The organism is Thalassospira sp. UBA848 (genome assembly GCF_002295455.1).
GTDB lineage: Bacteria > Pseudomonadota > Alphaproteobacteria > Rhodospirillales > Thalassospiraceae > Thalassospira.
In genome coordinates, this window is the sequence record NZ_DBGS01000080.1 from 1 (window position 1) to 56,055 (window position 56,055).

Here is a 56,055-nt window from a genome sequence, read left to right on the forward strand (position 1 = left end):
TCGTTCACGAATGAACGTTTTCTTGTTTGTCGGTGTTCGCTGTTTATTTGCGATATCTAACGTATGTGCGTGCGTTTGCCGCATGGCTGTGTCGAATAAATGTCACAATTCGAAACTTGAAAATTTTCGAAAATGAACTATTTTTCTCATCAAAGAGTTTTCCTTCTACGATGAGAGGCCCCCATGGCTGGCACTTCAAACTATGATCTGATCATTATCGGCGGCGGCATTAATGGCGCCGGGATCGCACGCGATGCGGCGGGCCGGGGCCTTCGCGTATTGCTGTGTGAAAAGGATGATCTGGCCAGTGCCACCTCGTCGGCCAGCACCAAGTTGATCCATGGCGGGTTGCGTTACCTTGAGCATTACGAATTCCGTCTGGTGCGCGAAGCACTGACCGAACGCGAAGTATTGCTGGACAATGCACCGCATATCATCTGGCCGCTGCGCTTTGTTCTGCCGCACCGCAAGGATCTGCGCCCGGCCTGGATGATCCGTCTTGGATTGTTCCTTTATGACCATCTTGGCGGGCGCAAAAAGCTTCCGGCGTCCGAGGGCATTTCATTCGCCAAGCACGTATCCGGTGCGCCCCTGCGGGACGAGATGACAAAGGGCTTTGTCTATTCCGATTGCTGGGTTGATGATGCGCGCCTTGTGGTCCTGAACGCAATGGACGCGAAGGACATGGGGGCCGAGATTTTGACCCGTACCGAATGTGTCGGGGCGAGCCGGTCAGATGATGGTTGGAATGTGACGCTGCGCGATCAGGAAACAGGCGAAAACCGCTCTGTGTCAGGCCGCATGCTGATCAATGCCGCCGGGCCATGGTGTGCCGATCTGATCAATCCGGAAAACGGTGTCGTCAAATCCGATACCAGGGCCAATATCCGCCTGGTCAAGGGCAGCCATATTGTCGTGCCCAAGATGTTTGATCATGATTTCTGCTATATCTTCCAGAACGGCGATGGCCGCATTGTTTTTGCTATTCCCTATCAGGATGACTTCACCCTGATCGGCACCACGGATGTCGATTTCAAGGGCGATCCGTCCACGGTCAAGATTGATCAGGATGAAATCGATTATCTTTGCAAGCTTGCCAGCGGCTATTTCAAAAAGCCGATCGCATCGGATGATGTCGTCTGGACCTATTCCGGGGTGCGGCCGCTTTATGCCGGTGAAGGCGCGGAAGCGAACGCGTCCAAGGTATCGCGTGATTACACCCTGAAACTCGAAGCCAATGGTCATCAGGCCCCGGCACTTCATGTCTTTGGCGGTAAAATCACCACCTATCGCAAGCTTGCCGAACATGCGCTTCAGATCATCTCAAGGGAACTGGGTGCCAAGGATACCCCCTGGACGGCGGGGGCATCATTGCCGGGCGGGGATTTCCCCAATGCATCTTATGACGCGGCCTTTGCATCCTATGCTGCACGCTATGACTGGATGGACGCGGTGATGCTCAAACGCCTTCTGCGCGCTTATGGTACGCGGATCGAACAGATCATTGGCAATGCCAAGGGTGTTCGTGATCTTGGCAAATGTTATGGCCATGACCTGTATGAGGCAGAGGTCCGCTATCTGATTGATAACGAATGGGTGCGCGACATCAATGATCTGCTCTGGCGTCGTTCCAAGCTTGGTCTGCGTCTGTCTGGCGATCAGGTTGCGGATCTTGGCGAACGTCTTGCACAAGAAAACCGCGACCATAAATCGGTTGCGGCTGAATAAGCCATCTCATGCCCGCGAACTGTCAGGCTTGATGGTTGGACAGTTCGCGGCGCAATCTTTGAAGCAGGGACCTGAGTTCTTGCTTGCGCGCAGGCGTGATATCGCGCCAGTCGCGATCATGGATCGCCCCTTCAAGCGCATAAAGATAATTCAGGCTGATTTTCTGTTCGCTGGCAAAGCGAAACAGCAATCGGCATGTGGTTTCCTCAATGCCGAGTGCGCGCAACTGATCACCGTTTTCAATTCCGATTTCGCTGAGTTCCCGCGAAGAGGTCGGGCCAATATTACGCATGTCATTTCTTCTTTCGCGCGATAAATCTTCTCCCTGTCGATGATGCGTCTGCCACCTGACAGTCTTGATAAACTGCGCTATGGTCGGTTTGTTTTCAACTGATTACCTCGACTGGTTCGCTGATGCCCGCAGTCCTGAAACCCATCCTTGCAAGTGTTGTACTGCTTCTTGTGACCATACCGGTGGCAAGGGCTGCTGGTGATGTTGTCGCGCTCGAAACCTGGTCGATGATGATCGGCCTGGTCGGTGGTCTTGCCTTGTTCCTGTACGGGATGGATCATCTTGCCGGGGCGCTCAAAACCCTTGCCGGGGCAAGGTTGCGCCGGGTGCTGTCGGGCATGACACGCAATCGCCTGTGGGCGGCGGTATCGGGTGCGGTCATTACCGGGTTGGTTCAATCTTCAAGCGTTACAACCGTGCTTGTGGTCGGGTTCGTCTCAGCCGGGTTGATGCCCTTTGCCCAATCGATTGCCGTGATCATGGGTGCGAATATGGGCAGCACACTGACAGCCCAGATCATTGCCTTTCGCGTGGATGCCATCGCGCCGCTTTTCATTGCGATTGGTTTTGCCATGACGATGCTGGCCGATCGAAAACGCTTTTCGCTGATCGGCAAGGCGGTGCTGGGTATGGGGATGCTGTTCTTTGGCATGGGCATGATGAGCAATGCCATGGAACCGCTGCGAACCTATGCCCCGTTCATTGACCTGATGAGCCAGATGAGCAATCCGTTTCTGGCCATGCTGGTGGCGGCGGCTTTTACTGCGCTGGTGCAATCAAGTGCCGCGACCATGGGGATTGTCATTGTTCTTGCCGGGCAGGGGCTGGTGCCCCTTGAAAGCGGGATCGCGCTTATTTTCGGGGCCAATATCGGCACATGCGTTACGGCCCTTCTGGTGACGATTGGCAAGAACCGCGATGCATTTCGAACCGCCCTTGGACATATCCTGTTTAATGTGGTCGGGGTTTTGATCTGGTTGCCCTTCATCGATCAATTGGCGCGTTTGGTTGAGGTCATTACCACTGGCCGCACACCAGAAACGACGGATATCGCGCGCGAAATCGCCAATGCTCACACGATCTTCAATGTCGCCAACGTCATCCTGATGATCGGCTTTGTGCCGTGGATCGCGCGTTTGATTGAAAAGCTCGTCCCCGCAGAAATCGATGCAGAGCCACGGCTCAACCCGGAACCGAAATACGTTATTCACGAACTGACCGTGGCTCCGGCCGCCGCACTCAGTTTGCTGCGGAGTGAAGTCATGCATATGGGGGATGTGGTGATTGATGTGGTGCGCCTTGGCCGGGAAAACTTGCGCAATCCGACACGCCCGAAGCTTAAAAAGCTTGGTGAACTGGATGACGGGATCGATAGCCTGCAGGATGCGATTGCGCTGTTTGCCGCCAAGTTGCGCCGGGCCGAACTGCTGGCGGGCGACGTTAACCGGATGCAGAACGAGCTTGCGGTCAGCAACCATCTTGAGGCGGTTGGTGATCTGATCAGCGAGGAAATGGTCAAGCTGGTCGGCGAATGGCTTGATATCCGCCACATGCCATCAGATGAAAGCCGCCAGAAAATGGCAGAGCTTTACGAAATCGCCGAGGACTGCCTGAAACAGGCCATGACCGCCTTCACGGCCGAGGATATTGAGGCCGCCAACCATGTGCTTGGCCGCAAGAGTGAATTTGCTACCAAACTTGATGCCACACTGCGCAAGGTCAGTGATGAGATCGGCCCGCGTGACCTTGATATTCGCCGTTACCGGATTGAGGTCGCCATGGTGGAGCGCATCAACCGCCTGTATGAGCGCGCGCGCCGGATCGCACATGCGACAATCGCGATCAAAAATCAGGAAGAACCCGCCCCGGATGAACAGAACGCGGCATCGACAATTGCCGACGCCATGTAATTCGCGAACAGATCAGCGATCCGCGGGTGGTGTGTCGATGTCCTTTTGCATGACCGTGACATCGCAGGCGCGATACCCCAGATGGTGATAGAAATCCTGCGTCGCGTGGTTATCTGCACGCACCATCAACTGCATGCGCCAAACACCCTGATTACGCAGCCAGTTTTCCCCGACTTCTATCAGGCGGCGACCAAGACCTGATTTCTGCAAATTTGGCGCAACAGCCATATAGTAGACCCAACCACGATGCCCGTCATGACCGGCCATGATGGAGCCGATAATGTTATCGCTGTTATCTTCCCAGACGAAAAGGGTGGCCTCGTCACTTTCAAGGGCAAAGCGCACATCCCATTGCGGCGGATTATACGGGCGATAAAGCCCGGTTTCCTGCCAAAGGGCTGTTAATGCCGGGATGTCCGAAAGGATGGCAGTTCTGGGCTGGGGCTTTGGGGCGTTGGTCGTCATGGTGCTTCTTTCATGGGGCAATATTTAGAAGCACGTCACAATGATTGCATTGTGCACGACCGTCAAACCCAATCGCACGGCAAGCCGATGAAATTAAACGTCAAAACGCAAAACGCCCCAAGGGGAGCCTTGGGGCGCGGTGCGGGTCCGGGGTATCGGTTGGGATGGGGGAAATCCCCGGACCGGGGTGGGGACAATTTTTGACGTTAAACGAATGACTTAGCTGATCGGGCGGCCGGTCACGCTGCTTAGTTCCATTTCGCGGACAATGTCACCGGCTTGGTTGGTGATGGTGGCGCTAAAGGTGCCGCGCGGCGTTTCGCTGATGTCGCCCAATTTGAGTTCGCCATTGCCAAACCGGATCACGATCGCATTGGCAAGAAGCGTCATCTGATCGGCGGTGAATTTGCGATCATAGCGCGATGCCTGATCCATTTTCGGTGTGCCGATCAGTTTGCGCAGGTCATGGCGGGTGCCGCGATCCATGCGGCCGGTTTGTTCATCAAATTTCAGAACCTTGACCACATCACCAGTGGCATTAAGCAAGACAACATCAATCTTGCCTGCTTGTTCGGAGGCCCTGGCTTCACCGGTCTTGAGGTTGGCTTCACCCATTTTCAGAAGCATCGCATCAACCAGCGTGCGGGCTTCATCAATGGTCAATGGCACGGCGCGTTCGCGGCCTTCGCCATGGAACATGCCGCCTTTGCCATGCTTGCCGTGTTCGCGATATTCACCGCGTTCGCCGCGCATATGGTCGCGATCACCGTGACCGCCGCCAAACATCGACCACTCGCCGCCATGGTCACGTTCGCCCGGTGATGCATAAGTCGCAGCAAGCGGGGTGGCGATCATGGTGGTGGCGATCAGTGTGGCGGCAAGTTTAAGCGTGTTTTTGCGTTTCATCGGGGACCTCATCAGGTTTGTGGGGGATCAATGTGTTGAGGTCCGTTATCGCCTACGATTGTCGCGAAATGATCCCGGAAAACCGGTAAATTGGTCGCAAGATTTGCCAAATGGGCCCTTTGCGACAATCTGATACAAATTGCCGTTTCTGCCGGCGTGACCAACGCGTTAGGTTAGGTTGAGCAAAGAGTTTTGATTTCAGGACCGCATATGAGCGACCAGCCCCACATTCTTGTTGTTGATGATCACCGTGATATCCGTGACCTTCTGGGGCGGTATCTGCGTCAGCATGAATATCGTGTGACGCTGGCATCCGACGGGCGCGAGCTGCGCAAACTGATGAATGATAACATTGCCCCCGCCATGGTTTGTCTTTGATAACCTGTTGCGGGTTCTGGCGTCGGGACTTGTTATCGCGGTCATTGCCTTCTTCCTGGCACGGCGGATTTCCCGGTCATGGGATGTGCTGACCCGTGCGGCCGATCGCGTCGGGCGGGGGGATTACCCCGAACCGGTGCCTGAAACAGGCCCGATTCAAATCCGGCGGGCAACAAAGGCCTTCAACCGTATGACAGCCCGTCTCAAACGCTTTGTCGAGGACCGCACCCGGATGCTGGCAGCAATTTCACACGATCTGCGTACGCCGATCACGTCGCTACGTCTGCGGGCCGAGTTTGTTGAGGACCCGGAAAATCGCGCGCGCATCATCGAGACACTTGATGAAATGGAACAGATGGTCGAAGCGGCCATGACTTTTGCCCGCGAAGAAACCGCAAATGAGGAAACCCGCAAGATCGACCTGACCGCGCTTGTTGAATCCGCGGTCGAGGATCTGGCAGAAACCGGACGCCCGATTGCATTCATCGGGGAGGGGGACCCCCGCGTTTATCCCTGCCGCCCCCTGTCGATCAAACGCGCCTTTGGCAATCTGGCGGCGAATGCGCTGAATTTCGGTGACACGGTCGAGGTCTCGGTGCGTGATGCCGACGATGGCGGTCTGTGGATTGAAATTGCCGATGATGGTCCGGGGATTCCCGTCGAGCAGCGTGAACAGGTGTTTGAACCGTTCTTCAGGATTGAAGAGTCACGCAATCGTGACACCGGGGGCATAGGACTTGGAATGGCGATTGCGCGCACAGCCATCCGTGCCCATGGTGGTGAGATTTACCTTGAAGAATCGCAGAAAAGCGGGCTTCTTGCGCGGATCTACCTGCCACCGGCGCAGCCACAATAGCTGTCATTTCGATCAGTCCGAGGGCCTAAGAATTTTCTCCTGACACAGTGCGACAGTTTTTTGACAAATAGGCCTTGCAAAACAAATGACCAATAGTCATTTGTTGCGTGGATTTTTACTTTGCCAAATCGAGAATTGCGAAATCGCGTTGTTGTTCTATTTAGGGTCTGGATTTGACCCAGCGGCAATGCAACAATCAAGCAGACGAATGGACGGAGCATACCTATGACCAATAACCAGTCTTCAACGGGGGTGGTAACCCCGCTACCCGGGACAAATAACGCGCAGGCCGCGCGCGGTTTTGTGCGTTCTGTGAACGACTGGCTGATGGAATGCGCGCTTGATGATACCGACATAAGCGAGCTTCTGTCAGGTATGGCCAGCCGTTTGGTGGCATCGGGAATTCCGGTTGACCGGGTTATGGTCGCCTTTAAAACCCTGCATCCATTGTACGAGGGGGTGTCTTACATCTGGACCAAGGAAAACGGCCAGGTCGAGCGCACCACCCACATGGGGGGGGATGACAAGGGCCACGACTGGGACGAAAGCCCGATGAAGTGGATGCTTGATAACGATGTCAGCTTCATGCGCCGTCATCTGATTGGTCCAAGCGCAGTTGTTGATTTCCCCATTCTGGAAAGTTTCCGCCGAAAGCGTGGCACGGATTACTATGCGCTGATGACCCCGTTCGTCACGGACAGCGACAGCACACTCGATAGCAACCGCATCTTCATGACCTATCTGACGCGGCGGCCCAGTGGCTTCTCGGACGAGGATCTGGCCATCCTGTCAGGTATCCAGCGCCGGTTTGCGGTGTCGTGCAAAATGCGCATCAACCACGAAGAAACCAGTACCATTCTTGAAACCTATCTTGGTACCGATGCCGGGCAGCGGGTCCGCAATGGCCAGATCAAGCTGGGTGACAGCACCAAGACACGCGCGGTGATCTGGTTTTCGGACATGCGCAACTCGACCTCGGTTGCGACCCATGTCGGCGATGATGCGTTTCTGGGGGAAATGAATGATTTCTTTGGCGCAACAGCGGGTGCGGTTCTCAAGCATGGCGGGCAGGTTCTGCGCTATATCGGCGATGCGACCCTTGCAATCTTCCCGATTGACGAAGACGAAACCAACCTTGAAACCGCCTGTCACGCGGCACTTTATGCTGCGGCCGAAGCACAACTGAATATTGACGCCCTGAATGCGCGGCGCGAGGCAGAAGGAAAGCTGCCGTTCGATTACGGTCTTGGCATGCATGTCGGCGATGTGATTTACGGCAATGTCGGCGTGTCTGAACGTGTCGACTTTACTGTGGTCGGGCAGGCGGCAAACGAGGCCGCCCGTATCGAACAACTTACCAAGCAACTCGGCAAACGCGTTCTTGTCAGCGCGGTCGTGGCGCAATTCATTTCCTGCCCGACGTCAGAAATGGGTGCCTATGAGCTTCCGGGCACCGGGGTCAGTGTTAAACTGTTTGCGCCTGATTTTTCCGAAGCTTGCCACCGTATCGAGCTGATGCGCGCAGGATAGGTTTATTGACTACTTCTGCGCCAATTCAGCAATCCGGGCGAGCAACGCTCCTAAAAGTCTGATCCAAAAACTCAGGCTTATCATGGTGGAAAACACTGGCAAAAATGCCAGCAGGAAGCAAACCGTTGCAGGGAGTGTTTGTTGATAAAGTGCGTAGCCAGAGACGACAGCAATCAACGGCGCGAAAAAAAGACCGGTAACAAATACCCCATACCGATCGAGGGGATTGATTGGGGTCCGTATTTTCCAATGGAATTCGCCGCGCAAAACATCGGGTATGTAGGGTAGAGCAGCGAACACATTCAATGCGAGAATCCCACCATAGATCGACAAGATGACGCCTTGGGGAGCATGGGTTTCGATAAAATGGCTTGCTGGCTCGTTATCAAGCAAGTCGATACACGCGAGGACAAACGCTACGAGCGCAGGCAGTGCAATTATCCTCTGGAAGTGCTTCGAGTATCTGTGATTCATTCACAAATTTTATCGACGAAAAGGTAAGTTGCAACCAATTAGCCCCGTTTGGCGCAACACTATGCCAGATTATCAAAATCCTTCACCACGCTGCTGGCAGCTTCACCAACACTGGTGAAGGTTTTTTGTGCGTCCGTAACCGCCTTGGTCGCGGCAGCGATGATTTCGTCGTAGGGCGACGGTTTGTTTTCTGCGAGCATTTTCTGCATGGCAACACCGGTGGTGGCCGATGCCATCGACATGATATTGCGCATATAGTCGGTTGAATCCTGCACCGCGTAGGCTGCGGCCTGAGCGACCTTTTGATAGGCGACACCATTTGCACCGGGGATCGCCCCGTTCAAGACGGCATGATTGGTGGTGCCGACAGCCTGGACGATCTGCGGGTTCAATGCCGTGCTAAGCGGCGGTGTGCCTGGTGGATTGTCAGGGGCTGCCGGATCGTTGGCAGAATTGCTGCTGCTCGCATCATCCGGGGCGCTGCCATCTTCGCTTTTCTGGCTGGCGGATGCGTCGTTTTGGGACGTGTCAGCGTCGCTGTCAGTTGAACCGCCACTGGCTGACGGGGCACCCGCACTGCCTTGTGCGTTATCCTGGTCACCGCCGTCCGGTTTCGGATCTTCGTTTGGTTTGTTGTCTACGTTAGCCATCGGAAACCTCATTTTCGACTGGTCGCAGGACCGGATTATGGATGGTTGCGAAACAGGGCAGGGCGTTTAAACCATCAGCTGGTCTGGTTGCCGCCACCATTATTTGATCCCATGCCGCCGCCGGAACTATCCAGAATCATTTTGCAGGCACTGGACGTGACGGCATTGCCGATCTGTTGCAGGCCACCCTGGGTCTGCATGGCGTTTTGCATCGACAGACTGATGGAATGAGCCATCGTCTGATACACAAGCCCCATGGCCTGTGCCGGCGCTTCGCCCAGAACCTTTACGTTGTTCTGGGTCACCGCGTCGGTGATTTGTGAATTTACAGGGGTGTTGTCTGCCATTTCACGCCCTCATGTTTATGACCATTGCCGGTCTCAAAGACCGGACTGGTCGGGTGCCTAGCGGCGGGTTGCTGCCAAAATTACGAGAAGTGTCAAAAGCGCATCGCTGTTGTCAGACCGGCCAAGCTTGGCGGTGGCCTGTGCGCCAGCCATGGTGTTGACGGAGTAAAGCTGCATCACGCCCTGATTCGTGGCGGCCTGTGAACACATTGATGCCTGCTGTTGAGCCTGTACTGCGTTCTGGAACAGGATCGATGTCGAGTGCGCCGCACTCTGATAAATCGAACCCATCGCATTCGCAGGTGCAGAGCCAAGAACACTGACCGCACTCTGGGTGACTGAGTCGGTAATCTGACCGTTCACCGGGGTTGGAATTGCCATGTTATCCTCCGAAAAGGCGGTCGGTCTGACCGCATATCCTTAGACGTCGCACGGACGCGGTTGTGATCAATTAGCCAGCCTGCGCGGTGATCATCGCGACAAGCTTCGATGTTGATGTATTGGCAACCTGTTGCATGTTGCCTTGTGTCAGGGTGGCGTTTTCCATCGCAAGACCGGTCGCATGTGAATGTGACTGCATCGCGATGGAAACGGCCTGTGCCGGGCTTTCGCCCAGTACCTTCACGTTGGTCTGGGTAACGGCATCGGTTACTTGCGGGTTGACGATATCGCTCATTACTGGACCTCGTTGCTTTCGCCCTCTTGCCCACCGGCGTTGTCGGGCCCGCCGCGAAACCGTGCATCAATCTCGCCCCAGGCGGTTTCATACCAATGCCGGGCGGCTTCGCCATCGTCTGCGGGATCGTCTTCCGGCGCAGTATCGGGATTGGTGCCGAGCGGTGCGGCCCCGAACTTCAAGTCGGGTTGTTGTTGACGTCCGTCTGCTTCGCCCGGCGCATGACCGGACCGGTTGCGGTAAAAAAATTTGGTTTTTGGTCCTGAACCGACAAGGTGGCTTTTGCGCACTCCATGGTGGTCGCCAGACTGGCAACGGCCTGTTGCTGCTGTTCATTGACCATGTTTGCAAACAGGATGCCCTGCGCCTGTGCTTGCGACAGATAGGACTGCATCGCGCCCATCGCCGGGCCGTTGGCAATGACAGACGTGTTGGTCTGGGTGACGCTGTCGGTGATCTGTTCGTCGACTTCGTTTGGATTGCTCATCGGAATGTTCCTTACTGGTTGCGGCGATTCATCATTTGCAGAACGCTTTGGGTCATGGTCGTCATGCCGATCATGGCATTCTGCTTTTGGGCGGAGACCATGTTCGCCATCAAAATGTTCTGCGATTGCGCCTGTCCCAACATCGACTGCAGGGCGGCATAACCCGGACCCGCCCCCATGGTGGCGACATTGGTCTGGGCAACGCTGTCAGTGATCTGGTCGGAAACCTCGCACTGGTGCATGTCGGTGTTGTGATCGACATGGCCGTGCTGGGATTTCTTGCCGTCTTGCGCAGGTGGTGCCGATGGCATGTCCGTCTCCTTGGCTGGCGGAAGTGGTACGTATCGTGATGACGTTGCACTTTGATGTTTGTGATAGAAAAAGCCCGGCAAGCGTAAGCATGCCGGGCGGGTTTGGCGGCGAAACCAGTTTCGATGTTACGACACGGATGTTCCGGTCGTTGCCTTGAGAGCCGACAAAAGCGAAAGCATATTGTCGGGAACGTCGCTTGCTGCGAGCTTCGACGTTGCAACAGCACCCGCCATGGTGTCGACAGAATAAACCTGAATGACGCCCTGATTGGTGGCTGCCTGGGAAGAAATGCCGACCTGCTGCTGGGTGCTGACAGCGTTCTCATAGAGAATACCGTGCGAATGCGCCAGCGACTGGTACAGCGAGCCCATGGCCATTGCCGGCGCGTCGCCCATTACCTTTACATTGGCCTGGGTGACAGCGTCGGTAATCATGCCATTGACCGGAGTGTTATCAGCCATTGTGTATCTCCTGGTTGCCTAAAGAAGTGCCGGAAGGAAAGCGTGCTTTCATCCGGCCCTTTCCGCATGTCTTGCGGTCAGACAGTTGACGAGGGGCTTATGGTGTTGTGACGTCAGGCCGGGCAAAAAAATGGCGCTGTCCGAGGGCATTTCACAAACAGAAATCGGGCGGTCGCATTGATCTGCGACCGCCCGATTTGAAGCCGGCTGCCCGGGCCAAAGGGTGCGGGGAAATCAGCCTTTGGTTGCCTGAAGGGCAGTAAGAAGCGACAGCATGTTGTCGGGTACGTCGCTTTTGGCAATTTTGGAGGTCGCAACAGAGTCTGCCATCGTGTCGACCGAATAGATCTGGATGACGCCCTGATTGGTTGCGGCCTGCGAGGTGATGCCGATCTGCTGCTGGGCGCTGACGGCGTTTTCATAAAGAATACCGGTGGAATGTGCGAGGGACTGGAAGATCGAGCCCATCGCCATTGCCGGAGCGTCGCCCAGTACTTTCACGTTAGCCTGGGTGACAGCATCAGTGATCTGACCATTTACCGGGGTCGGAATCGCCATTGTAAACTCTCCTTCGTTACGCTTTGCTGCTTGCTGTTGTGTTTCTGCCGGGGTTTCGCCGTCCCGTTTTCAGTCTATCGACGCTGGGTGTCAGTGGTTGTGACGCGTCTTTTTTTGCGCAGTGTCTATTTTTTTTTCGTGCGGTGGGCATTACTGAATGCCCGACGCTCTCAGGTGCTCACGTGCGAGCTGAACACGTTTGCGCACTGCACAGTTGCTAAGCCCAAGGGCGCTTGCGATCTCGTCATAGGTGCGATCCTGGACACAGCGCATCAAAAGCGGTTTGCGCAATTTTTCCTGCATGGCCAAAAGAGCTGTTTCAAGCTGATCAAGCTTTTCACCGGCAAGATAGGACTCTTCCGGACTTGGCGTGACCGGGGCGGTCATGGGGGATGCCGGTGTGTCCGCAGCGCCATGGGTTTCTTCGCGGTATTCCGCCTTGCGCCGGTTCTGGCGGTGTAAATCAATACAGGCATTGTGGACAATGCGCGAAAGCCAGGCGCGATGGTTGCGGATCTCGTCCATGGAATCTTCGAATTTGGTCGATGCCTTGACCATCGCCTCGGACAGGGCGTCTTGTGCGTCGTCCATGTTGCCTGACATCAGTTTCAGGCATTGCTTCAAAAGTGTGTCCTGTTGATCGATCCAAAGCGGCCAGAAATTCGGCGCTGCGGGTCCGGCAGAGGTTTCTTTTTGCGCACCCGGTTGTGGTGCGTTCGGGTGTTGATCCTGCTCTGTATCGGACGTTTGCGGTTGGGTCGGTGGTTCGGCCGGTGGGGTGGATGGCGATTGCGGGATAGGGTGCCGCAATGTCGGATTTTCGCCACCCGGAATAATACCACGCAGGATATCAAGCGGATCAATCGGGGATGCTGTGCCGGGACCACCGAGTGCACCGGCAATGATGTCTTCCGGGCTGGGGCCGCTGCGTGAGGGTTCAAGCCCCGGAAAACCCGCCAGTGGATTGAAGTCCGCCGGATATCCGGGCGGGGGACTATACGTGTTGTCCGCTGTTTTTTCCGCATGTGTCGGCTGGGTTGATTTGTTGGCTTGTTCGGGGGCCGTGGCGGGCGATTGTTCCATTCCGGACGCCGATGCAGCGGCTTGGGTAATTGCATGTGCATCAAGGGCTGCATTTGCGCGGATGCCCGACCAGTTCCGGTCGCTGCGTGGATCACCCGTGTCCTCGGTTTTGGCAAGCTTTGCCAGATAGTCCTCAGCAATGCGTGCCCGTTGTTCCGGTTTCAAACGCGACCAGATCGACGTTACCTTGTCATCATCGCCCAACGCCAGCGTAAGGCTTTGCTCAAGTGTTTTGGCAAAGCTGATCTCAGCTTCGGTCAGGGTTGTCTCATCCTGCGGACTGTTCTTTTCATTCTGCACTATGGACCCCTCCGGTTGATTGACTGCAACCATAGGTGATTTGGATTTGCGGTAATCATTATGACGCGACCGCAACTAAAATGTGAAAAATATTTTTAATACATCCTATGGTTGTGGTGATGTGCGCAACGGCACAGCCGTCGCAACGCGGGCTTTCAGACATATCGGGACGCGATATCGCGCGTTGACGCGCTTGTTATTATCTTTGGTGGTGCAGGTCAGGAACGTTGATTGTCCTGTGCCTATGTCTTTTTGTCCGACGCAGGCTTTTGACGCCCGGAGCCGGATTTTCCGGGTTTTTGTTCGTGATCCGGGGCTTGCGGCGGAAACGCTTCTGCAAGGGCGGTCTCCACCTTCTCATACAAGGCCTGCATACGCAGATCGATTTCGTGGGCGATAATGTTTCGGATCTCGTTTGCGATCTCGAACATGATCTGTTGACCGTCATGTGCATTCGGATCAGACGCCATCTGTGGTGCACCTTGTTGTGCGGGCTTTTGGGCCTGTTGTGGCGCGCCCTGTTGAACGCCCTGTCGCGTGCCGGCTGGCGGCTGCGGTGCTGTTTGCCCGGAACCCTGCTGGCCGATTGGTCCCTGTGGGGGTTGGGTGCCCGATTTCACGTTTTCCGCGTGACTGGCAATTGTCTGCTTTTGGTCAAGAACCTGTGCGCGGGCCCGTTCGGCCGCCTGGGACATGGCTTGCTGGGTTGCCATATATTCCTGATTAAAGGCTTTCCTGACGGCATCCTTGCGCCCGCTTGCCGTGGCAATATCGTTTTGTGCCTGTCCGGTCATCAGCTGCCTCCCTTGCTGCTGCCAGCACGCCCCGTATTGCCGCCTTTGCTTTTGGTCGCGCGGGTGGACCGCTTGGCCGTCGATTGCCTGGCGGGGGTGGTTGTGCTGTTCGCGTCACCATCATCGGTCGATTTCGATGCGGGTTCGTTAACGCCGGATGCATCCGATTGTGTTTCTGCGCTGGTCGCTGTTGATGCCGTCTTTGCAGTGTCGAGCATGAAGGCCGGCGGAATGAAGCCGTACTTTTCAAGATCTGCGACATCAGGATCATCTGGCAGGCCGGTCAGGCTGGTTTCAAGCCGTCCTCGACTATCGGCAATCATGCTTGCGGCCCGGCAGGCCGAATGATCGCTTTGGGCATTGCAGGTCAGGATCGCCGTCGGGGTGCTGGTTCGGGCTTTGGTCATTAACTGTGCTGTGACATCAAAGCTGATTTCGGACTCATAGCGGACCAGAACAATCAGGCCAGCCCCCTTGTCGCCGTCACTTGGTGGTGTGATCTGAGCCCAGAAGGGAATGCTGACATTCGGTTCGATTACAACACTGCCCGCGACGATGGGGCTGGGCAGGCTGCCAACATATTCAAGCTGTACGGGTATCGGCGCATGGTTGGCAAAGATCAGCCGGATCGATGCCAGATCAGGCGTTGCTTCGCTGCCAGCGGTTCCGACAGTCTGTTCGAGATGAAGCGCATGTGGTTCGCCGCTATAAATCGGAACTTCCGAAATCTGGGATGGGGAGCTGTCCGAACCTGCCGTATCAAACAGAAGCGCGCGCAATTGCGAAGGAACTGCGTTTGGCGCCGTGACCGACAATGCGGACCTTGCATCTGGCGTTGTGCCGACATGGAGTGACCATTTGCGCAGCGCGTTCGGCACTTTGGGGGCCAGCATTTTGGCGGAGATCGCTGTATGTGCGCTCGTTTTGTTTGGCGATATCGGATGTCCCTGCGCCATGCTTATCGACCAATCCGGGGTGTCGGTTTCGTTTTCTGCTGTGCCTTGCAATGACGGCATGGCCGTCCGAAACATGTCATCATGGATGACGGGGCCGCTCATGTCGGTTGTGCTGCCATCGGCATGGGTTGTGCTGATCGCCCAATGCGCATTGCCCGTTCGGGGGGCGTTGGGGGGCGCCGGGTTGTGCGACGCGCCATCTTGTGCGAATTCATCTGATTGATAGCTGGCATCGAACCCGCCGAATTCTTCGACAGGGGCCTCAGTTGATGGATTGGACGTTGATGTGCTGGGCGCTGTGGGCGTATCGCCATCAAGCAGATAGCGCTGAATGATCTGAAACGCTGTTTCCATGGGCTGGGGTTGCTGCGATTGCTGGCCCGACCCAGCAGTCGGGGCTGCAGAAAGTCCCGGCAGGCCAAAGTCACGACACAAGGCGGACATCATGTCCATGGCGGCTTGCTCTGCGCTGCCTGGGTCGTGGTTCTCGCTTGGGTTTTCGCTTGGCTCCTGCAGGTTTTTTTCCGCCTCTGCCGGGTCGGCTTCGGCAGAGTTTGGCCCGTTTCCGGGTTTCGGACTGGTTTTGCTTGAAGCCTTGGCTGGTTTGGGCGCGTCACTATCGGTCATGCCTGCACTCCCCAATGGTGCCTTGCAGCGCATAAAAGGGCCGCCATAGTGCCGCCCTTGATCTGCAAGAAGTTATAACAGTTCCTTGCAAACAGACGCGTCTGACCGGGGGATGTGAAAAAGTTTCGCCAGCAAGTGCTGGTTGCAAAGTCACGGGCAGGACCGCAGAAACACAAAACCCCGTCGGGGCTGACCCGACGGGGTTTTGTAAATCAAAATGGTGCTGGCGATAGGATTTGAACCTACGACCTACGCATTACGAATGCGCCGCTCTACCAGCTGAGCTACGCCAGCACGATTCATTTTGTGGCGCGGAAAATACGGACAATCACCCGCCTTGGCAAGAGGTTTGTTATTCTTTTTGCCAACAAGTGCCGGACTTTTGGCCATGCCCTGAAATCAGGGCAGAGACACACAATATCACATTGACCATGCTGTAATTATCCGGCTTAGATGTGCGCGATCAAAATCGACCAAAATCAATACGCGGGGGCAAATCATGTGTCGTTGGCTAAGCTATATCGGGGATCCGGTTTATCTGGAAAAGCTGGTCTTTGAACCACGCCATTCACTGGTCGAACAAAGCCTGCACGCCGAACAGGCCAAAACGCCCACAAATGGCGACGGGTTTGGTCTTGGCTGGTATGACGAACGCCCGACACCCGGGCTCTATCGCGAAATCCTGCCGGCCTGGAATGACCCAAACCTGCGATCGCTTGCTCATCACATCCGGTCCGGCCTGTTCTTTGCCCATGTCCGCGCCTCGACCGGCACCCACACCAGCCGCACCAACTGCCACCCGTTTGCCAACGGACAGTATCTGTTCATGCATAACGGCCAGATTGGTGACTATCCGCTGGTGCGCCGATCGCTCGAAATGATGATCGAGGATGAATTTTACGAAGGTCGGCAGGGCTCAACCGATAGCGAGCTGATCTTTTGCCTGATGCTGACCTTGGGCTTGCGCGAAGATCCGCACCGTGCCATTCGCCGCACGATCGAGGTTGTTGAAAACGAAATGAAGCAGCGCGGGGCAACCGCCCCGTTCCGCTTCACCGCCTGCCTGTCCAATGGCAAAAGCGTCTGCGCTATCCGTCATGCCAGCGACGACAAACCGCCATCGCTTTACTGGCGCAAACGCGATGACCACGTGATCGTCGTCTCCGAACCACTTGATGCCGAAAGCGACAGCTGGAAGGCCGTTGCGCCGAACCACACCCTGCATGTCGAGGGTGATCTGACCATCAGCGAAGAAGCCACGCTTGTTTGCTGATTAAGACACGACAACAATCTGACTGCGCGCCTTGACCAGTGCGCGTTGCAGGGCGTCGCTTGGCGCGGTGTTGAGCAACACAGTCTGAAAATCACTGGCATGGCCGTCGCGGCAGAGTGCTTTGCGGCCAACTTTCTTCTCGTCGATCATCAGGACCGCGTGATCGCAGCACGATACCAGTGCCCGTCTGGCACGGACTTCATCCATGTTGAAGTCGAGCAAATCTCCCTCGTCGCTCATGCCCCCCACGCTGACAATCCCGAAATCGGCGCGCATGCTGCCGAAAAAATCCGCGCTATCGGCACCGATGATATCCAAATCACGCGTACGCACCGTGCCACCAGCAAGGCGTAGCGTGACATTGGGCGCATTTTGCAGCGCCATCACCACATGCAGGTTGTTGGTCAGAACCGTTAAGTTGCGATGCGATGCCAGATGCTGGGCGGCGAGTTCGGCAGTGGTGCCGGTGCCAATGGCAATTGTGCAGCCCTCCGGGATCAGATCAGCAACCTTGGCGGCAATCGCCATTTTGCCGGTGCGGTTCCAGTCCTCGCGTTTTTCATAGGCCGAGTTATCCGGATCGGGTGCCGGGCCCGCCAGACCATGACGGCGAAATACGCGCCCCTGTTCATGCAGATCGCGCAAATCGGTGCGGATGGTCTGGACCGATACGTTAAAGCGGCGTGCCAGTTCCTCGACCGCCATAAAGCCGGTCGATTTGACAAGGGCGACGATGCGGTCGCGTCGGCGATCAAGGGGTACTGCATCAGGCGTTTTAGTCACGGATTTTCTTTCGTTCGAAAGTTGTTATTTCGCTTGTAACCTGAGTATAGACAGGCCGAAACACCGCTGCATAGCCCGGTTTTCCTGTTGAAACATTTAATTCTTGGTGTTGTCACACAACTGAAATCGAAATCCCGATAGCTTCCGGGTCGAAACATTTTCGAACGAAACCTTATTTTCGATCAAGGGATGCCGATCATGCGTAATGTTCTTCTTGCTGCGGTTGCCTCTGCCGCGATGATGCTGCCGGTTGTGGGTCAGGCTGCTGAAAAACTGGTTCTTTATACCAGCCAGCCGAACAAGGATGCCCAGACCACTGTTGATGCCTTTATGGCTGCCAACCCTGAAATTGAAGTTGAGTGGGTCCGTGACGGCACCACCAAACTGATGGCGAAACTGCGTGCGGAAATCGCTGCTGGCGACCCGCGCCCGGATGTTCTTCTGATTGCTGACACCGTGACGCTTGAAGGTCTCAAGCAGGAAGGCCAGCTGCAGGCCTATAAATCCGGCGAAGCAAATGCCTATGAAGACGGTCTTTATGACGGTGAAGGCTATTACTATTCGACCAAGCTGATCACCAGCGGCATCGTTTACAACACTGGCGTCAAAGCGCCGAAATCGTGGAAAGACCTTGTTGATCCGGCGGTGAAAAACCAGATCGCAATGCCAAGCCCGCTTTATTCCGGTGCAGCCCTTATTCACCTCTCCACCCTGACCGAGAACAAGGATCTTGGCTGGGATTACTATCAGGCACTGGCAGCCAACGAAGCACGTGCCAAGGGCGGTAATGGCGGTACCTTCAAGGCCGTTGCATCGGGTGAAAAGCCCTATGGTGTGGTTGTCGACTTCCTTGCCATTCGTGGCAAGGCCGATGGATCGCCGGTTGATTTCGTCTTCCCGTCTGAAGGTGTGACCTATGTGACCGAGCCGGTCGCGATCATGAAAGACGCCAAGAACGTTGATGCCGCGCACAAGTTCGTTGACTTCCTTCTGTCCGAAGCTGGTCAGGAACTGGTGCTTGATATGGGTTACATCCCGGCGCGTAACGACATGGCGCTTCCGGCCGGCTTCCCGGCACGCAGCGAGATCAAGTTGATGGACTTCAATCCGGCCATCGCGCTGGAACAGGCCGAAGCCAACAAACAGAAATTCGCAGACATCTTCGGGGCTGAATAATGCAGGCTACAGGTCGCCTTCGCGGCGTTCTGCCTGGCATAATCGCCAAACCAAATGGCAACCGGTCTTCGGACCGGTTGCTGATTTGGTTGGTGGTGCCGGTATTTGTTATTTCGATTTTGCCGATCCTGCGCCTTGGGTTTGAAGGTGTGATGGTCGGTGGTGTGCCTTCGTTTGATTATTTTCGTGACGTGCTGGGCAATTCATCGACCTGGCGGGCCACGGCAAACAGTCTTTATACCGCCGGTCTGGGAACGATTATTTCCCTTTTGATTGGTGGGGCTTTTGCCTTCTTGGTCGCACTGACCGATATACGGGCCAAGGCGGCATTGGTGTTCTGTTTCATGATCCCGATGATGATCCCGCCACAGATTACGGCGCTCAGCTGGGTGCAACTGACCGGACCCAGCAGTGCGCTTTTAAATGCCATTGGCATGGCTCCTCCGCTGGGATCGCCCCAACCGCTTTATTCGGCTGAGGGCATCGCCCTTTTGCTGGGGATCCAGCATGCCTCCATCGTGTTTCTGACATTGCGGGCAAACCTGCGTATGTTGCCACGCGAACAGATCGAAGCCGCCCGTCTGGCGGGCGCACGCGGCGGGCGTTTGTGGTGGCAGATCATTTTGCCGCTGACCAGTCCGGGCCTGATTGCCGGCACCGCGATGGCCTTTGTCACCGCACTTGGTAATTTTGGCATTCCGGCGATGCTGGGCATTCCGGCAGGCTACCAGACGCTGCCGACATTGATTTATCAAAAGCTTGCCGGATTTGGTCCGTCCGTTCTGGGCGAGGTTTCCGTCCTTGCCATGCTGATCGGGGCGATTGCGATATGCGGTGTGGCACTGCATCACCGTTTACTGTCCAAGCGTGACTATCGGCTGATGGGGATGGTCGGGCGTCCTTTGGATGTGAAACTTGGCGCGCGCCGGGGTGTGGTTGAAATGGCCCTTTGGACGGTATTGGTCGCCATTCTGGTTATTCCGCTTCTAGCACTCTTTACCACCGCACTGGTTCCGGCCTTTGGCGTCAAGCTGACATTCGCCAACGCGACGTTCGAGGCGTTCCACGAAGTCATGTTCGTGCAGCCATCCACAATTCGCGCGTTTCAGAACAGTTTTGTCCTGTCCGTGGGGGCGGCGGTGACGCTTGTTCTGATGTGCCTGCCGCTGGCCTATGTGATGGTGCGCAGGCCTTCGAACCTGACCAAGCTGATCAATCTTCTGGTCGAGGTGCCCTATGCCTTGCCCGGCGTGGTTTTGGCGATTGCCTGCATCTTGTTGTTTATCCGCATTCCGCTGGTTGATGTCAGTTTGTATGGCACGCTTGCGATCATCTTTGTCGCGTACTTGGCGCGTTTTCTGGTGATTGCGCTGCGTCCGGTGATGAACAGCTTTACCCAGCTTGACCCGGCCCTTGAAGAAGCCGCCCAGGCCTGTGGGGCAGGGCTGTCGCGCCGCTTGCGCGATATTCTGTTGCCGCTTGCCGCACCTTCGGCTGCTGCCGGTGCGCTTTTGGTCTTCCTGACCGCCTTTAACGAACTGACCGTTTCGGCCCTTTTATGGTCGGCCGGGAACGAGACGTTGGGCGTTCTGATTTTCAATCTTGATGACAGTGGCGACACCGTTCTGGCTTCAGGCGTGGCGGTTCTGGTCGTACTGGTGGTGATCGCGCTGATGAGCTGTTTTCAGCTTGCCGCGCGTCGTTTGCCCAAAGGAGTTGTACCGTGGCAGACATAAATCTTTCGCGCATTACCAAATGCTTTGGCGACTATCGGGCGGTCAATCAGGTCTCGCTTGATATTGCCGATGGGGAGTTCGTGGCTCTGCTGGGCCCGTCCGGCTGCGGCAAGACGACGCTATTAAGGTTGCTTGCCGGGTTCGAGGAACCCGATCACGGCCAGATTTCACTGGGCGGTCAGATCATGGCAAGTCCTGAAAACAACGTCATGATCAGTCCCGAAGACCGCAATCTTGGCATCGTGTTTCAGTCCTATGCCCTGTGGCCGCATATGACAGTCGCGCGCAATGTCGGCTATCCGCTTGAGGTGCGCGGGCTCAGCCGGGCCGATCAGGATCGCAAGATCGCCGAGGCACTCGATATCGTCGCCCTTGGCCCGTATGCCAATCGCAGTCCGTCGGAACTATCAGGCGGGCAGCGTCAGCGCGTGGCACTGGCAAGATGCCTGGTCATGGAACCACGCGCGGTGTTGCTTGATGAACCGTTGGCCAACCTTGATGTTCATCTGCGTGAAACCATGCAGCAGGCGTTTCTGGATTTCCATCGCCGAACCGGGGCGACGATGATTTACGTCACCCATGACCAGTCCGAAGCCATGGCGATGGCGGATAGGATTGCGGTGATGGACAAGGGCCATATTCGCCAGATGGCAGCGCCTGAAACGCTTTATCGCGAACCGGCCGATCTGATGGTCGCGGGCTTTGTCGGCGCAGGGGCGGTATTGCCGGTGCGCGATGTTTCTGTTGGTGGTGATGGCACCTGTTCAGTCCAGCTGGGCGAAAGCAACATTACCGCGCGCATCTGCCCGAAACTGGCCGATGGCATCGCGGCGGCCAATGCCGGTTTGTGTCTGCGGCCCGAGGATGTCTGGGTCGCGGATGAAGCACCTTTGCGCGGACAGGTCGATGATTGCGTCTATCTCGGCGGGCGTTTCCGCCTGTCGGTTCGGATTGGCGATGATCAGACCTTACCGGTCTATGCCAACCGCCGGGCCCGCATTGGCGAGCAAGTCGGCCTTCAGGTCAAAGACGGCTGGGTGTTTGATCGCATGTCGGGTGAGGCCGCCTGATGTCAGCCCGCATGCGTGTTCTTTCCGGTCTTGGCGAAAAAGGCCCGGCTTGTTTGCGACTGGAATTCTTTAACCGGCGTTGGCTGCTTGATTGCGGTGTCGGCCCCGAAAGTGATCAGGGTTTTGATCCGGCATGGCTGAATAAAGTTAACGCCGTTTTCATTACACACGACCATATCGACCATATCGGGGCGGCGGGTGAAATCGTTGATGCCGGTTTGCCGATCTATTGCACCGAAGTCACCGCGAGATCGCTTCCCAAGGGAGCGAATGTTGTTCCCTTGCCACCCGTCGGGGAAATTCAGGTGGATGGCGTGACCGTCACCACTGGACGTACAGGCCATTCATTTGGCGGGGTCTGGTTGCATTTCGAACTGGGTGGCGGAGTGCTCTATTCCGGCGATTTCTGTCAGGAATCTGATTATTTCCTGTATGACGCGCCGCCCGATGCCGCAACGGTCCTGCTTGATGCATCCTATGGCATGGAACAGCTGACCCAGCAGGTCCGTATTGATAGTCTTTTGACCACCATGACCAAGCTGGACGGGCAGATCCTGTTTCCCGTGCCACCCAGTGGCCGGGCGGCAGAAATGGCGTTGTTGTTCGAGCGCCATGGGCTGACCGACTGGTCGATGGATGTTCGCTGCTATGGGCAGGTCAAGCAGGTGCTTGATGCCCATGGATCGGACTACGTTGCAAGTGATGCGATCCGTCAGTTGCGCAGTCTCAAGGACAAGGCCAAGTACTTCAATCCGGATGCAAGGTTGCTTTTGTGTCATGCGCCATGCGCGACCTTTGGCAAGGCGCGCGACCTGATTGATCAGTGGCAGGATGCGGGGCGGATGGGGTCAAGCGCGCATGTGATCTTTACCGGTTTCATGCCGATCGAGGCGCGCAAGATGGTGGAAAAGGGTCATGCCCATTTCCGGCGCTGGAACGTGCATCCGCTGGCAAGCCATGTGATTGACCTTGCCAATCAATGCCATGCCATGCAGGTCGTCCCGTTATTCACCAGCCGTCCAGAGGACTTTGGACTTGTCGACGGGTTTGACGGGCGGCTACAGCTTGCAGATCGGTTCTATTTGTAATGCACAACAAAGGTAATGCCCGGTCATGATCTATGCCGCTGAAAAGTTCGATTTTCCCAAGCTGCCGTTTGTCTTCATCCGGCACGGGGAAACCGATGCCAACCGGGCGGGCATCATTGCCGGGTCAAACGAACCGCCACTGAATGAAACCGGGCGCGCACAAGCGTTGGCGATTGCACCATTAATGGCGAAGGCGAAATGGCATGCGGTTTATGTCAGTCCGCAGGACCGGGCACGCACGACGGCCAATCTGGTGCTGCCGGGGTATGACGCCCGGGTCCTTGATGGGTTGCGCGAACGCCATTGGGGCGATCTGGAAGGCCGGCCGATTGGCGAACTTTGCCCGCGCTTTGACACCCCGCCCAATGGCGAGGGGTTTGATGCGATGTGTCAGCGCGTGTCCTTTGCCATGCAACAGGCATTGGCAGAGGTCAGCGATAACCTGACCGTCATTGTTGCCCATTCCGGTGTGGCGCGCTGCATTCTTTACATGACCGGGTTCGAGGCCGATGGCCCGCGTGTGCCCAATGCGACCCCGATCCTGTTCCGCCCGACCAAGGATGGTTGGGGCTATGAGAATTTGACCGAAAACCTGATCAAGGAGATTTCTGCGTGACTGAACCCAAAGCCCGTGATGCGCGTGATGCAGTCGTGTTCGATATGGATGGCACGCTGGCGCATTTTGATGCCGATGCTTTGGGGCATCTGGTTCATGGTGTGGAAAAACAGTGGGATGCGTTCTTTGACGCCATGGACCACGCCAAACCGATTGAAAATATCGAGAAACTGTTGCGCATCCTGCATGCATCGGGCCATGCAATCCTGATCTGTTCGGGCCGCCCGGCGGGATGGCAGCACCGGTCAGAAGCCTGGCTGCGCGCGCATGATATCCCGTTTGACGGCATGTATCTGCGTCCCGAAGATGCCGATCACCGCACTGACGAGGAGGTCAAGGAAGACCTTCTGGCCAGGATCATCGAAGATGGGTTTAACCCGTGGCTGGTTGTCGATGATCGCAGGCGGGTGGTTGATAAATGGCGCGATATGGGGCTGACTTGCCTTCAATGCGCGCCAGGTGATTTCTAATCATCACACAAATAAAAAGACCGGCTTCGCGCCGGTCTTTTTTTGTCTGATTATTCAAACAGCTGGCGATAATCGCCATATCCCTCGGCATCCAGATCCTCAATCGGGATGAAGCGAAGGGATGCGGAATTGATGCAATAGCGCAATCCGCCACGGTCCTGCGGGCCATCGGGGAAGACGTGGCCGAGATGGCTGTCACCGTGTTTGGACCGGACCTCGATCCGGCGCATGCCAAGCGTGTTGTCTTCCTTGGCGACGATATGGTCGGTTTCGACAGGCTTTACAAAGCTTGGCCAGCCACAGCCGCTATCGAACTTGTCGCGCGAGGTGAAAAGTGGCTCGCCCGAGACGATATCAACATAAAGCCCGTCTTCCTTGTGATCCCAGAAATCATTGCGAAACGGCGGTTCGGTGCCGCTTTCCTGAGTCACATGATACTGTTCGGGCGACAGGTCGCGGATGGCATCGGGATCTTTGTGATACTTGCTCATATTTCGTCACTTCGCTTTTTGATCTTTGGTCCTGCAATTTCCTGTTTCCAAAGATGGTTGGAATATTGCCGTTGTCCAGTGACTTCACAGCGAAGTGACATTAATGGCCATCGCGATCAGCCCTGACGTTAGCCCTGACACCAGGGCAGACGTTTGGTTTTACCGTCATAGGGGCGGGCAAGGCCGTTTGCGATCAGCTCAAGATCAAGCGGGCTGCCATCAACCCGTACCGATGCCACCACACGCCCACCATAGCGGCCCCATTCGGGTTCGCAGAATTGCACGCTTGTTGCAGCCTTCAGGCGGCTTCGGGCGTAGTCGCGGGCCTTTTGGGCGAGTTGCTTTTCGCTTTCGCATTTGCCACGGACTTCTGGTGTGTCGACCCCGCGTACGCGCACCGACATACTGGCGATTTCTTCGGGCAGTCCCGGAATGGCGACATAGATCGTATCGCCGTCATAAGCGTAATTGCCGCGATATTCGCGCAGCGGCCAGTCATAGCAGGCGGCAACGGTCGGAAGGCTGGTGAGTAGTGTCACGGCGGCTGTGCATGCCATGAGGGCACGTTTGGCAGATCGGGATGTGGGTTTGTTTGGCGTCATCTTGGGGCGTGTTTCTTATAGTTTCAGGCGGGCAAGGATCTGGGCGGCGCGCTGTTCAACCGGGCCTTTGCGAATTTCGACCAGTTCATAGCCGCATTCATGATAGGTCCGGCACAGCACGACATATGTTCTGACGGCTTCAGAGAAGCTTTGTGTTCGCGCCGCATCGGTTTTGTAAATTTCCGACCATGGCGGCAGGACAAAGGCGAGTTTGTGATAGCGATAGGTCTTGATGGCGCGGATCAGGTCGGGGTTTTCGGGAAGGCCGCTTAGTCTTCGATGGGCCAATGTATCGGGCAAGCCACGATCACAGAAAACCGTGCGCGGGTGGTTTTGAATGTCGTCCTGCCACGCGCGGATGGACCGGCGATACATCAGACCGGCATAGGCATCATTGTCAGACCACGGCAGGGCGGTGCCGCCACGTTCCATCTGTTCTTCGATGATGGCGCGCGCGACCTCGGGGCTGGTGTCAAAGCCCCGGTCATTCAGATGATTAATCAAGGTGGTTTTGCCAACACCGGGACCCCCGGTAATGACAACAAGGTTGGACGTTATCGGTGTTTGCATTCGTGTTCGTGTCTCCGCAAGCACGCCGTTCTGGTCGGGCTTTGCGGCAAGGGGATGGCAATATTGTTGTTGGTTTTGGGTAGCGGCGAGATCGGTACGATCTGCGCAGGACCGGCTTTTTAGCGGCTTGTGACGTGAAGTCAACGACCAAGAAGATCCGGTCGAAGAATCAGGCGCAGCCTTCGATCAGGGTGATCGCGCTGTTTCCGGCATGGATGGCAATGACGCTGCCGGTTTCGTCAATTTCAAACCGGATGCCGCGCGTTTGCGCGTCGTCTTGCCACCAGGTCAAATACAGGCCATCGGGACCAAGATATTCGTGTTCTTCCTCGATCAGGGTTTGATTGGGAAATGCGTCAAGAACGTTTTCCTTGCTGGACCCGATGGAAAGACCATTCGTGGTTCGCACAAGGCTGGTGGCAACATCAAGTTCGTCACCATACAGCGATACCCGCGCAAGTTTGCCATCAAGAACCATATAGCCCAATCCATGCGGATCAAGGTCGCGTTGCAAATAGGTGCAGCTGTCATCGTCACCGGCGCGAAAGACATCAAGTTTCGGGCCAAGGACGTCACGAAGATCGCTGTCTGACATGCCGATAACCGCCGGGCCGTAACCCTGTTCTGACAGGTTGGCGAGGTTGGTGGGAATGGCATCAATGATGGTCAGGTCAATGATCGCCGTGCTGCCCTCATAGCGGATTTCGCCTGGTGTCACAGTTTGATTGAGATGGATCTGCGGCCAGTTGGTGCCCTCTGTCCAGTTGACGGGGAACAAAAGGTTGCTTTGCGGTTGCAAACACAACAGATCGATATTGCCCGGTGTATCCTTGTGGCGGGTTCTGGTGGCAGGCGGGATGTCCATGCAGATGGTTTGTGGAACATCTTCCATCCAGCTCACCGGCACACCGGGATCATCGCAAATTTCCGGATCAGGACGCAGTTCGAAATAGGGCGGCACGATATTGTCCATCACAAGATCAAGCCGCATGGGGCCTTTCCCTGCGGCGCCGATCAGTGTTTCAAGTGCCTCTGCGTCTGGTTCGAGCCACTGAAAATGGTTGATCGCCCATGCGGTTGTTCCACGCAGATCCATGACTGCGAAGTCGGCTGTGGTGGCTGCGCTGTATTGGGTTTCATCGGCACTGGCCGTGGCCGCGAACAAGGGCGACAATGCGCCCAGCAGGGCGGTGAAATATCGAACCAGTTTGGGCATGCTTGGATCTCGACGACACTATACTTTGTTCTGCTTCAGAAGCTTATGCGAGTTTTGGTCCGGCGCACAGTACAAACCTTTGCCTGGCCATTCGCCTAGCCATGGGGCTTTTCGATGCGTGAAAGAATATGGTCCGACACCAACTGTGCCGATGGCGAAAGCCGATGCCCACGGGCGGTAATCAGGCTATAGGGTTTAATTTCAATCGCGCCATCGAATGGCAATTCGGTGATCAGCCCGCCACTGGTCAGAAGGGTTGTGACTTCTTCGGCCATCGGGGCAATCGAGTTGGTATCAGACAACGTCGCAAGGGTCACAAGAAGTGATGCCGAGTTGAGGCTGGAATGGGGCAGGGGAAGGTGACGCGAAATAAAGACATCTTCAATCGTACGACGCATCAGGTTGCCCGGCGGCGGCAAAATCCAGTCGAATTGTGCAAGTCGTGCAAGGGTGATCGGTTTATTGCTTTCAAGCAGCGGGTGCCCCGTACGCACCATGAGGCGGATTTTCTCGCTTCTGATTTCGCGGATGTTAAAAAGGCGCGGGTCCATGTCTTCGGGCACACGGCCAATGACGAAGTCATGGTCACCAGCCAGCAAATCCTTGATCAGCAGGTGAGATGGCCCGACCCCGACATGGGCCTCAAGCAGCGAGTTGACCGCCTGGACGCTTCGGATTGCGGGTACAACCAATTCAACTGCGGCTGCGGTCACCGCACCGATAAATACGGTGCCGCCCCCATGTTTGATGTCCTCGATTTCGCGTTCGGCCTCGCGGATTTCAATCAGCATGCTGCGCGCACGTCGCGCCAGGGCGCGTCCGGCGTTGGTCATCTCGATACCACGCGGGCTGCGCACGCATAGTCTGGCTTCGAGAATGCTTTCCATCTCAGACAATAGTCTAGAGGCAGCAGGTTGGGATGTCTTGAGCATGTCCGCCGCCAGACTGATCTGACCAGTTTCTTCCATCGCGACAATCATGCGCAGGTGACTGAGCTTAAGTCCGCGCTGAAAAAGGTTTCCCGACCGGAAAAGCAGCGATTTTGCCGAGCTGAGCGGCTGCTGGGTTGACGTTTTTGCCATATGTATTCCTCCTGCGGTGGGGATTTTAATATATCGTTTTTGATATGCAAGTTTCGAAAATGTTTATTTGATTGTTATGTAGGGCGTCTGAATAATGGCGCCGTGTCCTTTGGGAAATAGGATGCTGTATCAATCGAAAACAAAGACACGACGTATGCGGGCCAAGCACGCCTGTGAAAGTCGGGCTTAGACAAAAATGGCTGGTATGCCGTGTCTTTTAGGGAGGATAGCTATGAAACGTCTCGGTGCCGTAATGGCAGGGGTCGCCTTTGGCGCGGCCGCAATGATGAGCCCGATGATTTCCGGCGGTTACGCCCATGCCGATGAAAAAGGCTATGTCGGGATCGCAATGCCCACCAAATCTTCGGCACGTTGGATTTCCGACGGAAATTCCATGGTCGAGCAGTTTGAAGCTGCCGGCTACAAAACCGATCTTCAGTACGCAGAAGATGATATTCCCAACCAGCTGTCCCAAATCGAAAACATGATCGTTAAGGGCGTGGATGTCCTGGTGATCGCGGCGATTGACGGTACCACGCTTTCGAATGCGCTGGAAAACGCAGCAGCAGCGGGCATCAAGGTCTTCGCCTATGACCGCCTGATCGTTGAAAGCCCGAATGTCGATTATTATTCCACCTTTGATAACTTCAAGGTTGGCGTTCAGCAGGCATCTTCGCTTGTTGATGGTCTGATTGAATCGGGTGAGCCGCCCTATAACGTCGAACTGTTCGGCGGTTCGCCGGACGATAACAACGCGTATTTCTTCTATAACGGTGCCATGTCGATCCTGCAGCCGCTGATCGACGAAGGAACCATCGTGATCAAATCCGGCCAGATGGGCATGGACAAGGTCGGTACGCTGCGTTGGGATGGTGCGGTTGCACAGGCACGTATGGATAACCTTCTTTCGGCATACTACACCGACGAAGAAATCGATGGTGTTCTGTCGCCGTATGATGGCCTGTCGATTGGTATCCTTTCCTCGCTCAAGGGCGTTGGTTACGGTTCGGGCGACATGGATATGCCGATCGTTACCGGTCAGGATGCTGAACTGCCGTCGGTCAAGTCGATCCTGGCTGGTGAGCAGTACTCCACCATCTTCAAGGATACCCGTGAACTTGCACGTGTGACCGTTTCGATGGTGGACAGTGTGCTTGCAGGCGAAAAGCCGACCATCAACGACACCAGCACTTACGACAACGGTGTGAAGGTTGTTCCTTCCTACCTGCTTGAGCCGATCATGGTTGATAAATCCAACTGGGAAGAAATCCTTGTTGGTTCAGGCTACTACACCAAAGAAGAAGTGCAGTAAGCACTTGAACTTTGAAGGCCCCGGCGGAGACGCCGGGGTCGCTTTTCTCAAACGTGATCGGGCGATCAAGCCCGACTGGTTTCCAGGAAAACAAAGACCAAAGCAGGCTTAAGGCGCCGTTGCAGTGTCAATGGCAGTGGGAGGACCGGATGGATACCATCCTGGAAATGAAGAACATCACCAAGACTTTCCCGGGTGTGAAGGCACTTGATGATGTTAGTATTAAAGTCGAGCGCGGCGAAATTCATGCGCTTTGTGGCGAGAATGGTGCCGGCAAATCCACGCTGATGAAGGTGCTGAGCGGGGTCTATCCGCATGGTACCTATGAAGGCGACATCCTTTATGACGGCGGGGTGCAGGAATTCAAGGATATCCGCGACAGTGAAGATCGCGGGATTATCATCATCCATCAGGAGCTGGCCCTGGTGCCGCTTCTGTCGATTGCTGAAAATATCTTTCTGGGCAACGAGATCAGTGAAAACGGCGTTGTGAACTGGCCTGCGACGTTTGCGCGCACGGGCGAATTGCTGAAAAAAGTGGGTTTGAAAGAGAACCCGGCAACGCTTGTGACCAATATCGGGGTCGGCAAACAGCAGCTTGTTGAAATTGCCAAGGCGCTTTCAAAAAAGGTGAAGCTTCTGATTTTGGACGAGCCAACGGCAAGTCTTCAGGAAAATGACAGTCAGAAGTTGCTGGACCTTTTGCTGGAATTCAAGGCGCAAGGCATTACCTCGATCCTGATTTCGCATAAGCTTAACGAAATCAACCGGGTTGCAGACCGCATCACGATCATTCGTGATGGCAAGTCAATTTCGACCCTTGATGCACGTGGTGGCAATATTACCGAAGACGATATCGTCAAGGATATGGTCGGGCGTGATATGGCGCACCGCTATCCGGACCGCACGCCCAATATCGGTACCGAAAAGCTGATGGAGGTCCGCAATTGGTCGGCAACCCATCCGCTTCATCCCGAGCGCAAGGTCGTTGACAATGTCAATATCGACGTTGCTGCCGGCGAGGTTGTCGGGATCGCGGGTCTGATGGGGGCCGGACGAACCGAGCTTGCCATGAGCATCTTTGGCCAGTCCTATGGCACCGATATTTCGGGCGAAGTTCTGATTAATGGCAAGCCTGTTGATGTCTCGACCGTCGAAAAGGCGATTGCATCGGGCCTTGCCTACGTTACCGAAGACCGTAAGGAAATGGGTCTGATCCTTGAAGAAAGCATCACGACCAACATTACGCTGGCGAACTTGCCAGGTGTTTCGGAAAACGGTGTTCTCAATGACGGCGCAGAGCGATCCGTTGCCGAGGAATATCGCAACAAGATCAACATTCGCACCCCGAATGTTGCGCAAAAGGTCATGAACCTCTCGGGTGGCAACCAGCAGAAAGTCGTTTTGTCCAAATGGCTGTTTGCTGCACCTGAAGTGCTCATTCTTGATGAGCCGACCCGCGGTATTGATGTCGGGGCGAAATACGAAATTTACACGATTATCAACCAACTGGCTGCCGACGGTAAGGGGGTCATCATGATCTCGTCGGAAATGCCGGAGCTTCTGGGCATGTGCGATCGCATCTACGTGATGAACGAAGGTGAGATCAAGGGGCAGCTTGCGGCAAAGGACGCAAGCCAGGAAGCAATCATGCGCATGATCCTGAAGGCGTGAGGAATAGACAATGACGGATACTGAAACCAAATCAATCGGCTACTATCTGCGCACCCACATTCGTGAATACGGCATGGTTGTTGCGCTGGTTGCCATTCTGGCCTTCTTCCAGGTTTTGACCGACGGCATCATGCTCAAGCCGGTCAACCTGACCAACTTGTTCCTGCAAAACAGCTATATCATCATCATGGCTGTTGGCATGTTGCTGGTGATTGTCGGCGGTAATATTGACCTGTCAGTCGGCTCTGTTGTCGGCTTTATCGGCGCGTTGGCCGCCGTGATGATCGTCAATTGGGATTTGCCGACGGTCCTTGTTATCCCGGTCTGCCTGATCGCGGGGGCGATCATTGGTGCGGCTCAAGGGTATTGGGTGGCCTATTGGCGTATTCCGTCCTTTATTGTGACACTGGCTGGGATGCTGGTGTTCAAGGGGCTGACGCTGGCCCTTTTGGGCGGGGCATCGGTTGGTCCGTTCCCCGACAGCTTCCAGGCAATGTCATCGGGCTTCATCCCCGACTTTCTTGGTGGTTTCATCGAGGGACGCTTCAACGTCTTCTCCATGACGCTGGGTGTGGTTCTGGCGGCACTTCTGCCGATCCTTGGCCTGCGTTCGCGCGCCAAGCAGGCGAAGTTTGCCGCGGTAGAGGAACCGATGGCAGTGTTTGTCACCAAACATGCGGTTGCAGGGATTGCGATCCTGTTTGTGACCTATCTGCTGTCGACCTATCGTGGATTGCCGAACATTCTGGTGATCATGGCGGTTCTGATTGCGATCTTTACCTTCATCACCAACAGCACGACCTTGGGTCGTCGCATCTATGCGCTCGGCGGGAATGAAAAGGCCGCCAAGCTTTCAGGCATTAACACCAAGCGCCTGACCTTCTTCACCTTTGCCAATATGGGCATGCTTGCCGCGCTTGCGGGGCTGGTTTTTGCCGCGCGTCTGAACACGGCAACGCCAAAAGCGGGCCTTGCGTTCGAGCTTGACGTGATCGCTGCTGTATTCATCGGTGGTGCATCGATGTCGGGTGGCGTAGGTAAAGTGATCGGTGCTGTGGTTGGCGCGCTGATCATGGGTGTCATGAATAACGGGATGTCGATTATCGGTGTCGGTATTGACTGGCAGCAGGTGATCAAGGGCCTTGTGCTTTTGGCGGCTGTGATCTTCGACGTCTACAACAAGAACAAGGCGTAACAACACGTTGACGCGGAACGATGCGCACCGGCCTCACACCAGTCGGTTTCCCTGACCGATTGCCGGTGCGTGTCGTTCAATGTCCTGTGTGTGGCTGTACCAACCGCACATGACCGGATCCGTCACGATAATAAGTCAAAAAGGAAAACGGGCATGACGAAGTTCAAACCGGCTCCCTGGCCGCGTACCTTGCGGTCACAAGAAGGTTGGTTCGGCGGAACCAGCAAGGACAATATCTATCACCGCAGCTGGATGAAGAACCAGGGTCTGCCGTCGGATCTGTTTGATGGGCGACCGGTGATTGGCATTTGTAATACCTGGTCTGAACTGACCCCATGCAACGCCCATTTGCGTGATCTGGCCGAACGGGTCAAACACGGCATTTACGAAGCAGGTGGCCTGCCGCTTGAATTCCCGGTTTTCTCGACCGGTGAAAGCACGCTGCGTCCAACCGCAATGATGTTCCGTAACCTTGCTTCAATGGATGTCGAGGAAATGCTGCGCGGAACGCCACTTGACGGTGTTGTCCTGATGGTGGGTTGCGACAAAACCACGCCATCGCTTCTCATGGGGGCGGCCAGCGTTGATATTCCGGCGATTGTCGTCACCGGTGGTCCGATGCTGAACGGCAAATGGCGCGGTGAGGATATTGGATCGGGCACCTCTCTTTGGCAGCTTGCCGAGGCGCGCAAGGCCGGCAAGATCAGCACCGAAGATTTCCTTGAGGCCGAAATTGCCATGTCGCGATCCCCCGGGTCGTGCAACACCATGGGCACGGCCTCAACCATGGCCAGCATGGCCGAGGCGCTTGGCATGGCGCTTTCGGGCAATGCCGCGATCCCGGCCGTTGATAGCCGTCGTCGTGTAATGGCGCATGTGACGGGCCGTCGCATCGTTCAGATGGTCAAGGATGACCTCAAGCCGTCTGACGTTATGACCAAGGAGGCATTCGAAAACGCCATTCGCGTCAATGGTGCGATTGGCGGATCGACGAACGCAGTGATCCATTTGTTGGCGATTGCCGGGCGTGTTGGTATTGACCTGTCCCTTGATGACTGGGATCGCCTGGGCAAGGATATCCCGACCATCGTCAACCTGCAGCCATCTGGCGACTACCTGATGGAGGAGTTCTTCTATTCCGGTGGTCTGCCTGTGGTAATCAAGGCGCTGGCCGAGGCAGGCAAGCTTCACAATGATGCCCTGACCGTCTCGGGTGAAACCATGTGGGATCAGGTCAAGGATGTGCGCAACTGGAACGAGGACGTCATTCGCCCGTTCGACAAGGCCCTGACCGAAAGCGGTGGCATTGCCGTGGTCAAGGGTAACCTTGCGCCCAATGGTGCGGTGATTAAGCCATCAGCGGCAACGCCGGAGCTTCTGACGCATCGCGGTCGCGCCGTGGTGTTTGAGGACATCGATGATTACAAGGCCAAGATTTATGACGAGGACCTTGATATCGATGAAACCTGCATCATGGTTCTGAAGAATTGTGGTCCGAAAGGTTATCCGGGCATGGCAGAGGTCGGCAATATGGGCCTGCCGCCCAAGGTGCTTCGCAAGGGCATCACGGACATGGTGCGTATTTCAGATGCGCGTATGAGCGGTACGGCCTATGGCACCGTTGTGCTTCATACCTCGCCGGAGGCTGCGGCCGGTGGCCCGTTGGCCGTCGTTAAGAATGGCGACATGATCGAGCTTGATGTGCCCAACCGTCGCCTGCACCTCGATATCAGCGATGAAGAGCTGGCCCAGCGCCTGAAAGACTGGAAAAACAGCGTTCCGGTCCCGGAAAGCGGCTATGCATCGCTTTACTACAAGTCGGTGATTGGTGCAGATCGCGGGGCAGACTTCGACTTCCTTGTCGGCCATCGTGGCAACGCAATTCCGAAGGACAGTCACTGACTCCATTCGGCTGATTGAGATCTGACGTAAAATAAGCCGGTCAACAGAATGTCTGTTGGCCGGTTTTTCTTTTGGAAGCCTCCGTTTTTGAAGACAATCTTGCTTCCACGCGTTATAGAACTGAACAATGTAAGATTGTTATAAGTAGTTTGTTTTGATTGGGCTCCATGCTGAAACTCACAACGAATACAATCCTGTTTCTCGGAGTGTTTTGGATCGTTGCCTCTAGAATTCTTGTTCCCGGGGCAAATATTCAACCTGACTCTCCGCGATATGTGACAGCAGGATTGAATTTATATCAGCATGGCATTCTATCCGGGGAGCGCTACCGAGAGGATGAGCCACCTGAGCCAGGATTGTATGCAGGAGGTGTGCTGACGGCTGTCGAGATTGCAACAGCTGCCATGCTAAGCAAGGACACATACCTGGATTTGATGTGTGTTGCCGAAGTTAGCGTTGATGAGGGATGTGGGAGAGGTTTGTGGTCTCTGAAAGCAATCTATTTTCTTGAAGCATGCATTTTCCATCTTTGCGCTTTGTTTGTTGGCTGGCGGTTCTTTGGTCGCAATATGATTGCTGCTTGGGGAGTTGTTGCGGCGTCTATGCTTTTCAAAGATACATATGCCTATGCTTCGTCACCGCTTAGTGAACAAGGTTATCTGATGCTTGCGGGTCTATTTGCGTCAGCTTGGATATACGTTTTCGATAATGCTGAGAAGATGTTCAGCTGGTTCATATCAGGTCTCGTTGCAGGGTTGCTGGTTCTCGTTAAGCCTGCATGGTTGTTGTTACCCATTGGTCTTGCTCTCATTTCATTTTTCGCATTGTTGGCAGGAAAATCACCTAAACGACAAACTTTGACAGCAAGTGCATCATTTTGCGTCGCGTTCGTTCTTGCCCTAGCGCCGATGCTTTTGCGGAACTGGATCGTGCTTGATACGTTTGCGATGAGTGAGCAAAGCTATCTTGTCTCGTCCTTATCTCACCGTCTTGCTTTTAACCTTATGAGTTGGAAGGAATGGCTTATCGGATGGATTTATTATGTTCCGGTGTCCGGTGCACAGAGGCTTTTTGGTTTAGATGTTTTGCTTCCGCTCGGCTGGGGGGAAACAAGTTATTATCAATTTGGTCGCGACACATTGGATGACCTGGCAAATGACGGGCGCTCGGTGTTGGAAGCACGAAACTATTTGTTGTCCGAGTATGTGTTTTCGATGCCGTTGAAGTTTGTCGCGGTTACCTTGCTGCTTTTTTGGCGAGGAATTTTTGTTGGGCATGTTGTGGCCATGCTTGCTGTTCCGAGTGCAGGTTTAATCACCGTCTTTGCGCGAAACGGTATTTGGCTTCGCTGGATGTTTCTAATCTTGCCATTCATGTTTATGGCGGGTGTCAACGCAGCGTTATCGGTAAGCTTGTACCGTTATAACTTGGCACTGATCATCCCTTATTGCATCGCGATGGTCTGGGTGATGATGACAGCGATAAACTTCATGCTCTCAAGATTTGGTCAGACTGGTTTTCTAGCAACTGCGAAAACGTTTTTGCCAGCCAAGCGATGAGTGATTGCATCAAGCGTCTTGCTGAGAGGAAAAGCGAAGCGATCATATGCAACTAGTCCACGCAAGGATACGTCACCGGATTTGCTACCTACCAACTTGTAGGCAATAGTCGCGGGAACACCAAGAATATCCGCATACTTGCAAGCAAGAATATCGAACCCCTCTGACATAAGTTTGTTACTGAGTTCTTTCCGCGTGTAACGGCGGAAATGCTGAACCTTCTCGTCCATCGAAGAGTAAAGGCACGGCATGGCAGGGACGTACACGACCAAAAGGCTGCCAGGCTTTAGGACGCGATATATCTCTCGAATCGCCTGACAATCGTCTTCAATGTGTTCAAGAACATTGAGGCTGTATGAGAAATCTACAGTCTCATCGCTCAGTTCTTCGCAACTCGCAAAAACATCAAAACCCCTCGTTCGAACTTCATCAGCTTGGTGTTTGTCGGGTTCAATGCACAACAACTTCCGCTCTTTGCGAGAAACGCGTTCGGCAAAGAAACCGGTTCCAGCGCCGAAATCAAGAAGGATTCCATCATCCGGTGCATGGTTTTCTACGAGTGTAGTCAGAAAGTTATTGTAGTTTTTTGCAAAAGACATCACGTCGAGGTTGTCTTTGCCGGTATAATCGAAGTTCTGCATGTGACCTGCTGTTATCTATCAGTGCTTCAGTATAAAAACTATCGTTCAGGTGTCGCTGAAGACTTCAATGAGGGTTTTATCTTGATGAAAAGGGGGGCTGAGTACTTATAAAAAGTCTGACAGTGTTTATCAGTTATCAAGCAGTTATTCCAGTTATTGTATTTTGAAGCTGCAGGTAGTCTGTTGTCAGGCCATCAGCACCCAATGATTGTGCGCGGGTGTCATCGACTTCCATGGCAACGGTAATCGCATGAATGCCAGCCGCGCGGGCGGCGATTACATCATTGGCGTGATCGCCGACCATGATGGCTGTGTCTTTCGATTTAATAAAGCCAAGCTGCCCCAGCACAAATTCAAGAAAGCGACCAGCGGGTTTTTTGACCTCAAAGCTGTCACCGCCAGCGATGACGCTAAACAGGTCCGCGACACCAAGTTTGGTCAGGATGGTCTTGCACGGGGCTTCGGGTTTGTTCGATGCCAGCGCAATCGTCCAGCCGTCTGATTTCAGTTGGCGCAGGACGGGTTCGGCATGTTCAAAAAGGCGGGTATAGGCGTAGTCGGTTTCGACATATCGCGCGTTGAAATCGATGTTGAGTTCATCAAGCATCGCGTCAGAGGGCTCTGATCCGCGTGCGGCAAAGGCGCGTTTGGTCAGCATCCATGTGCCATCACCCAGCATGGCTTCAATATCATGACGAACAAGTGGCGCATGACCGTGGGCGGCCAGCAAATCATTCATTGCAAACAGGATGTCATCGACCCCGTCAATCAGGGTGCCATCAAGGTCGAACAGAATGAATTTGGCCATCGGGTGGGGCTCCTTGGAGGTGAATTGGCAGCAGCGGTGACAAGTGCAGCATGGTTTATAGGAACTTAACGGAAGCCGTGCCATTAACAATCGGTAACATCTGCTAACAGCCGGTAACAAAACGTGATTCTTTATGGGCTTTTGCTTGAAAAGAATATGTTCTAAGACTTGCTGCGAATTGGATTATTTGCATCACAACCATTGTGATAATGCTTTCAAAGGGGATGCTGCGAAACCGCAGCCAACAGGGTAATAGATGTCGCTTGAGCTAAGTGTTGTTGTTTTGGCTGCCGGTATGGGTACGCGCATGAAAAGCGCCTTGCCCAAAGTCATGCACAAAGTTGCCGGCAAGCCGATGGTCAATCACGTCATTGATACCGCAGCCCACCTGAAGGCGGCAAAGACCATGGTGGTTGTTGGTCCGGATATGCCCGACCTGATCAAGGCCGTTGCCCCGCATCAGACCTTTGAACAAACTGACCGTCTTGGCACGGCACACGCTGTTCTTGCTGCCAAGGATGGCTTGAAGGGCCTTACGGGCAATGTTCTGGTGCTATATGCCGATAGCCCGCTTTTTACCGCCGAAACTCTGGCGCGCCTTGTCGCTGCCCGCGAAGAAAATGATCATGCCGTTGCGGTTCTGGGTTTCCGACCCGAAGACCCGACAGGTTATGGCCGTTTGGTCACTGATCAGAACGGCAACCTGACAGCGATCGTCGAGGACAAGGAATGCAATGACGCGCAGCGTCAGATCAATTTCTGCAATTCCGGTGTGATGTGTTTCAAGGCCGAGGACATGATAGCAACCCTTGAGGCGATCGATAACGCCAATGCCAAGGGTGAATATTACCTGACCGATGCGGTCGAAGTGGCGCAAAAGAACGGGCAGAGCTGTGTTGCAGTCGAGGTGGATGAGGCAGAGACACTTGGTGTTAATTCCCGCACCCAGTTGGCGGTTGCCGAAGCCATCCTGCAAGATCGCCTGCGCGAAGCCGCAATGGCAGACGGCGCAACATTGGTTGATCCGGCATCCGTGTTCCTCAGTGCCGATACCAAACTTGGCCGGGATGTAATTGTTGAACCCAATGTGGTCTTCGGTCCCGGCGTGACAGTGGGCGACAATGTCGTGATAAAGGCGTTCAGCCATCTTGAAAGCTGTGTGGTTGGCAATGGTGCCGATATCGGGCCTTATGCCCGGTTGCGCCCAGGGGCTGAAATCGGTGCCGGTGCGCGGGTTGGCAACTTTGTCGAAATCAAGAAGGCCGTGCTTGAGGCCGGGGCAAAGGTCAATCACCTGAGCTATATCGGTGATGCCCGTGTCGGGACAAAAGCCAATATCGGGGCCGGAACGATCACGTGCAACTATGACGGTTTCCGCAAACAGCATACCGACATCGGGGCAGGGGCCTTTATCGGTTCGAACTCGTCGCTTGTCGCACCCGTCGAGATTGGCGATGGCGCGATTGTCGGCGCGGGCAGCACGATCACTGGCAAGGTCGAAGCGGATGCACTGACCCTGACAAGGGCCGAACGGATCGAGAAAAGGGGCTGGGCCGCCAAGTTTCGCGAGAAAATGCGCGAACTGACCGGCAAGAAATAGCCCAAACAAAGATTTTTGAAATTGCCACTCGTCTTCGGGTGGTCAAAACGACAAGCGATACAAAGCAGGAAGAAAACCAATATGTGCGGCATTATCGGGATTATTGGCAAAGACAGCGTCAGCGATCGCATTCTTGAGGGGCTGAAGCGTCTTGAGTATCGCGGTTATGACAGTGCCGGGATTGCGACACTGGTCAATGGCCATATAGAACGCCGACGTGCCGAAGGCAAACTGATCAATCTTGCAAATCGTTTGGCGGGCGAACCGCTGGCGGGGGATGTCGGCATTGGTCATACCCGCTGGGCAACCCATGGTGTGCCGACTGAAAACAACGCCCATCCGCACACCGATGGCAAGGTCGCTGTTGTCCATAACGGCATCATTGAAAACTTCCAGGAAATCAAGGCAGAGCTATCTGCCAAGGGTCGCGAATTCGCCACCGAAACCGACACCGAGGTGGTCGTGCATCTGGTGTCTGATTTCCTTGATCAGGGTAAGACCCCGCGCGAAGCGGTTGCCGCCACCCTGCATCGCATCGAAGGTGCCTTTGCCCTTGTGATCATGATTGCCGGTGAGCATGACGTGATCTTTGGAGCGCGCCGTGGAACGCCGCTTGCCGTTGGTCTGGGCGAGGGCGAGATGTATCTCGGATCGGACGCCATGGCTTTGTCGCACCTGACCAACAAACTTATCTATCTTGAAGAAGGCGACTGGGTTGAAATGACCCGCGATAGCGTTCAGGTTCGCGATGAAAATGACGAAGACGTCATCCGCGAAACCAAGCTTTCGGCCGTGTCGGGCGCGATGATGGGCAAGGGCAACTACAATCACTTCATGCAGAAGGAAATCTTCGAACAGCCTGCTGTGATTGGCGATACGCTGCATGCGTTTATCAATCCGGCGACCCAGACGATCAAACTGCCGGACATGCCGTTTTCCTTTGCCGATGCAACGCGTTTGACGATTGTCGCCTGCGGCACGTCCTATTACGCCGGGCTGGTGGCAAAACACTGGATCGAACGTTATGCCGGTCTGGGGGTGGATGTCGACGTCGCATCCGAGTTCCGCTATCGCTGCCCGCCACTGCCGAAAGGCGGCGTCGCCCTGTTCATTTCGCAGTCGGGCGAGACGCTTGATACCCTGGCCGCCCTTCGGTATGCGAAATCCAAGGGCCAGAAGATCGTATCCATCGTCAATGTGCCCGAAAGTACGATTGCGCGCGAAAGTGACGTGGTCCTTTTGACCTATGCCGGGCCTGAAATCGGGGTGGCCTCGACCAAGGCCTTTACGACACAGCTCACGGTTCTCGCCTGCCTTGCCGTGACCATCGGCCGTGAAAACGGAACCCTTGCCAAGGATGAAGAAGCCGCCATCGTCAGTGCGCTGACCGAAGTGCCAAAACACGCTGCCGAAGTCCTGCATCATGACGAGGCACTTAAACAGCTTGCCCTTGACGTCGCTGACGCGCGCGATGTGCTTTATCTCGGTCGTGGTCTTGGTTACCCGATCGCGATGGAAGGGGCGCTTAAGCTCAAGGAAATTTCCTATATCCACGCTGAAGGCTATGCCGCCGGTGAAATGAAGCATGGCCCGATTGCCCTGATTGATCAGTCGGTTCCGATCATCGTCATTGCCCCGTCCGATGAGCTGTTTGAAAAAACTGCCTCAAACATGCAGGAAGCTGCCGCACGTGGCGGTCGTGTGATCTTTATCTCGGACGCGCCGGGGCTTGCCAAACTGGGTGATATGGCATCGGCCACGATCGAACTGCCCAAGGTCGCCGACTTCGTCGCACCGATCCTGTACACCATCCCGGTACAGATGCTGGCCTATCACGTTGCCGTACACAAAGGCACCGACGTTGATCAGCCCCGCAACCTCGCCAAATCGGTGACGGTGGAATAAGCACAAATCAGTTCAGACAAACTGCGAAGGCCGGGTGCAGATGCATCCGGCCTTTTTTATTTGCGATCTAGGGCCCATAGCATGAATAACGCGCCCAAATACCACTTCTTCGCAATAAGTTAACCGAAGGTTCGACAGTATTGGCCGGGCAATGTAATCTCAATTGGACGACGTTGTTCGACGCCATTTACTTTTCGATGAGAGCAGAATGAAAGTTATCGTGACCGGCGGTGCAGGGTTTATCGGATCTGCTGTTTGTCGGCTTATGACCGGGTTGAAGGGCTATGAGGTCCTCAATATCGACAAGCTGACATATGCTGGCGATCTGAGAACGCTGGCATCAATTTCGTCGCGAGATAATTATCATTTTGCCCATCAGGATATCTGTAACCGGGACGCCATCGTTAAACTGTTTGATGAATTTCAGCCAGATGCCGTGATGCATTTGGCAGCTGAAAGCCACGTTGATCGCTCTATCGATGGGCCGGGTGATTTCATTCAGACCAATGTGGTGGGTACATTTACACTACTCGAAGTCGCGCGCGGGTATTTCGATCAGCTGCCGACGCACAAACGATCAAATTTCCGGTTCCACCACATTTCTACAGATGAGGTTTACGGATCTTTGGGAAGCGAAGGGTTGTTTACTGAAGAAACTGCTTATGCGCCGACGTCGCCATACTCCGCGAGCAAGGCCAGTTCCGATCACCTTGTTTTGGCATGGTACCATACCTACGGGCTGCCCGTCGTGATCAGCAATTGCTCCAACAATTACGGGCCATTCCAGTTCCCGGAAAAACTCATTCCGCTGATGTCGCTCAACCTGCTGCATGGCAAGAATCTTCCCGTTTACGGAGAGGGTTTGAACACGCGCGACTGGCTGCATGTTGAAGATCATGCCGAGGCCTTGGTCAAGATCCTGACTGAAGGTCGTGTTGGCGAGAAATACAATGTCGGTGGGTGCAATGAGCTGACCAATATCGACGTCGTCAAAAAGATTTTCGATACGGTGCACGAGATCGTGCCAGACATCTCGTTTGAGAGCTTCGATGACGCGGTGACATATGTAAAAGACCGTCCGGGGCATGATTGGCGCTATGCCATTGATCCAACCAAAATGCAGACCGAATTGGGGTGGACGCCGAAATATGATTTCGAGACTGGCCTGAGGCAAACCGTCGAATGGTACGTGAACAATAGCGCATGGTGGGAGCCGATTTTGAAAACCAAATATGCAGGCGAACGGCTCGGTAGCACCAAGGGGCAAACCGATGCCTAGAATACTGGTGTTTGGAAAAACCGGTCAGCTGGCCAGTTGCCTTGCCATGTGCGGGAATGAGTTTCCAAATGCCGAGCTGGTTTTTGTCGGGCGGGATCAATGTGATCTTGAGGATGTCCACCAGATAGCCCCCCTTATTGACCGTGTGCAACCGGATGTCGTGATCAACGCTGCGGCATACACCGCAGTTGACTTGGCCGAGGAACAGGCAGATGTCGCATTCAAGGTCAATCGCGATGCTGTGCGCGCGATGGCAGAGACGCTCGCCAAACGCGCCGTCCCGCTGATCCATGTTTCCACGGACTATGTTTTCGATGGGCAGGGATCAACGCCATATACCGAGCAAGACCCGGTCTCGCCGTTGGGCGTTTATGGTGCCAGCAAGTTCGCGGGTGAGGATGCGGTCAGAGAGACACTGGACAAGCATCTGATTATTCGCACGTCTTGGGTTTTCAGTCAGTTTGGGAAAAACTTCGTCAAGACGATGCTCAATCTTATGGAGCAGAGAGACGAAATTCGTGTCGTCAATGACCAGACCGGATGTCCGACCAGTGCGCATGACCTGGCGGGGGCAATTCTCAAGCTTTCCAGATTGGTGCTTGCGAAGGATTTCGACAAGTTCGGCACTTATCACTTGTCCTCCGGTCAGTCGCAAACATGGTTTGAGTTTGCCAATCGGATCCAGAAGGTGGCTTCGCATGTCTGGGGTGACGATTGGAAAGGCAAGGACTGTCGCATTACGCCAGTTCCGTCTTCGGAATATCCGACCGTTGCGAAGCGTCCCGGCTATTCCGTTATGTCGAGCCAGCGCTTTGTCGGTTCATTTGGGATACAGTTGCCAACAGTCGAAGAAAGCTTGAGCGCGGTAATCGAGAATCTTCGAAGGGAGAAATCAGATGCGTAAGGGGATCATACTGGCAGGCGGCACCGGATCGCGTTTGCATCCATCGACGCTCGTTGTGTCCAAGCAGCTTCAGCCTGTCTACGACAAGCCGATGATTTATTATCCGCTGACCACCCTGATGCTTGCCGGGATCAAGGATATTCTGATTATCAGCACACCGCGAGACGTGCCACTGTTTAAGGACCTGCTTGGTGATGGTTCCAAGTGGGGCATCAATCTTGAATACGCTGTTCAACCGGAGCCACGCGGTCTTGCAGATGCCTTTATTGTCGGCGCAGACTTTATTGGCGAAGATCCCTGCTGCCTGATTCTGGGTGACAATATCTACTTTGGTCACAACCTGACGGATCTTTTGAGAAGCGCTATGGATCAACGAGAAGGCGCCACCGTGTTTGCCTATTATGTTCAGGACCCTGAACGGTATGGTGTGGTCGAGTTCGACCGTAATGGCGTTGCACTGGATATTGAGGAAAAGCCGGAACACCCCAAATCGAATTTTGCCGTTACCGGACTTTATTTTTACGACTCAACCGTTGTGGACATAGCCAAATCAATCAAGCCGTCAAAGCGCGGTGAGCTTGAGATTACGGATGTGAACAAGGCTTATCTCGAACGTGGCAGCCTAAGGGTCGAAAGAATGGGACGTGGCTATGCGTGGCTGGACACCGGAACGCATGCCGCGATGCTTGATGCCGCGAATTTCGTGCGAACCGTTGAAAGTCGTCAAAGTCTTAAGATTGCCTGCCCCGAGGAAATCGCCCTTCGAACAGGCCTGATTTCGGTCGAACAGTTTGAAACTCTTACGAATGAATTTGGCGCAAGCTCTTACAAGGCGTATCTGCAGACAGTTCTTAGGACCTATGACCTTTTGTGATCTCGACTAAAACGCCGGGTTCTCGCGATAGCTTGCGAAACTCATCGCTGTTGCGTCTTTCTCTGAGACGATGACCTCGGCTTCGCTGAAGGGCCAGTCAATTGCGAGTTCTGGGTCATTCCACTTGATCGCGCGTTCGCTTTGTGGTGCGTAGGGTGCCGATACCTTGTAATTGACTTCGGTATCTGGCTCTAACGTGACAAAGCCGTGCGCGAAACCTGCGGGGACGAACATCTGGTTCCAGTCCGCTGCACTTACCTCGGCCGATACCCATTTCCCGAAGGTTTCAGAGTCTGTCCGGATATCAACAGCAATATCAAGAATGCGTCCCCTGGGGACCCTGATCAGTTTATGTTGGGCATAAGGGGGGCACTGAAAGTGTAATCCCCTAAGAACGCCGACACTTTGCGACAGCGAATGATTGTCCTGCACAAACTGATGATCGATGCCTGCCTTGGCAAAGGCTTCCATATTATATGTTTCCGAGAAAAAGCCCCGTTCATCGCCAAACTTCTTTGGGAAGATCATCTTGATGTCTGGGATTTCCAGGGATTCAATTTGCATCGGTGCCGCCTTGCGCAGGTTAAGCAATTTCATTCAGCTAATGGATAGCAGATGATACAGCTTATTGCATTTGCGTATTCACGGCTCAAGGTCGTTGCATTGATCTATTGTGCCCAAACGGGTCATGTTTGAATATATAATCAGAAAACCGTTTCATGAACAGTTCGTATTCCGCGCCCAGGAAATGATAAAGCGGGTCGATGACGATCGTGCTTTTGCGTTCGGGGGCGGATCCATGGAAATCGCCGTTTTCGATGGCGGCGATGACGTTGGTGTCGGCTGCCAGAAACTGTGAAATGACACCCTTGTTATAGTGATCGATAAGGTCACTCATATGGCGATGACCGCTTTTGGGCAGCCCGGTGCGCGACAGATAGTCTTCCTGCCAGGCAATCCCCATTAGGAATCCGACCGGATTGTCCGATTGATCTTCCGATCCCGGTTTTACCCAAAGACTTTGGGATACCTCGAACAAAGGATGTTCGGATCGAATATGGGTTCTGGTGTAGTGGCTTGCCGCCAGAGGGGTTCGGAAAATCTCACCGTCGATATTTCCTTTGTTGAAGGCAACATAACTACGCCGAGATGGAAGTTTGACCAGTGTCACACGGCATCCGAGCTTGGCATATATATCAAGCAGAACTTTTGCCGTCTGTTGCGTCATCTCGTTGTTTGCGGCCATCCCCAGACGTTTCGGGCATGCATCCGTTGACTCTGTTCCCTGAACTGTCTGAGACATCGCGACAGGCAACAGCAGCATCAACATTAGGACTTTGCATAAGGATTTTCCGAGCATTTGACGGACTTCTGTATCTCGAACCGTTATTTTAGATAGATTGCATGTGGGGCCTTTCCTGTCTCCGGACAATAGGCCAGCATCGAGAGCCAGATAGCTTTGAATTCTTACATCATGCCGTTTTTTGCAAACGGTTGGTGCTCGGAAAGATAGTTAGAAAACCGCTCCATGAAGGGGGCGAATTCCGCTGCAAGGAAATGATAGAGCGGGCCGTCTTCAAGCAGTTCAATTCTGACCGGGATCCTGTCCTTGGCAAAGGTGCCTTCGGTAATCATCAGGTCAATCGTACTATCCTCGGCAAGGAAGCGATCAAAGGTGCCTGAATTGTAATGCTGAATAATATCGTCAACGTCGTTATGGCCGCTTTTGCGGAGCATGTTTTTGTTCAGGTAGTCTTCCTGCCATGCAATGCCAATCGTGTAGCCGATTGTGTCATCAGAATGCAGTTTGCTGCCAGGCATCCCCCAAAGACTGCTGGTTACTGCGATTAACGGGATATCTGATCGAACATATGGTTTGGTGTAATGTGCCGCGCCAACAGGAAGTCTGAAGAGCTCGCCATCAATGCGACCATTATTGAATGCGACAAAACCTCTGCGTCCGGGAAGATCGATCAACTCAATCGGGCAGCCTAAATCTTCGTATATCCCGCTTAAGATGGTGGCGATATAATTTGATAGCCTGTCATTAATCACAATGCCCAATCGTTTCGGGCATTCATCCTTGGGTTGTGCATAAGAGAAGCTTGGCAGCAAAAGCGCGAAGCCAAGTGCCAGAATCTGAATAATGCGTGTGCCGGATGTCATCAGACTTGCTATTTCGTGTATGAATACAAAAACTTGTCTTCTCAATAGATTTGCGGTTTTACCATAATTGACAAGACTAACGGTGTGAAATTTTTGACCTGAAACAAGGGGCGGATCAATGCCGGATACGATGATAGCACGATGCACGCATTGGCGCCTCAGACAGGGTTTTGTTTTTTGCGCATTATTGCTGCTTGTCGGGTGCGCGACAGCTCAACAAACCCCCGATGACATCGCTACGCTGTCTTGTATTGAAAAGCTGCAGCTTTCCGATACTCAGGTGATTGGCAGCGACGTTCGAAATGCTTCTGTTGCAATGGTCGAAGAGTACCCATTTCTTCGGGCCAATCGAAACTCTGTTTTGATGGGGCAGCAGGTCGGGGCAGCGTTGGATCAAGATGACGAAGTATTGGCAAGTGAGCTGTTTGCTGATTGGGTGACGCAGATGCGTGTACTTGATCGAACTGCACGCGCCAGTGAAATGCGCAATTTGTCAGTCAAACCGGTTGTCACTGTTTCGGAGCAAGAGGCCTGTGCAAACAGCTTGGCGGGAGCCTTGCAGATGGACGATTTTGCACAACTGCGCGATGCTGTGTTCGTCCCCGATGACTATCTTGATTTCCAACGGGTTTCCGGTTTGTATCCCCTGACGGCTTTTCCCGCTTATTTCGGTTATGAAGCTTGGAAGAGGGATAATCTTCAAACTTTTACGATGTCAGAGGACGACCTTCAGGAGTCCGGGGATTGGTTGATCTATGCGCCTTCTGGCGCCGGGGCCAAACCCGCGAACATCAAGGCTGTAAACATCAGCCAAGATAAATTTGGACGTTTGCTGCCCACGGTCTCTGAATTGGAAGCATTGGCGCAACAATACGCACCAAAACTTCGCATTGATACGAGAAGTGATAGTGACCTGATTGGTTTGCCCGCGCTTCAAAGCCGGGATGCGCGATCAGAGGTCGATCTATCAACGCCAGTCATGTTTTATCGGTTGTCGCATACCTATTTCGGGGGAGAATGGGTGCCCCAGATTGTTTATTCGGTGTGGTTTCCTGAGCGCCCCAAAGTCGGTTTCCTTGATATCCTTGCAGGTCATCTGGACGCGCTGATCTGGCGGGTCACACTAAACCGGGACGGAGCGCCGATCATGGCCGACAGTATCCATGGCTGCGGTTGTTACCATATGTTCTTCCCGACGAACGGCGTGCAGCGCCTCCATGCACCGGAAGACGACGACATCCGGGAAACGGCTGAAACCCCCGCAGGGTTCCTTGACTCGGAAACCCTGGCGCGACCTGTTCTTTGGATCGATGACACAAGTCATTATCTGCTTGCTGTTACGCAAGCTGACACGCAAGGAGAGTGGCCCTCCGCAATCCCCGTCGTGCTGCAACCCGAGCAGGATCTGACGAGTCTCCCGCTTGCGGATGGAACAGGATATGCTAGCCTTTACGACAAAGACGGCTTCATCCCCGGCACAGATCGGTTGGAGCGTTTTATCCTTTGGCCGATGGGGATTGAACGACCCGGCGCAATGCGCCAGTGGGGGCGTCACGCAACGGCCTTTGTCGGACGGCGTCACTTTGATGATCCTGTGATGTTGGGGCGCTATTTCGGTTTCCCAGCGCCTGATTAACCCGGCATAATGACGCTGCAACCAAAGGCCAGGATTCTGCCGTGACATTCCCCGATGCCATCAAGTCAGGTTTTCAAACTACGTCGTCTTTCAGGGAGGGTGTCGCGCGATCTGCCTTCTGGTAATGGCAGTTGTTGGTACTTGTCGGCGGGCTTGTTGCTGTCCTGTTTGACCGCTTTTTGTTTGCCATGTCGGGCGGTGGATTTATTGGTGCGGCCTTCCGAGGCGAAGCAGCATTCCAATCCAATCTGAACTTTCACAGGGCGTGGCACATCGTCAGTGGCACGAGAAAGGTTGCATCGGGTCATTGGAAATGTTTTGATCCCGCGACATCAAAAAGCACGCAGTTTCATACTGCGCTGCAATGACGCGAGAACGGCAAAAATCGTGACATTTCCGCGTCTTTTTACATCTCCCTATTGACTTTGGACAGGTACTCCAATAAATGCTGTTAGCACTCGCCGGGGGTGAGTGCTAATACGGGCTCATCCCGGTTAGTCTTAGTTATTAACGAGCCTTAGCTTAAACACGGAGTTGTCTAAAATGAAGTTCCGTCCGCTGCATGATCGAGTGCTGGTACGTCGTGTCGAATCCGACACCAAAACTGCCGGTGGCATCATTATTCCGGATACCGCCAAAGAAAAACCGCAGGAAGGCGAAGTCGTCGCTGTTGGTTCTGGCGTTCGCAAAGACGATGGCTCGGTTGTAGCCCTCGACGTCAAAGCAGGTGACAAAGTCCTGTTTGGCAAATGGTCGGGCACCGAAGTCAAGGTTGACGGCGAAGAGCTGTTGATCATGAAAGAATCCGACATCATGGGCATCATGGAATAAGTCAGCCCTTTGGGTGACTTAAAATTCCACGTTCATCCGTCTCATAGAGAGGAAAGAATATTATGGCTGCTAAAGACGTAAAATTTTCCACCGATGCACGCGCTAAAATGCTGCGTGGCGTCGACATCCTGGCAGACGCTGTCAAGGTAACGCTTGGCCCGAAAGGCCGTAACGTTGTTATCGAAAAATCGTTCGGCGCACCGCGCGTAACCAAGGACGGTGTTTCGGTCGCCAAAGAAATCGAACTGACCGACAAGTTCGAAAACATGGGCGCACAGATGGTTCGCGAAGTCGCGTCGAAAACCGCCGATCTGGCTGGTGACGGCACCACGACCGCAACCGTTCTGGCACAGGCCATCGTTCGTGAAGGCAACAAGTCTGTTGCTGCCGGCATGAACCCGATGGACCTTAAGCGCGGTATCGACCTTGCGACCAACAAAGTGATCGAATCGATTTCGAGCCGTGCACGTAAAGTTGCTGGCCGTGACGAAATCGCACAGGTTGGTAACATCTCGGCTAACGGTGACCGTGAAGTCGGCGACATGATCGCTGAAGCCATGGAAAAAGTTGGCAACGAAGGTGTTATCACCGTTGAGGAAGCAAAAGGCCTGCACACCGAACTCGACGTTGTCGAAGGCATGCAGTTCGACCGTGGTTACCTGTCTCCGTACTTCGTAACCAACCCGGAGAAAATGGTCGCAGAAATGGATGCTCCGTACATCCTGCTGTTCGACAAGAAAATCTCCTCGCTTCAGCCGATCCTTCCGCTGCTTGAGTCGGTCGTTCAGTCCGGCAAGCCGCTTCTGATCATTGCTGAAGACATCGAAGGCGAAGCACTGGCAACCCTGGTTGTCAACAAGCTGCGCGGTGGTCTGAAAATCGCTGCTGTTAAAGCACCGGGCTTCGGCGACCGTCGTAAAGCGATGCTCGAAGACATCGCCATCCTTACCGGTGGTCAGGTTGTCTCCGAAGATCTCGGCATCAAGCTGGAAAGCGTTACGCTTGACATGCTCGGTACCGCGAAATCGGTTACCATCACCAAAGAAGAAACCACCATCGTTGATGGTGCTGGTGAGAAAGCACAGATCGAAGCTCGCGTTGGCCAGATCCGTGCCCAGATCGAAGAAACCACCTCTGACTACGATCGTGAAAAACTGCAGGAACGTCTTGCGAAACTCGCAGGCGGCGTTGCAGTGATCAAAATCGGTGGCGCTTCGGAAGTCGAAGTGAAAGAACGTAAAGACCGCGTCGACGATGCCCTGCACGCAACCCGCGCTGCTGTTGAAGAAGGCATTGTTGCTGGTGGTGGTACGGCTCTGCTGTACTCGGTTCACGCGCTCGAAGGTCTCGAAGGTGAAAACCACGACCAGACCATCGGTGTTGACATCGTTCGCCGTGCTCTGCAGGCACCGGTTCGCCAGATCGCCCAGAACGCGGGTGTTGACGGTGCGGTTGTCGCAGGCAAGCTGCTTGAGCAGGACGACGTTGAATACGGTTATGACGCTCAGAAGGGCGAATACACCAACCTCGTCAAAGCTGGCATCATCGACCCGGCCAAAGTTGTTCGTACTGCCCTGCAGGACGCAGCATCGGTCGCAGGTCTGCTGATCACCACCGAATGCATGATCGCCGAGAAGCCGGAAGACAAATCGGCAGCCGGTGGCGCGCCTGACATGGGCGGCATGGGTGGTATGGGCGGCATGGGTGGCATGGGCTTCTAAGCCTTACCAACCAACCGACCAAGCACTACGAGAAGGGCTCCGCAATTGCGGAGCCCTTTTTGTTTCGGGTATTAATTTGACTAAATGTGTTTCGCGCTTATGCAAGGCAGCTTTGATTGCGGCCGCTTTCCTTGGCCTGATACAGCGCATGGTCAGCACGCCTGAGCACGTCTTCGGGCATTTCGCCGCCTTGATAACAGGCAATGCCGGCACTGATCGTCACCGGGATTTCTAATTCGCCGACTGTGGTTGTCGATTTTTCGATCCGTTCGCGGATACGTTCGGCGACAAAGCGGGCGGCTTTGCCATCCGTATCGGGAAGGAGAACAACAAATTCCTCACCCCCCAGTCGGAAGAACAATTTTTCCTCTTCAAAGCGCAGGGTGTTGTACGCCGTTCTGGTCACGTGCTGCAGAACCAGGTCACCGGTACTGTGCCCATAGCTGTCGTTGACATGCTTGAAGTGGTCGATATCGAGCATCACCAGCGAATACGGTTCCCCGCCACGACTGGTTTTGGCATGAATGCGTGCGATGCGGTCTTCAAAGGCCGTTCGGTTAAGAAGGCCTGTGAGCGGATCGTGAAACGCTTCGAATTCCAGGTTCAGGTTGCGCAGTTTCTGACGGTGAATGTTCTTGAGCAAACCGATCACCCGGACCGGCTTGTTAAAACGGTCACGTTCGGTCACCGAGCAGGTGTGCGAAAACCATTCCCAGGCATCGCTTTTGCCAATCTGGATCCGGGCGTCGACTTCGAACGACGGCGTGAGGCCGTCGAGATGTGCGTTCAGTGCCAAATTGAAGGCATGACGATCATCTGAATGAATGCGTTGACGCAAGTTATCCACGTCGATTTGTTTGTCGTCCTTGTCAATATCAAGCAACCGATAGAAGCTATCCGAGAAATAGCCGCGTTTCTCGGCAATGTTCCAATCCCAAAGGCCCTGGCCTGCGGTATCGAGTGCGAACTGCAAGCGTTGATCAAGGGCGCGGCGTCTTCGTTCGCTGTTGCGTTTTGCCTGCCGGTCAAGCCAGATGCGAAGAAGCAGGACTCCCGAAACCGCGACAATAATGATCGAGGCAATGATCGCGTTGCGGCGGGTCGAATGATAGGCCTCAAAAAAGCGGTTGGTTGAGATCTGCAGATATACCGTAAGGGGCAGGTCGGGCAGATTGGCGTGTGCCAGCACGATATTATCGCTGATTTGTGCCACTTCGGCATGCAGGGTTTCATTGCCGTCGTCGGGGTGCCAGTATTCGGTTTCTTCCGCTGCTTCCAGCCAGTCAGTCACTGTATCGGCCAGTGCATACTGGTTCGTCAGGATGTTGCCGCTGTTTGCCCCCGCGACGCGAATTTTTGCCTCTGTCAGGAATTTCTCAAGTGGGGTGTTCTCATAGGGGCTGCCAACCGTCACCAGAATGATGATAACGCCGGCAAAGCTGCCATCGTCACGCCAGATGCCACGTTCGGTCGCAATTTCATCGGCTTTAAGGCCCAGTTCCCCGGACTGCAAAAAGGCTGGTTCAACCCATGCATCCCGGTGACGTGACAGGATGGCATCGGTATCAAGCATCTGTTCCGCGATGTTTTGGAAGGTGAAGCTTTCGGAAACTTCGCCGGTTTCAAGGATATGAATGAAACCGGTGATATCGCTGTCATTCTGAACAATTGCTGTCATTTGCTTTTTAAGCGGGACGGGCATCGTATCGGTGTCTGAAAGCCTGCGTGTTGCGATCAGCGCGATATTGTCCGCCTTGGTCAGGATCGCCGACAGGCTATCGGCATAGGTCGATATGCCGAACGCGGCGGTATCAAGTGCCTTTTGCGACGCAATGAGATGTTCCTTAACCGTTTGATTGGCAAGCATGAACAGAACGCCCAGCAGCAACCCGATTGACAGAAAGATGCTGAGGAACTCTTCGCCGAGAATCTGGCGCCATTCATGATGTTTACGACGGGCAGGAGACACGATCAGTCGCCCCCGTGCTGTGCAAGGATTTCAAGCATCTTGTTTGAAATGCCGATTTCGCGGGCCATTTCGTCCTGACGACTTGCCAGACTGCGCCGAACAGACTCACGTTCCTGATTGCTGGGAGCGGTGATTTTAATGCCGTGTTCACGCAACAGTGCCATTGAGGATTCCTGATGGCTTACGGCGCGTTCTCTGCCATCCGAAATCATATCTTCCCAGCTGTCGGTAAGGACCTTGCGCTGGGGTTCGGACAGGCGTCTCCAGATGTCGCCGGAAATCAGCGGTACATAGAACGGATAGTAGGAATGGCTAAGGAACGCATGCGTCAGGCCATGTTCCCACAAGGACGCGCTGACGACCGTGCTGCTGGTGGTCAGCAAACCGTCAATCTCGCCGCGATCAAGTGCATCGGGAACATTGGGCCAGGGGATCAGCACCGGTTCCGCGCCAAGGGCAGCAAGGCGCAGTGCATTTGCATCCCCGCCCGCATAACGGATGCGAAGGCCCTTAAGGTCGTCAAAGCGGCGAATGACCTTTTTGCGGGTGAAAATGTGCGCTGGGCCAAGGTCAAGCCACTTGCCGATCACCTTGACATTCAATTGCGTTTCGAGGGAATCCTCAAGCGCCTCTCCGACCGGGCCATCAACAAGTTTGCGAACATCTTGCGCTTCAAGCCCCATGAAGTCTGGCAACAATAGCGCATTCAGATCGCTGCTATACTGGCCCAGATGCCAGATACCCGGCGCTGCAATCGCGACACGGGTGCTTGAAACGGCTTCGGCGACTTCACGGTCGCTAAATGCCCGGGCTGAATGGACGACGTCAAAATGATGTTCGGGAATTTCCGCGTTCAGTGCGGCCGCATATCTCTGCAGAACCTGCGTTTGAAAGTGAGAGGGTGTGTTTTCGGTCGATATCTGGATGTCTGCTGCGAACGCGGGCATCGCCATAAGGACAAGAACCGCTAGCGTCGTAAGGATGGTTCCGGGCATTGAAGGTAACTCGCCATGCATCGCAGGGCCGGGATATGGCCCTGCTGATTTAGAATCGTTCTTTAATGGCGCGAAACTATCTGTGGCGTAGGAGGGCTGCCTTGATGCAAGTCAACAAACCTATGCTTTGGGTTAGTTTTATGCTCTAAAAGTAGAGGTTCCTTCAGCCGAAAAGCTTTTTCAGGTTCCGGGGCTGGCAGCGCAGGTATTGCGGGGCAGCCTTGACTTCTGCGCCCAGCGTTGCGGCGGCATGCCATGGCCAGCGCGGATCATACAGAATGCCGCGGGCAAGCGCGATGGCATCAGCCTGGCCGGTAAATGTAATGGCTTCGGCTTGTTCTGCTTCGGTGATCAGGCCAACGGCAATGGTTGTCAGGTTGGTTTCGGATTTGATCCGAGCCGCAAACGGCACCTGATAGTTCGGGCCAAGCGCGATTTTCTGATCGATATGCAACCCGCCGGAGGACACATCAATAAAGTCACATCCGCGCGCATCAAGCAGTTTGGCAAGTTGAACGCTTTGATCAATGTCCCAGCCATCTTCAACCCAGTCGGTTGCAGAAATGCGAATACCAACTGGATAGCTGTTCCCAACTGCCGCACGAATGGCGTCATAGATTTCCAGAACAAGTCGGGTCCGGTTTTCAAAAGAACCGCCATATTCGTCTTCACGCTTGTTGGCGTGTGGCGACAGGAACTGGTGCAACAAATAGCCATGTGCGGCGTGGATTTCGATGGCCTCAAATCCAAGACGAACAGAGCGTTTTGCACTTTCGACAAAGGCCGAAACGATTTCTGCGATGCGTGGTTTTGAAAGTGCCTCGGGAATCGGGTCGCCGTCCCTGAACGGGACAGCCGATGGCGCGACGATTTGCCAGCCGTTGGGATGACCGGGATCAATCGCAGCGCCACCATCCCATGGCTTCTCGCAGGATGCTTTGCGCCCCGCATGCGCAAGCTGGATGGCAACCGGCATATCGGAATGACTGCGCACAGCAGAAAGGGTTTCGGCAAGCGCGGCTTCTGTTTCATCATCCCATAGACCGACATCGCCATAGGTAATGCGGCCTTCGGGTTCGACGGCTGTGGCTTCTATGATCAGAAGTCCGGCACCGGACTGCGCCAGATTGCCAAGGTGCATCGCATGCCATGGGGATGTTTTGCCATCTTGGGCCGAATACTGGCACATCGGGGCGATAATGATCCGGTTATCAAGTTCAAGTGACCCCAGTGTCAGGGGAGTGAAAAGTGTGCTCATCGAAGGGTTCCTTGGATTTGGGAAGTGGGCAATGCCCGACTGTCTATGCGCCGAGGCTACCGTGCAGTGCGCAAGTGCGCCAGTCGGAAGCCTGATTATTTCAACAGGTGGAATGACTTGTTTGGCGGTCTGCAAAAAGTGCGAAAAAATTCAAAAAAATGCATTGGGACACTTGCGGAAATTTTTGCCCGATCTATCTCAAGGTTGGAACGGGGCATGGTGCCCCGATGCGCGCCAAGGTTGCAGCCTGGTCTGGACTGATGGCGCAAGATTGCTCGTCTGTAATGGAGGGTACTATCATGACTGGTCTTCAGACTCTTAATGGATCCCGTCGGCTGGCTTCGACCCCGACATATGGTGATCCTTTCACCCTTATTTCCCGTGATGTCGATCGTATGATTGGTTCGATTTTTGGTGGCCGCTCTGCGGCACCGACCGAGGGCACCGAACCGGCCCAAACGTGGCTGAGCCCGCAGATCGACATCTATGACGGCGAAGATCACTTTGAACTGTCCGCCGAACTTCCCGGCGTGGAGCAGGACGATGTCGATGTCGAAGTCCTCGACGGCGTTCTGACCATCACCGGTGAAAAGAAATTCACCCGTGAAAGCAAGGATGGCGCCCATGTTGTCGAACGCAGCTTTGGCAGCTTCAAGCGGTCATTCCGCCTGAATGATACCATTGACGCGGACAACATTACCGCATCCTTCAAAAACGGTGTTCTGGTACTGACTCTCCCCAAAGTAGCAGAACAGAAGCCTGAGCCGCGCAAGATTGCGGTCTCTGGCTAAGAACTTTCTCTCCTCCCTGAGAAAGCTTGTCCCCTGATAGACTGACGGGCGGTTTTACCGCCCGTCTTTTTTTATGTGGTTCTCACATGTTTGGTCACACGGCGTCTTTGAAGAGTTCATCTTTAAAGGCAACAGGAGAACCACGATGAGTAGCGCACTGGCACAGCTGGCAAACGATTATGCCGCCGCATACAAGGCAGATATGGCGTCTTTCAGGACAAAGGACCAAGCCGATAAGATTTGCGCAATCGCTGAGCGTGTCGCTCAAAGCTGTTCAGATTTGCAAACAGGCGCCAAATCTGTTGCCTCAGCCAAGAGCGATATCCGTGGTGCCCTTGTCGTGGGCGAGGCCATCGCAAACAAGCTGGCCAAAGAAGACGACGCATGGATTGCCAGACAGGCAACGATTAGCCAGGCCGATTGGCAAAGAAAAGCCCGACAGCAACAGGCAGAGGATCAGAAGCTACTCACAAATCTTGGTGCGTTGACATCGCAACTTGGGAAAGGGAGTGAAGCCGATCCGGTTTATGATCAGCTTGTTGACGGGTTCGAGGATATGCTTGCCTCCGAGAACGAACTGATCGCCTAGCACACACGCGCTAGCGCTATTCAAGGGCCTTTTGTTGAACATCAACAGGCCCTTTGGGTTTTAGTTTCCAGTGCATTATGCCGGAGTTGGAAGTGCCTTGTGCGTGCCAGCAAGGTTTTTGGTCGTCCACCATTTTTGCAGGCGGTCAGCAAGCGGTTTGTTGTCGGATGAAACCCATTGGTTGAGCTTCATCTGAAGATAGGTGAATTGTCCGCCAGCGTCATAGCCGTCACCCGCCCAGTCTCGACTGACCTCAATTGCACCAATTACATCCTTGTAAGAAACATTAAGAACGGCCAGTTCCTGTGCATACAGGTTTTGCCGCGCCATACTTCTTTCGGTTGCGCCGAATTTTGCGGCGTCTCCGCTGACTTTGTGTTGAATAGAATATGTCGGGCACCAATAGCCACGTAATCGCACACAATAGACCCAGGTTTTTGCATCGGGTGCGGGCAGATTGGGAACCTTCGGCGGGAACAGCGCG

General features: G+C 54.4%; 58 protein-coding genes and 1 tRNA gene (1 of these 59 only partly in view). 27 read left to right on the forward strand and 32 right to left on the reverse strand.

Translation table 11 applies throughout. The annotated features are described in order from the left end of the window. Positions 1 to 183: 183 nt before the first annotated feature. Positions 184 to 1,728, forward strand: a complete 1,545-nt coding sequence (glpD, locus tag B2R48_RS11190; protein WP_297000288.1) for a glycerol-3-phosphate dehydrogenase — start codon at positions 184 to 186, stop codon at positions 1,726 to 1,728. A gap of 22 nt (positions 1,729 to 1,750) precedes the next feature. Here glpD and B2R48_RS11195 read toward each other — a convergent pair whose 3' ends face one another. Continuing rightward, positions 1,751 to 2,020 (reverse strand): TfoX/Sxy family DNA transformation protein, encoded by a 270-nt coding sequence (locus B2R48_RS11195; RefSeq protein ID WP_297000291.1) that lies wholly within the window; start codon positions 2,018 to 2,020, stop codon positions 1,751 to 1,753. Positions 2,021 to 2,142: 122 nt separating this feature from the next. Between B2R48_RS11195 and B2R48_RS11200 the strand changes: the two genes are divergently transcribed. After that, positions 2,143 to 3,930 (forward strand): Na/Pi cotransporter family protein, encoded by a 1,788-nt coding sequence (locus tag B2R48_RS11200; RefSeq protein WP_297000293.1) that lies wholly within the window; start codon positions 2,143 to 2,145, stop codon positions 3,928 to 3,930. A 12-nt stretch (positions 3,931 to 3,942) separates the two neighbouring features. On the opposite strand, the gene B2R48_RS11205 is transcribed toward B2R48_RS11200, so the two are convergent. Together B2R48_RS11205 and B2R48_RS11210 are read right to left on the reverse strand one after the other, a co-directional pair. Continuing rightward, the gene (locus B2R48_RS11205) at positions 3,943 to 4,395 is read right to left on the reverse strand and encodes a GNAT family acetyltransferase (protein ID WP_297000296.1); all 453 of its coding nucleotides are present in this window, start codon (positions 4,393 to 4,395) and stop codon (positions 3,943 to 3,945) included. A gap of 219 nt (positions 4,396 to 4,614) precedes the next feature. After that, complete coding sequence (locus B2R48_RS11210; protein ID WP_297000298.1) at positions 4,615 to 5,301, reverse strand: hypothetical protein; 687 nt, start codon at positions 5,299 to 5,301, stop codon at positions 4,615 to 4,617. Positions 5,302 to 5,511: 210 nt separating this feature from the next. On the opposite strand from B2R48_RS11210, the gene B2R48_RS11215 reads away from it, so the two are divergent. The 3 genes from B2R48_RS11215 (at position 5,512) to B2R48_RS11225 (ending at position 8,065) form a co-directional block, all read left to right on the forward strand. Beyond that, positions 5,512 to 5,679: a response regulator gene (locus tag B2R48_RS11215; RefSeq protein WP_297000301.1), complete on the forward strand. Its 168-nt coding sequence runs from the start codon at positions 5,512 to 5,514 to the stop codon at positions 5,677 to 5,679. Next, positions 5,645 to 6,535, forward strand: a complete 891-nt coding sequence (locus tag B2R48_RS11220) for an ATP-binding protein (RefSeq protein WP_297000304.1) — start codon at positions 5,645 to 5,647, stop codon at positions 6,533 to 6,535. The genes B2R48_RS11215 and B2R48_RS11220 overlap by 35 nt, the downstream gene beginning before the upstream one ends. 225 nt (positions 6,536 to 6,760) lie before the next feature. Beyond that, on the forward strand, positions 6,761 to 8,065 hold the full coding sequence (locus tag B2R48_RS11225; RefSeq protein WP_213474382.1) for an adenylate/guanylate cyclase domain-containing protein: 1,305 nt from the start codon (positions 6,761 to 6,763) through the stop codon (positions 8,063 to 8,065). Between the two features lie 9 nt (positions 8,066 to 8,074). On the opposite strand, the gene B2R48_RS11230 is transcribed toward B2R48_RS11225, so the two are convergent. The 14 genes from B2R48_RS11230 to B2R48_RS11295 all read right to left on the reverse strand — a co-directional run bounded on the left by B2R48_RS11230 (position 8,075) and on the right by B2R48_RS11295 (position 16,084). Then, the gene (locus B2R48_RS11230) at positions 8,075 to 8,458 is read right to left on the reverse strand and encodes a hypothetical protein (RefSeq protein ID WP_297000308.1); all 384 of its coding nucleotides are present in this window, start codon (positions 8,456 to 8,458) and stop codon (positions 8,075 to 8,077) included. 140 nt (positions 8,459 to 8,598) lie between these two features. Continuing rightward, complete coding sequence (locus B2R48_RS11235; RefSeq protein ID WP_297000310.1) at positions 8,599 to 9,189, reverse strand: hypothetical protein; 591 nt, start codon at positions 9,187 to 9,189, stop codon at positions 8,599 to 8,601. Positions 9,190 to 9,263: 74 nt separating this feature from the next. Then, positions 9,264 to 9,536, reverse strand: coding sequence for a RebB family R body protein (locus B2R48_RS11240; RefSeq protein ID WP_213474384.1), 273 nt, complete (start codon positions 9,534 to 9,536; stop codon positions 9,264 to 9,266). 57 nt (positions 9,537 to 9,593) lie between these two features. Next, complete coding sequence (locus B2R48_RS11245) at positions 9,594 to 9,917, reverse strand: RebB family R body protein (protein ID WP_062957538.1); 324 nt, start codon at positions 9,915 to 9,917, stop codon at positions 9,594 to 9,596. A gap of 70 nt (positions 9,918 to 9,987) precedes the next feature. Then, positions 9,988 to 10,212: a RebB family R body protein gene (locus tag B2R48_RS11250; protein ID WP_062957537.1), complete on the reverse strand. Its 225-nt coding sequence runs from the start codon at positions 10,210 to 10,212 to the stop codon at positions 9,988 to 9,990. Beyond that, positions 10,212 to 10,394: a hypothetical protein gene (locus B2R48_RS11255; protein WP_297000320.1), complete on the reverse strand. Its 183-nt coding sequence runs from the start codon at positions 10,392 to 10,394 to the stop codon at positions 10,212 to 10,214. Before B2R48_RS11255 ends, B2R48_RS11250 begins: the two co-directional genes overlap by 1 nt. Beyond that, a complete protein-coding gene (locus B2R48_RS11260; protein ID WP_062957535.1) occupies positions 10,391 to 10,699 on the reverse strand; it encodes a RebB family R body protein in 309 nt (102 codons plus the stop codon). The genes B2R48_RS11255 and B2R48_RS11260 overlap by 4 nt, the downstream gene beginning before the upstream one ends. Positions 10,700 to 10,710: 11 nt before the next feature. Beyond that, positions 10,711 to 11,010, reverse strand: coding sequence for a RebB family R body protein (locus tag B2R48_RS11265; protein WP_062957534.1), 300 nt, complete (start codon positions 11,008 to 11,010; stop codon positions 10,711 to 10,713). Between the two features lie 126 nt (positions 11,011 to 11,136). Next, a complete protein-coding gene (locus tag B2R48_RS11270; RefSeq protein WP_033067648.1) occupies positions 11,137 to 11,472 on the reverse strand; it encodes a RebB family R body protein in 336 nt (111 codons plus the stop codon). Positions 11,473 to 11,706: 234 nt separating this feature from the next. Then, the gene (locus tag B2R48_RS11275; RefSeq protein WP_008890488.1) at positions 11,707 to 12,030 is read right to left on the reverse strand and encodes a RebB family R body protein; all 324 of its coding nucleotides are present in this window, start codon (positions 12,028 to 12,030) and stop codon (positions 11,707 to 11,709) included. A 150-nt stretch (positions 12,031 to 12,180) separates the two neighbouring features. Further along, on the reverse strand, positions 12,181 to 13,413 hold the full coding sequence (locus B2R48_RS11280) for an RNA polymerase sigma factor (RefSeq protein ID WP_297000327.1): 1,233 nt from the start codon (positions 13,411 to 13,413) through the stop codon (positions 12,181 to 12,183). A 242-nt stretch (positions 13,414 to 13,655) separates the two neighbouring features. Further along, positions 13,656 to 14,207, reverse strand: coding sequence for a hypothetical protein (locus B2R48_RS11285; protein WP_297000329.1), 552 nt, complete (start codon positions 14,205 to 14,207; stop codon positions 13,656 to 13,658). Continuing rightward, positions 14,207 to 15,790 carry a hypothetical protein gene (locus B2R48_RS11290; RefSeq protein ID WP_297000331.1) on the reverse strand — a complete coding sequence of 528 codons (1,584 nt, stop codon included), beginning with the start codon at positions 15,788 to 15,790 and terminating at the stop codon, positions 14,207 to 14,209. Before B2R48_RS11290 ends, B2R48_RS11285 begins: the two co-directional genes overlap by 1 nt. Positions 15,791 to 16,008: 218 nt before the next feature. Further along, positions 16,009 to 16,084 (reverse strand) — tRNA-Thr (locus tag B2R48_RS11295). Positions 16,085 to 16,289: 205 nt separating this feature from the next. Here B2R48_RS11295 and B2R48_RS11300 point away from each other — a divergent pair. Beyond that, entirely contained in the window at positions 16,290 to 17,063 is a 774-nt protein-coding gene (locus B2R48_RS11300) for a class II glutamine amidotransferase (RefSeq protein ID WP_297000334.1), read from the forward strand. On the opposite strand, the gene B2R48_RS11305 is transcribed toward B2R48_RS11300, so the two are convergent. Further along, positions 17,064 to 17,846: a DeoR/GlpR family DNA-binding transcription regulator gene (locus tag B2R48_RS11305; RefSeq protein ID WP_297000336.1), complete on the reverse strand. Its 783-nt coding sequence runs from the start codon at positions 17,844 to 17,846 to the stop codon at positions 17,064 to 17,066. 198 nt (positions 17,847 to 18,044) lie between these two features. Here B2R48_RS11305 and B2R48_RS11310 point away from each other — a divergent pair, with 198 nt between their 5' ends. From B2R48_RS11310 to B2R48_RS11335, 6 genes are read left to right on the forward strand one after another with little or no spacing between them, the layout of a single operon-like run. Then, positions 18,045 to 19,022, forward strand: coding sequence for an ABC transporter substrate-binding protein (locus B2R48_RS11310; RefSeq protein WP_297000339.1), 978 nt, complete (start codon positions 18,045 to 18,047; stop codon positions 19,020 to 19,022). Next, positions 19,022 to 20,758, forward strand: a complete 1,737-nt coding sequence (locus tag B2R48_RS11315; RefSeq protein ID WP_297000342.1) for an ABC transporter permease — start codon at positions 19,022 to 19,024, stop codon at positions 20,756 to 20,758. The genes B2R48_RS11310 and B2R48_RS11315 overlap by 1 nt, the downstream gene beginning before the upstream one ends. Beyond that, complete coding sequence (locus tag B2R48_RS11320) at positions 20,746 to 21,828, forward strand: ABC transporter ATP-binding protein (protein WP_297000345.1); 1,083 nt, start codon at positions 20,746 to 20,748, stop codon at positions 21,826 to 21,828. The genes B2R48_RS11315 and B2R48_RS11320 overlap by 13 nt, the downstream gene beginning before the upstream one ends. Beyond that, positions 21,828 to 22,916 carry an MBL fold metallo-hydrolase gene (locus B2R48_RS11325; RefSeq protein WP_297000347.1) on the forward strand — a complete coding sequence of 363 codons (1,089 nt, stop codon included), beginning with the start codon at positions 21,828 to 21,830 and terminating at the stop codon, positions 22,914 to 22,916. The genes B2R48_RS11320 and B2R48_RS11325 overlap by 1 nt, the downstream gene beginning before the upstream one ends. 25 nt (positions 22,917 to 22,941) lie before the next feature. Continuing rightward, entirely contained in the window at positions 22,942 to 23,532 is a 591-nt protein-coding gene (locus B2R48_RS11330; RefSeq protein WP_297000350.1) for a histidine phosphatase family protein, read from the forward strand. Then, complete coding sequence (locus B2R48_RS11335) at positions 23,529 to 24,002, forward strand: HAD family acid phosphatase (protein WP_297000352.1); 474 nt, start codon at positions 23,529 to 23,531, stop codon at positions 24,000 to 24,002. Before B2R48_RS11330 ends, B2R48_RS11335 begins: the two co-directional genes overlap by 4 nt. A gap of 50 nt (positions 24,003 to 24,052) precedes the next feature. Here B2R48_RS11335 and msrB read toward each other — a convergent pair whose 3' ends face one another. From msrB to B2R48_RS11360, 5 genes are all read right to left on the reverse strand, one after another. Continuing rightward, a complete protein-coding gene (gene msrB, locus B2R48_RS11340; RefSeq protein ID WP_297000355.1) occupies positions 24,053 to 24,493 on the reverse strand; it encodes a peptide-methionine (R)-S-oxide reductase MsrB in 441 nt (146 codons plus the stop codon). 128 nt (positions 24,494 to 24,621) lie between these two features. Further along, positions 24,622 to 25,032 (reverse strand): thermonuclease family protein, encoded by a 411-nt coding sequence (locus B2R48_RS11345; protein ID WP_297000358.1) that lies wholly within the window; start codon positions 25,030 to 25,032, stop codon positions 24,622 to 24,624. 78 nt (positions 25,033 to 25,110) lie between these two features. Next, a complete protein-coding gene (locus tag B2R48_RS11350) occupies positions 25,111 to 25,665 on the reverse strand; it encodes an AAA family ATPase (RefSeq protein ID WP_297000360.1) in 555 nt (184 codons plus the stop codon). 169 nt (positions 25,666 to 25,834) lie between these two features. Next, positions 25,835 to 26,881 (reverse strand): hypothetical protein, encoded by a 1,047-nt coding sequence (locus B2R48_RS11355; protein WP_297000365.1) that lies wholly within the window; start codon positions 26,879 to 26,881, stop codon positions 25,835 to 25,837. Positions 26,882 to 26,976: 95 nt separating this feature from the next. Then, the gene (locus B2R48_RS11360) at positions 26,977 to 27,963 is read right to left on the reverse strand and encodes a LysR family transcriptional regulator (RefSeq protein ID WP_062957519.1); all 987 of its coding nucleotides are present in this window, start codon (positions 27,961 to 27,963) and stop codon (positions 26,977 to 26,979) included. 232 nt (positions 27,964 to 28,195) lie between these two features. Here B2R48_RS11360 and chvE point away from each other — a divergent pair, with 232 nt between their 5' ends. The 5 genes from chvE (at position 28,196) to B2R48_RS11385 (ending at position 35,604) form a co-directional block, all read left to right on the forward strand. Further along, positions 28,196 to 29,275 (forward strand): multiple monosaccharide ABC transporter substrate-binding protein, encoded by a 1,080-nt coding sequence (gene chvE, locus B2R48_RS11365; RefSeq protein WP_062957518.1) that lies wholly within the window; start codon positions 28,196 to 28,198, stop codon positions 29,273 to 29,275. 149 nt (positions 29,276 to 29,424) lie between these two features. Beyond that, positions 29,425 to 30,948, forward strand: a complete 1,524-nt coding sequence (mmsA, locus tag B2R48_RS11370; RefSeq protein ID WP_062957517.1) for a multiple monosaccharide ABC transporter ATP-binding protein — start codon at positions 29,425 to 29,427, stop codon at positions 30,946 to 30,948. Between the two features lie 10 nt (positions 30,949 to 30,958). Next, positions 30,959 to 32,143 carry a multiple monosaccharide ABC transporter permease gene (gene mmsB / locus B2R48_RS11375; protein WP_062957516.1) on the forward strand — a complete coding sequence of 395 codons (1,185 nt, stop codon included), beginning with the start codon at positions 30,959 to 30,961 and terminating at the stop codon, positions 32,141 to 32,143. A gap of 153 nt (positions 32,144 to 32,296) precedes the next feature. After that, on the forward strand, positions 32,297 to 34,045 hold the full coding sequence (gene araD / locus B2R48_RS11380; protein ID WP_297000378.1) for an L-arabinonate dehydratase: 1,749 nt from the start codon (positions 32,297 to 32,299) through the stop codon (positions 34,043 to 34,045). A gap of 167 nt (positions 34,046 to 34,212) precedes the next feature. Next, the gene (locus B2R48_RS11385; protein WP_297000381.1) at positions 34,213 to 35,604 is read left to right on the forward strand and encodes a hypothetical protein; all 1,392 of its coding nucleotides are present in this window, start codon (positions 34,213 to 34,215) and stop codon (positions 35,602 to 35,604) included. Here B2R48_RS11385 and B2R48_RS11390 read toward each other — a convergent pair. Further along, positions 35,553 to 36,245 carry a class I SAM-dependent methyltransferase gene (locus B2R48_RS11390; protein ID WP_297000383.1) on the reverse strand — a complete coding sequence of 231 codons (693 nt, stop codon included), beginning with the start codon at positions 36,243 to 36,245 and terminating at the stop codon, positions 35,553 to 35,555. The two genes, B2R48_RS11385 and B2R48_RS11390, sit on opposite strands and share 52 nt — an antisense overlap. Before the next feature lie 136 nt (positions 36,246 to 36,381). Continuing rightward, a complete protein-coding gene (locus tag B2R48_RS11395) occupies positions 36,382 to 37,053 on the reverse strand; it encodes an HAD family hydrolase (RefSeq protein ID WP_297000387.1) in 672 nt (223 codons plus the stop codon). Positions 37,054 to 37,309: 256 nt separating this feature from the next. Between B2R48_RS11395 and glmU the strand changes: the two genes are divergently transcribed. The 5 genes from glmU to rfbA all read left to right on the forward strand — a co-directional run bounded on the left by glmU (position 37,310) and on the right by rfbA (position 43,615). Continuing rightward, entirely contained in the window at positions 37,310 to 38,653 is a 1,344-nt protein-coding gene (gene glmU / locus B2R48_RS11400) for a bifunctional UDP-N-acetylglucosamine diphosphorylase/glucosamine-1-phosphate N-acetyltransferase GlmU (protein WP_297000389.1), read from the forward strand. A gap of 81 nt (positions 38,654 to 38,734) precedes the next feature. After that, positions 38,735 to 40,558: a glutamine--fructose-6-phosphate transaminase (isomerizing) gene (glmS, locus tag B2R48_RS11405; RefSeq protein WP_297000392.1), complete on the forward strand. Its 1,824-nt coding sequence runs from the start codon at positions 38,735 to 38,737 to the stop codon at positions 40,556 to 40,558. Between the two features lie 208 nt (positions 40,559 to 40,766). Further along, positions 40,767 to 41,837 carry a dTDP-glucose 4,6-dehydratase gene (rfbB, locus tag B2R48_RS11410; RefSeq protein WP_297000395.1) on the forward strand — a complete coding sequence of 357 codons (1,071 nt, stop codon included), beginning with the start codon at positions 40,767 to 40,769 and terminating at the stop codon, positions 41,835 to 41,837. Continuing rightward, entirely contained in the window at positions 41,830 to 42,741 is a 912-nt protein-coding gene (gene rfbD, locus B2R48_RS11415; RefSeq protein ID WP_297000398.1) for a dTDP-4-dehydrorhamnose reductase, read from the forward strand. Before rfbB ends, rfbD begins: the two co-directional genes overlap by 8 nt. Continuing rightward, positions 42,734 to 43,615, forward strand: a complete 882-nt coding sequence (rfbA, locus tag B2R48_RS11420; protein WP_297000401.1) for a glucose-1-phosphate thymidylyltransferase RfbA — start codon at positions 42,734 to 42,736, stop codon at positions 43,613 to 43,615. Before rfbD ends, rfbA begins: the two co-directional genes overlap by 8 nt. Positions 43,616 to 43,621: 6 nt before the next feature. Here rfbA and rfbC read toward each other — a convergent pair whose 3' ends face one another. From rfbC to B2R48_RS11435, 3 genes are all read right to left on the reverse strand, one after another. After that, on the reverse strand, positions 43,622 to 44,179 hold the full coding sequence (gene rfbC, locus B2R48_RS11425) for a dTDP-4-dehydrorhamnose 3,5-epimerase (protein WP_213474412.1): 558 nt from the start codon (positions 44,177 to 44,179) through the stop codon (positions 43,622 to 43,624). An 85-nt stretch (positions 44,180 to 44,264) separates the two neighbouring features. Continuing rightward, entirely contained in the window at positions 44,265 to 44,843 is a 579-nt protein-coding gene (locus tag B2R48_RS11430) for a hypothetical protein (protein WP_297000407.1), read from the reverse strand. Between the two features lie 239 nt (positions 44,844 to 45,082). Further along, positions 45,083 to 45,928 carry a hypothetical protein gene (locus tag B2R48_RS11435; protein ID WP_213474414.1) on the reverse strand — a complete coding sequence of 282 codons (846 nt, stop codon included), beginning with the start codon at positions 45,926 to 45,928 and terminating at the stop codon, positions 45,083 to 45,085. On the opposite strand from B2R48_RS11435, the gene B2R48_RS11440 reads away from it, so the two are divergent. The 3 genes from B2R48_RS11440 to groL all read left to right on the forward strand — a co-directional run bounded on the left by B2R48_RS11440 (position 45,900) and on the right by groL (position 49,969). After that, complete coding sequence (locus tag B2R48_RS11440; RefSeq protein WP_297000414.1) at positions 45,900 to 47,417, forward strand: hypothetical protein; 1,518 nt, start codon at positions 45,900 to 45,902, stop codon at positions 47,415 to 47,417. The genes B2R48_RS11435 and B2R48_RS11440 overlap by 29 nt on opposite strands. Before the next feature lie 543 nt (positions 47,418 to 47,960). Continuing rightward, positions 47,961 to 48,248, forward strand: a complete 288-nt coding sequence (groES, locus tag B2R48_RS11445; protein ID WP_062957508.1) for a co-chaperone GroES — start codon at positions 47,961 to 47,963, stop codon at positions 48,246 to 48,248. A gap of 62 nt (positions 48,249 to 48,310) precedes the next feature. Next, a complete protein-coding gene (gene groL / locus B2R48_RS11450) occupies positions 48,311 to 49,969 on the forward strand; it encodes a chaperonin GroEL (RefSeq protein ID WP_297000416.1) in 1,659 nt (552 codons plus the stop codon). A gap of 97 nt (positions 49,970 to 50,066) precedes the next feature. Here groL and B2R48_RS11455 read toward each other — a convergent pair whose 3' ends face one another. The 3 genes from B2R48_RS11455 to B2R48_RS11465 form a co-directional block, all read right to left on the reverse strand. After that, positions 50,067 to 51,938 (reverse strand): GGDEF domain-containing protein, encoded by a 1,872-nt coding sequence (locus tag B2R48_RS11455; RefSeq protein ID WP_297000422.1) that lies wholly within the window; start codon positions 51,936 to 51,938, stop codon positions 50,067 to 50,069. A gap of 2 nt (positions 51,939 to 51,940) precedes the next feature. Then, positions 51,941 to 52,933, reverse strand: coding sequence for a TRAP transporter substrate-binding protein DctP (dctP, locus tag B2R48_RS11460; RefSeq protein ID WP_297000425.1), 993 nt, complete (start codon positions 52,931 to 52,933; stop codon positions 51,941 to 51,943). A gap of 163 nt (positions 52,934 to 53,096) precedes the next feature. Continuing rightward, complete coding sequence (locus B2R48_RS11465; protein ID WP_297000427.1) at positions 53,097 to 54,191, reverse strand: NADH:flavin oxidoreductase/NADH oxidase; 1,095 nt, start codon at positions 54,189 to 54,191, stop codon at positions 53,097 to 53,099. Positions 54,192 to 54,490: 299 nt separating this feature from the next. Here B2R48_RS11465 and B2R48_RS11470 point away from each other — a divergent pair, with 299 nt between their 5' ends. Together B2R48_RS11470 and B2R48_RS11475 are read left to right on the forward strand one after the other, a co-directional pair. Beyond that, complete coding sequence (locus tag B2R48_RS11470; protein ID WP_297000430.1) at positions 54,491 to 54,982, forward strand: Hsp20/alpha crystallin family protein; 492 nt, start codon at positions 54,491 to 54,493, stop codon at positions 54,980 to 54,982. A 145-nt stretch (positions 54,983 to 55,127) separates the two neighbouring features. Then, positions 55,128 to 55,571, forward strand: a complete 444-nt coding sequence (locus B2R48_RS11475) for a hypothetical protein (RefSeq protein ID WP_297000433.1) — start codon at positions 55,128 to 55,130, stop codon at positions 55,569 to 55,571. Between the two features lie 75 nt (positions 55,572 to 55,646). On the opposite strand, the gene B2R48_RS11480 is transcribed toward B2R48_RS11475, so the two are convergent. Next, positions 55,647 to 56,055 carry the 3' portion of a hypothetical protein gene (locus B2R48_RS11480; RefSeq protein WP_297000434.1) on the reverse strand. Its footprint extends 371 nt past the window's final position, so 409 of the gene's 780 nt are visible here — the last part of the coding sequence; its start codon lies beyond the right edge, outside the window — the gene reads right to left on this strand; it ends in the stop codon at positions 55,647 to 55,649.

What these genes read in the sequence shown, in the direction of transcription:
- glpD (WP_297000288.1), top strand. Translation starts at nt 184, where the DNA reads ATGGCTGGCACTTCAAACTATGATCTGATCATTATCGGCGGCGGCATT.
- B2R48_RS11195 (WP_297000291.1), bottom strand. Translation starts at nt 2,020, where the DNA reads ATGCGTAATATTGGCCCGACCTCTTCGCGGGAACTCAGCGAAATCGGA.
- B2R48_RS11200 (WP_297000293.1), top strand. Translation starts at nt 2,143, where the DNA reads ATGCCCGCAGTCCTGAAACCCATCCTTGCAAGTGTTGTACTGCTTCTT.
- B2R48_RS11205 (WP_297000296.1), bottom strand. Translation starts at nt 4,395, where the DNA reads ATGACGACCAACGCCCCAAAGCCCCAGCCCAGAACTGCCATCCTTTCG.
- B2R48_RS11210 (WP_297000298.1), bottom strand. Translation starts at nt 5,301, where the DNA reads ATGAAACGCAAAAACACGCTTAAACTTGCCGCCACACTGATCGCCACC.
- B2R48_RS11215 (WP_297000301.1), top strand. Translation starts at nt 5,512, where the DNA reads ATGAGCGACCAGCCCCACATTCTTGTTGTTGATGATCACCGTGATATC.
- B2R48_RS11220 (WP_297000304.1), top strand. Translation starts at nt 5,645, where the DNA reads ATGATAACATTGCCCCCGCCATGGTTTGTCTTTGATAACCTGTTGCGG.
- B2R48_RS11225 (WP_213474382.1), top strand. Translation starts at nt 6,761, where the DNA reads ATGACCAATAACCAGTCTTCAACGGGGGTGGTAACCCCGCTACCCGGG.
- B2R48_RS11235 (WP_297000310.1), bottom strand. Translation starts at nt 9,189, where the DNA reads ATGGCTAACGTAGACAACAAACCAAACGAAGATCCGAAACCGGACGGC.
- B2R48_RS11240 (WP_213474384.1), bottom strand. Translation starts at nt 9,536, where the DNA reads ATGGCAGACAACACCCCTGTAAATTCACAAATCACCGACGCGGTGACC.
- B2R48_RS11245 (WP_062957538.1), bottom strand. Translation starts at nt 9,917, where the DNA reads ATGGCAATTCCAACCCCGGTGAACGGTCAGATTACCGACTCAGTCACC.
- B2R48_RS11250 (WP_062957537.1), bottom strand. Translation starts at nt 10,212, where the DNA reads ATGAGCGATATCGTCAACCCGCAAGTAACCGATGCCGTTACCCAGACC.
- B2R48_RS11260 (WP_062957535.1), bottom strand. Translation starts at nt 10,699, where the DNA reads ATGAGCAATCCAAACGAAGTCGACGAACAGATCACCGACAGCGTCACC.
- B2R48_RS11265 (WP_062957534.1), bottom strand. Translation starts at nt 11,010, where the DNA reads ATGCCATCGGCACCACCTGCGCAAGACGGCAAGAAATCCCAGCACGGC.
- B2R48_RS11270 (WP_033067648.1), bottom strand. Translation starts at nt 11,472, where the DNA reads ATGGCTGATAACACTCCGGTCAATGGCATGATTACCGACGCTGTCACC.
- B2R48_RS11275 (WP_008890488.1), bottom strand. Translation starts at nt 12,030, where the DNA reads ATGGCGATTCCGACCCCGGTAAATGGTCAGATCACTGATGCTGTCACC.
- B2R48_RS11285 (WP_297000329.1), bottom strand. Translation starts at nt 14,207, where the DNA reads ATGACCGGACAGGCACAAAACGATATTGCCACGGCAAGCGGGCGCAAG.
- B2R48_RS11290 (WP_297000331.1), bottom strand. Translation starts at nt 15,790, where the DNA reads ATGACCGATAGTGACGCGCCCAAACCAGCCAAGGCTTCAAGCAAAACC.
- B2R48_RS11300 (WP_297000334.1), top strand. Translation starts at nt 16,290, where the DNA reads ATGTGTCGTTGGCTAAGCTATATCGGGGATCCGGTTTATCTGGAAAAG.
- B2R48_RS11310 (WP_297000339.1), top strand. Translation starts at nt 18,045, where the DNA reads ATGCGTAATGTTCTTCTTGCTGCGGTTGCCTCTGCCGCGATGATGCTG.
- B2R48_RS11315 (WP_297000342.1), top strand. Translation starts at nt 19,022, where the DNA reads ATGCAGGCTACAGGTCGCCTTCGCGGCGTTCTGCCTGGCATAATCGCC.
- B2R48_RS11325 (WP_297000347.1), top strand. Translation starts at nt 21,828, where the DNA reads ATGTCAGCCCGCATGCGTGTTCTTTCCGGTCTTGGCGAAAAAGGCCCG.
- B2R48_RS11330 (WP_297000350.1), top strand. Translation starts at nt 22,942, where the DNA reads ATGATCTATGCCGCTGAAAAGTTCGATTTTCCCAAGCTGCCGTTTGTC.
- msrB (WP_297000355.1), bottom strand. Translation starts at nt 24,493, where the DNA reads ATGAGCAAGTATCACAAAGATCCCGATGCCATCCGCGACCTGTCGCCC.
- B2R48_RS11350 (WP_297000360.1), bottom strand. Translation starts at nt 25,665, where the DNA reads ATGCAAACACCGATAACGTCCAACCTTGTTGTCATTACCGGGGGTCCC.
- B2R48_RS11355 (WP_297000365.1), bottom strand. Translation starts at nt 26,881, where the DNA reads ATGCCCAAACTGGTTCGATATTTCACCGCCCTGCTGGGCGCATTGTCG.
- B2R48_RS11360 (WP_062957519.1), bottom strand. Translation starts at nt 27,963, where the DNA reads ATGGCAAAAACGTCAACCCAGCAGCCGCTCAGCTCGGCAAAATCGCTG.
- chvE (WP_062957518.1), top strand. Translation starts at nt 28,196, where the DNA reads ATGAAACGTCTCGGTGCCGTAATGGCAGGGGTCGCCTTTGGCGCGGCC.
- mmsA (WP_062957517.1), top strand. Translation starts at nt 29,425, where the DNA reads ATGGATACCATCCTGGAAATGAAGAACATCACCAAGACTTTCCCGGGT.
- mmsB (WP_062957516.1), top strand. Translation starts at nt 30,959, where the DNA reads ATGACGGATACTGAAACCAAATCAATCGGCTACTATCTGCGCACCCAC.
- araD (WP_297000378.1), top strand. Translation starts at nt 32,297, where the DNA reads ATGACGAAGTTCAAACCGGCTCCCTGGCCGCGTACCTTGCGGTCACAA.
- B2R48_RS11385 (WP_297000381.1), top strand. Translation starts at nt 34,213, where the DNA reads ATGCTGAAACTCACAACGAATACAATCCTGTTTCTCGGAGTGTTTTGG.
- B2R48_RS11390 (WP_297000383.1), bottom strand. Translation starts at nt 36,245, where the DNA reads ATGCAGAACTTCGATTATACCGGCAAAGACAACCTCGACGTGATGTCT.
- B2R48_RS11395 (WP_297000387.1), bottom strand. Translation starts at nt 37,053, where the DNA reads ATGGCCAAATTCATTCTGTTCGACCTTGATGGCACCCTGATTGACGGG.
- glmU (WP_297000389.1), top strand. Translation starts at nt 37,310, where the DNA reads ATGTCGCTTGAGCTAAGTGTTGTTGTTTTGGCTGCCGGTATGGGTACG.
- glmS (WP_297000392.1), top strand. Translation starts at nt 38,735, where the DNA reads ATGTGCGGCATTATCGGGATTATTGGCAAAGACAGCGTCAGCGATCGC.
- rfbB (WP_297000395.1), top strand. Translation starts at nt 40,767, where the DNA reads ATGAAAGTTATCGTGACCGGCGGTGCAGGGTTTATCGGATCTGCTGTT.
- rfbD (WP_297000398.1), top strand. Translation starts at nt 41,830, where the DNA reads ATGCCTAGAATACTGGTGTTTGGAAAAACCGGTCAGCTGGCCAGTTGC.
- rfbA (WP_297000401.1), top strand. Translation starts at nt 42,734, where the DNA reads ATGCGTAAGGGGATCATACTGGCAGGCGGCACCGGATCGCGTTTGCAT.
- rfbC (WP_213474412.1), bottom strand. Translation starts at nt 44,179, where the DNA reads ATGCAAATTGAATCCCTGGAAATCCCAGACATCAAGATGATCTTCCCA.
- B2R48_RS11430 (WP_297000407.1), bottom strand. Translation starts at nt 44,843, where the DNA reads ATGACGCAACAGACGGCAAAAGTTCTGCTTGATATATATGCCAAGCTC.
- B2R48_RS11440 (WP_297000414.1), top strand. Translation starts at nt 45,900, where the DNA reads ATGCCGGATACGATGATAGCACGATGCACGCATTGGCGCCTCAGACAG.
- groES (WP_062957508.1), top strand. Translation starts at nt 47,961, where the DNA reads ATGAAGTTCCGTCCGCTGCATGATCGAGTGCTGGTACGTCGTGTCGAA.
- groL (WP_297000416.1), top strand. Translation starts at nt 48,311, where the DNA reads ATGGCTGCTAAAGACGTAAAATTTTCCACCGATGCACGCGCTAAAATG.
- dctP (WP_297000425.1), bottom strand. Translation starts at nt 52,933, where the DNA reads ATGCCCGGAACCATCCTTACGACGCTAGCGGTTCTTGTCCTTATGGCG.
- B2R48_RS11465 (WP_297000427.1), bottom strand. Translation starts at nt 54,191, where the DNA reads ATGAGCACACTTTTCACTCCCCTGACACTGGGGTCACTTGAACTTGAT.
- B2R48_RS11470 (WP_297000430.1), top strand. Translation starts at nt 54,491, where the DNA reads ATGACTGGTCTTCAGACTCTTAATGGATCCCGTCGGCTGGCTTCGACC.
- B2R48_RS11475 (WP_297000433.1), top strand. Translation starts at nt 55,128, where the DNA reads ATGAGTAGCGCACTGGCACAGCTGGCAAACGATTATGCCGCCGCATAC.